Below are 57,671 nucleotides of genomic sequence, written 5' to 3' on the forward strand. Positions count from 1 at the left end.
CGTGATGGCGACGGTGTGCTCCGAGTGCGCGCCGCGCGAGCCGTCCACCGACCGCAGGGTCCAGCCGTCGGGGTCGGTGAAGATCTCGTCGGTCGTCTCGAGGAACCACGGCTCGATCGCGATGACCAGCCCTGGCTTGAGCGGGAAGCCGCGGCCCTTGCGGCCGTCGTTGGGCACGTGCGGGTCGCCGTGCATGGTGCGCCCGACGCCGTGGCCCCCGAAGTCCGTGTTGATCCGGTACCCGGCCTTGTGCCCGACGGCGGCGATCGCCGCAGAGATGTCGCCCACCTTGTTCCCGGGCCGGGCGGCGGCGATACCCGCGGCCAGCGCGATCTCGGACGTCTCGATGAGCTTCGCGTCCGAGGCGCCGCCGGCGCCGGGGCGGGGGTTCCCCACGACGAACGACGTCGCGGAGTCCGAGACCCAGCCGTCGACCGAGGCGGCGAAGTCGATGCTCAGCAGGTCGCCGTCGCGCAGGGCGTAGTCGTGGGGGAGGCCGTGCAGCACGGCGTCGTTCACCGAGGTGCAGATGACCTTGCCGAACGGGCTCGCGCCGAAGGACGGGTGGTAGTCGATGTAGCACGACTCGGCGCCGCGTTCGCGGATCATGCGGTGGGCCACCGCGTCGAGCTCGAGCAGGTTCACGCCGACCGCGGCCGCGTCCTTGACGGCGGTGAGGACGTCGGCGACGAATCGTCCGGCGGGCCGCATCTCCTCGATCTCGCGTGCGGTCCTCAGCTCGATCATCGTGGTCCTCTCGGTGGTCCTGCCCTTCGCGGGCGCGCGGTGCACGCCCGGGCGACCACGATATCCGGGCTCCCGGAGGTCGCGCACCGAGGCTGCGGAGGTGTGGGAGCGCTCCCTGCCGCAAGCGCTTGCATCGATATCGTCTCAATCCGGCCCCGCCCCTCGCACGGTCGTGGAGAACGGGGCAGAATCAGCGTCCGTGGCAGGCATCGACGACGTTGCACAGGCGGCCGGGGTATCGACGGCGACCGTCTCCCGTGCGCTCCGCGGACTGCCGAACGTGTCGGAGGCCACGCGGCTGCGCGTCCTCGCCGAGGCGGCGCGCCTCGGGTACGTGCCCTCGCCGTCGGCGGCGTCGCTCGCCACCGGGCGGACGCGGACCATCGGCCTGCTCACGCCGTGGGTCAACCGGTGGTTCTTCTCGAACGTCATCGAGGGAGCCGAGCGCACGCTGCGGGGGCTGGGCTACGACGTCCTGCTCTACACGTTCGAGGTGAAGCAGTCCGCGACCCGCCGGCGCGTCGACCCGAACGTCCTGCGGCACCGGGTGGACGGCACCCTCGTGGTGGGGCTGCCGCTGGACGACGACGAGGTCCGCTCGCTCGTCGACCTCGGGCGACCGCTCGCGTTCGTCGGGTCCGGGCCCGCGGACCAGGTGACCGCACGGCTCGACGACGTCAGCACCGGTCGTGAGGCGACGCGCCACCTGCTCGACCTGGGCCACCGGTGCGTCGGGCACGTGACCGGTGTGCCGGACCTCGTCTCGTCCTGGTCCCCGCCGGCGGAGCGGTCGCACGGGTACACGCTCGAGCTGGCGGACGCCGGGATCGAGCCCGACCCGGAGCTCGTCGTGAACGGTGACTTCGACGTCCAGGGCGGGCGGGAGTCCACGCTGGGGCTGCTGCGGCGCCGCCCCGACGTGACCGCGGTCTTCGCGGCGTCGGACGAGATGGCGATGGGGGCGATGCTCGCGGCCCGGGACCTGGGCCTCGACGTCCCGGGTGACCTGTCGGTCATCGGGGTGGACGGGCACGACCTCGCCGAGCTCGTCGGGCTGACCACGATGGCGCAGGACGCGTACCAGCAGGGGGCCGACGCGTCGCTGCTGCTCATGGAGATGATCAGCGGCGCTCCGGTGCCGGCCTCCCTGACCTACCCGACCGAGCTGGTGGACCGCGGGTCCACGGCCCCGCCGCGCGCGCCGGAGGCGGCGTAACGGAATCGTTACTGAATATCGCCCTGTTTGCGCTTGCACGCGCGTGATGTAAACGCTTGCATAGCGGTAGGGCGAGCGCACGCCGTGCACTCGCAGCACCGGGCGAGTCCCGTGCGCACCATTGAGGCAGCACCACGACGTTGTGGAGGGATGGTCATGACCAGGACCATGACAGTGACGAAGCGCCGGACATATGCGGCGATCGCCGGAGGGGCGGCCCTCGCCCTGACGCTGGCAGCCTGTGGCGGTGACGACGGCGAAGGCGGCGGGGGCGGCGGCGGAGACGACGAACCGACCGCCTCGTCGATCGACTGCGAGGCGTACGACGAGTTCGGGGACCTCGAGGGCACGACGGTGAACGTCTACACCTCGATCGTCGAACCGGAGCAGCAGACGCAGGAGGACTCCTACGACCCGTTCGAGGAGTGCACCGGCGTCGAGGTGAAGTACGAAGGGTCCCGCGAGTTCGAGGCACAGCTCCTCGTGCGGATCCAGGCCGGCAACGCGCCGGACATCGCCTACCTGCCGCAGCCGGGTCTGCTGCGCACGATCGTCGAGGACTTCGACGCGATCGTCCCGGCCCCGGACGCGACTGCGGCCAACGTGGACGAGTACTTCAGCGAGTCGTGGAAGGACTACGGCACGGTCGACGGCACCTTCTACGCGGCGCCCCTCGGGTCGAACGTCAAGTCCTACGTCTGGTACTCGCCGTCGATGTTCGCCGACGCCGGCTACGAGGTCCCCCAGACCTGGGACGAGATGATCGACCTCTCCGACCAGATCGTCGCCGACGGGCAGATGCCCTGGTGCGCCGGGTTCGGCTCGGGCGACGCGACCGGCTGGCCCGGAACGGACTGGATCGAGGACGTCGTGCTCCGCACGGCCGGGCCTGAGGTCTACGACCAGTGGTACACGCACGAGATCCCGTTCAACGACCCGCAGATCGTCGAGGCATTCGACACCGCGGGCGAGATCCTGAAGAACGACGAGTACGTGAACGCCGGTCTCGGTGGCATCGACTCCATCGCGACGACCGAGTGGACCGCCGGTGGTGTGCCGATCCTCGCCGGCCAGTGCTGGATGCACCGCGCGGCGAACTTCTACCAGACCCAGTGGCCCGAGGGCACGGAGGTCGGCGAGGACGGCGACGTCTTCGCCTTCTACCTGCCGACCAACCAGACCGACGTGCGCCCCGTGCTCGGCGGCGGCGAGTTCGTCGGCGCGTTCAACGACCGGCCCGAGGTCCAGGCCTTCCAGACCTACCTCTCCAGCGCCGACTGGGCGAACGCCAAGGCCCTGACGACGCCCATGGGTGGCTGGGTCAGCGCGAACAACGGGCTCGACCCGGAGAACCTCGCGACCACGTTCGACCAGCTCTCGGCAGAGATCCTCGCGGACCCCGACGCGGTCATCCGCTTCGACGCGTCCGACCTCATGCCGGGTGAGGTCGGTGCCGGGACGTTCTGGACCGGGATGGTGGACTGGGTGACCGGTTCCAGCACGCAGGAGGTCGTCGACCGGATCGAAGCATCCTGGCCGTGATCGTCGCACGAGCATAGAACCGGGGGCCCGCCGATCGGCGGGCCCCCGGCCTTCCCCTCACGTTGAACCGAGTGCCCGTCGTCGTGGACGGGCGGTACGGAGGCTGACCGATGGACTGGTGGAAGTACGCCGACACTCCGCTGGAGAAGTTCGGCCTGATGTTCCTGGCGATCGCGCTCTTCGTGATCGTCATGGGCGTGATCCTCGTGGCGGTCGACCGGCCGAAACGCGTCCCCCGCTGGCTGGTGACCCTCGGGTTCGTGGGACCGGCGCTCCTGTTCATCACGTTCGGTCTGGTCATCCCCGGTGTCAGGACGATCTACCAGTCGTTCTTCGACAACCGCAGCGTCGAGTTCATCGGGTTCGACAACTACGTCCAGGCCTTCACGCAGGACCAGTTCCAGATCGTCCTGCGCAACACCGCGATCTGGGTCATCGTCGTCCCGGTCGCCGCGACGATCATCGGCCTGATCTACGCGGTCCTGGTGGACCGGACGCGCTTCGAGAAGCTCGCCAAGGCACTGATCTTCATCCCGATGGCGATCTCGATGGTCGGTGCGTCGATCATCTGGAAGTTCGTCTACGAGTTCCGCCCGGACCAGGGGAACATCCAGCAGATCGGTCTCCTCAACCAGGTCGTGGTGTGGCTCGGGTTCGAGCCCCAGCAGTTCCTCATCGGCCAGCCTGCCAACACGTTCTTCCTCATCGCCGTGATGATCTGGATCCAGACCGGTTTCGCGATGACGATCCTCTCGGCCGCGATCAAGGCCATCCCTGACGACATCGTCGAGGCGGCACGGCTCGACGGGCTCAAGGGTGTGCAGATGTTCCGCTTCATCACGGTCCCGAGCATCCGACCCGCCTTGATCGTCGTCCTCACCACGATCGCCATGGGGACGCTGAAGGTCTTCGACATCGTGCGCACGATGACCGGTGGTCAGTTCGGGACCTCGGTGGTGGCGAACGAGTTCTACACGCAGAGCTTCCGGATGAACAACATCGGGCTCGGAGCGGCCCTCGCGGTCATCCTCTTCGTCCTCGTCATCCCGCTGGTGATCTACAACGTGCGCCAGCTCCGCATCTCGGAGGAGATCCGATGACCAGCACACCGACCCCCCCGATCGCGAGCGAGGACTCCCTCACCACCCAGGGCGCGTCCGGCGGCCCCCGTCCGGTCAAGAAGCTCAGCCGTCTGGAGAAGCGCGCGATCGCCGCCAAGGGCAAGCTCAGCTCGCCGTGGGCATCCGGTATCGCGATCCTGCTCGCGATCCTCTGGACCGTTCCCACCGTCGGCCTGCTCGTGACGTCGTTCCGTCCCCAGATCGACATCCTCAGCAGCGGATGGTGGACGACGCTGCGCGATCCCGAGTTCACCCTGAGCAACTACGAGCAGGCTCTCTACGGCAGCTCGGCGAACCTGGCGACGTACTTCGTCAACTCGATCGTCATCACGCTCCCCGCGGTCGTCATCCCGATCACGCTCGCGCTGCTCGCCTCCTACGCGTTCGCGTGGATCGACTTCAAGGGCCGCAGCATCCTGTTCGTGGCGGTCTTCGCGCTGCAGATCGTGCCGATCCAGATCACCCTGATCCCGCTGCTGCGGCAGTACGTGCAGTGGGACATCGCCGGCACGTTCTGGACGGTGTGGCTCTCGCACTCGATCTTCGCGTTGCCGCTCGCGATCTTCCTGCTCCACAACTTCATGAAGGACATCCCGCCGTCGCTCGTCGAGGCGGCGCGGGTCGACGGTGCCGGGCACGTGAAGATCTTCTTCCGTGTGCTCCTGCCGCTTCTCGTCCCGGCCATCGCGTCCTTCGCGATCTTCCAGTTCCTCTGGGTGTGGAACGACCTGCTGGTCGGTCTGACGTTCGCGAACCCGGACTCGCGGCCGCTGACGGTGGCCGTGGCGGACCTGGCCGGATCACGCGGTGGTGACTGGCACCTGCTGACGGCCGGAGCGTTCATCTCCATGATCGTGCCGCTGGTCGTCTTCCTGGCGCTGCAGCGGTACTTCGTCCGCGGGCTCCTGGCGGGCTCGGTCAAGGGCTGACCCCGCCGCACTTCCACCCGTCGACCAGGTGGCTGTGGCCCGTCAGGAGCTCCTGACGGGCCACAGCCACATGCTCGGCCGGGCGGGTCGGGTCCGGTCGTCGAGGCAGCGGCTCTAGAGTCGACGGGTGCCGTCGAGACCTGGACAGGTGCTGGACCGTGTCCCGCCGCCTCTGCTGTTCGTCGCCTCCGGACTGACCCAGTACCTCGGTGCCGCGATCGCGGTGGGACTCTTCGCCGTCGTCGGGGCGCCGGAGGTGGGCTGGCTGCGCATCCTCTTCGCGGCGGCCCTGCTCCTCGCGTGGCGGCGGCCCTGGCGTCGTCGGTGGGCGCGGCGCGAGCTGGCGTGGGTGGTCGTGTTCGGGGTGGCGCTGGCCGCGATGAACGTCGCGTTCTACGTCGCGATCGACCACCTGCCCCTCGGCACGGCCGTCGCGATCGAGTTCCTCGGACCGGTCGCGGTCGCCGCGATCACCGGCCGCGGGTGGCGCGAGCGCGGCGGCATCGCCGTGGCGGCGTGCGGCGTCGTGCTGCTGGCGGGTGTCACGCTGACGTCCGACCTGCCGCGCGAGGACGCGGTCGTCGGGCTCGTCGCGATCGGGGTCGCCGCCGCCTGCTGGGCGGCCTACATCCTCCTGGGGCGGCGCGTCGCCCTCGGCGGGTCGGGCGTGACGTCGCTCGCGGTCGCCATGGCCGCGGGTGCGCTCGTGCTCGCGCCGTTCTTCGCGCCGTCGACCGGCGCGGTGTGGGGTGACTGGCGGCTGCTGCTCGCCCTCGTCGCGATCGGCCTGTTCTCCTCGGTGGTCCCGTACGGCATGGAGCAGGTGATCCTCCGGCGGGTGAGTGCCGCGACCTTCTCCGTGCTGCTCGCGCTCCTGCCGGCGACGGCCACGGCCATCGGCGCGGTCGTCCTGCGCGAGATCCCGACCCTGCCGGAGGTCGTGGGCCTGCTGCTCGTCTCCGGCGCGATCGCGATGACGGCACGACGCGCGGACCCGCCACCCGTCTGACCTGCGGGTCGGCCGAGTGCCGGGTGGTGCCGGGCGAAGGTCGGGCGACGGCAGATCAGAGGTACTGGCCGGGCGTCGGGCGCCCGTCCTGGCCGTCCTGGCCCTGTGCGCCGGGTGCACCGTGCCCCGCGGAGGGGTGCGCGTCCGGTGGCAAGGACCCGGCCGGCAGCGCCCGCCGGATCTGCGTGAGCTGGGCCTGCGCCGCCATCTGCTGCGCGACGAGCGCCGTCTGGATGCCGTGGAACAGGCCCTCCAGCCAGCCCACGAGCTGCGCCTGCGCGACCCGCAGCTCGGCGTCGGACGGGACGGTGTCGTCGCCGAACGGCAGCGTGATGCGGTGCAGCTCGGCGACGAGCTCGGGGGAGAGCCCTTCTTCGAGCTCCCGGAGCGAACGCTCGTGGATCTCGGCGAGCCGCTCCCGCGCGGCCTCGTCGAGCGGGGCGTCGCGCACCTCCTCGAGGAGCCGCTTGATCATGCCGCCGATGCGCATGACCTTCGCCGGCTCCTCGATGGCGCTCTCCGGGCCGCGCGACGTCGCCGCGACCTCACCGGCCGTCTCGTCGGTGCGGTCGTCCGTCAGGTCGTCCGTGCTGTCGTTCTCCGCCATGTGCCCAGTCTGTCGTCATCCGCGACCGGGCGCGACGCTGCGGCTCACGGCACGAGCAGCACCTTGCCGAACACCTCGCCCGAGTCGAGCAGCCGGTGGGCCTCGGCCGCCTCGTCGAGCGGGAGCCGCGCGTGCACCACGGGGCGCACGCGGCCGTCCTCCACGAGCGGCCACGCGTGCGCGAGCACGTCGCGCACCAGCCGCGCCTTCCAGGCGGCGGGGCGGGAGCGCAGCGTCGTACCGGTCACGCTCGCGCGCTTGGCGAGCAGGGCGCCCAGGTCGAGCTCGCCCGTCCGCCCCTTCTGCAGGCCGATCACGACGAGCCGGCCGTCCGTGGCCAGGACGCGGACGTTGTCCTGCAGGTAGGCCGCGCCGACGACGTCGAGCACCACGTCCGCACCCTGCCCGCCCGACGCCTCGCGGACGGCGGCGACGAAGTCCTCGTCCCGGTGGTCGACGGCGAGCTCGGCGCCCAGGGCGCGGCACCGTGCGACGCGCTCGGGGCCGCCCGCCGTGACGGCGACGTGCGCTCCCAGGGCGGCGCCGAGCTGCGTGGCGACCGTCCCGACCCCGCCCGAGCCGCCGTGCACGAGGAGCCACTCGCCGGCGGCGAGCCGCCCGACGTCGACCAGGTTGCTCCAGGCCGTGCACACGGCCTCGGGGAGCGCCGCCGCGTCGACGAGGTCGACGCCGTCGGGCGCCGGGAGCACCTGCGTGGCGGCGACGCGGACCTGCTCGGCGTACCCGCCGCCGTCGAGAAGGGCGACCACCCGGTCACCGACGTCCCACCCAGTGAGACCGGTCGCGACCGCCCGGACCGTCCCCGCGACCTCGAGACCGGGCCACTCGGGTGCACCCGGCGGCGGAGGGTAGTGGCCGGCGCGTTGTAGCAGGTCAGCACGGTTCACGCCAGCCGAAACGACGTCGATGACGACCTCGCCGGGCAGGGGGGTCTGGTCATCGAGCGTGGAAACGGCTAGTTTCTCAGGGCCACCTGGGGCGGATATCGTGACGGCTCGCACGTCCACGAGACTACGTCGCCGGGGGTCGCGGGGGGCTGACGAATTAGGTCTGCACGGGAAGTGCACCGATAGTTAGTACGCACACCGGGGGTCGTCGCGGGAGCGAGGTCGCACACGACCGGCTCCCGAGCGGCCTCTGGATCTGATCAGGGTGATGGAGAGAGGTACGTATGCTCCGCAGGTTGAGCGTTCGCGGGAAGATCCTTGCGGCTCTCGCCGTGCCCGTCCTCGTCCTCTTCGTCGCCGCCGCGATCATCTCCGCGCAGGCGATCAACGACGCCCGGGTCGCGAACCAGGTGAGCTCCCTCGTGGAGGCCCTGGCCGTGCAGGACACCGCGGGCAGGGCTCTCGCCGCGGAGCGTGGCGCGTCGATGCTGGCGGCGTCGAACGTCGACGGTGCCGACGACCTGGTCGTCGAGGCGCGTGCCGCCACCGACCAGGCGCTCGCCCAGCGTGACCGGCGCTTCCGGGACCTGGACACGTCCGCGCTCGACGCCCGCGTCGGTGAGGCGCTCGACCGGACGCTCGCGGACGTCGACGAGCTCGACGTGCTGCGCACCCAGATCGACAACCGGTCGAGCCTGGAACTCGCCAGCACGCAGCGGTACTCCGAGTTCATCACGAACGCACTGCGTGTTCAGGAGCTCCTCGCGGAGACGTCCGGCAACCGTGAGGTCGCGCAGTACCTGACGACGTACACCTCCGTGAACCTCATGATGGACCAGCTCGCGCTCGAGCGCCCGTTCTACGGGCTGCTCATGGCCTCGGCGCAGCGCGGCCAGCTCACGCCGACCTCGTCGCTGCGTGGTGCGACGACGGTCGTGCGCGGCTACGAGCTGAACAACGACGCGCGGCTGGCGGTCGAGGCGCTGCGGCTCGAGGACGCACGTCTGCCCCTGCCGCCCGCCAGCTACACGACGGTCCGCACCAACATCGGCAGCCAGGCACCGCAGGCGGTGCCCGCCACCAACCGGGACGCGTGGGACGAGACCGCGACCGAGTACCTCAACGAGGTCACCCCGGTCCGCGACACGATCCGCCAGGCGTCGGTGGAGCGTGTCTCGGAGGTGGCCTCCGCCGAGGTCACCCGGACCGCCCTGACGATCATCTTCACCCTGCTGGCGGTCGTCGCGTCCGTCGTCATCGCGGGTCTGATCTCGCGCGGCATCGTGAACCCGCTGCGTCGTCTGACGAGCGCCGCGGCCGACGTCCGGCAGGAGCTCCCGAAGCTCGTCGAGCAGGTCGCCGTGCCGGGTCAGGGACCGGGCATCAGCCTGGCCCCGATCACCGTCGAGTCCAACGACGAGGTCGGCCAGCTCGCGGCCGCGTTCAACGACGTGAACACCACGACCATCCAGGTCGCCCGCGAGCAGGCCGCTCTGCGTGGCTCGATCGCCGAGATGTTCGTCAACGTCGCCCGCCGCGACCAGGTGCTCCTCAACCGCCAGCTCGCGTTCCTCGACGACCTCGAGCGGTCCGAGGAAGACCCGAACACCCTGTCGAACCTCTTCCGCCTCGACCACCTCGCGACCCGGATGCGACGCAACGCGGAGTCGCTGCTGGTCCTCGCGGGGATCGACTCGGGTCGTCGTGTCCGCCAGCCCATGCCGGCCTCGGACGTCATCCGTACGGCGTCCTCCGAGATCGAGCTGTACGACCGGGTCCGTCTGAACCTGGCCATCGACCCGCTGATGCTCGGGCACAACGCCCTGAACGCCGCGCACCTCATCGCCGAGCTCCTCGAGAACGCGACGATGTTCTCCGAGCCGCACACCCCGGTCGAGGTCTCCACGGCCCGCGACGACCGCTACGTGAAGGTGGTCGTGCGCGACCACGGCCTCGGGATGACCGCCGAGGAGATCGTGGACGCCAACCGGAAGGTCGCGACGCACGCAGCCTCCGAGATCGTCGGTGCGCAGCGCCTCGGGCTCTACGTGGTCGGTCGACTGGCCGAGCGTCTCGGGGCGAACGTGGTCTTCACCGCCGGCTCCGACGGCACCGGAACCGAGGTCACGGTCAACTTCCCCGCCGCGCTGTTCGTCCCCGACTCCAACGTGCCGCTCCCACAGCCGACCGACCCGCTGGAGACCGCGACGCAGTCGGCCGTCCAGCAGCGTGGCGCCGCGCCCGCGCCCGCCCCCGCTCCGGTGGCAGGTCCGCCGACGGCCACGACGCCCGTGGTGGAGCCCGAGGCGCCCGTCGCCGTGCCGGTCGACCTCGACGCGCTCACGGACGGTACGACGCAGACAGGCATGCCGCGCCGTCGCTCGCGCGGTGTGGACCCGGCAGGCTCGGCCCCGAGCGCGTCGTTCGCCCAGGGTCCGCAGACCGGGGCGATCGTCCTCCCGCCTCTCGCGACGCCGTCGCTCCCCGCCGACCTTCCGGTGGCCGACGACGCGTGGACCCCGCCCGAGGACGTCACCCCCGCCGACCCCGCGCTCCCGAACCGCGCGCTCCCGAGCCGTCGACGCCCGGCCGAGGCCGACAGCGCCGCGGCGCCGACTCTGCCGCCGGCCCCGGAGTCGAGCGAGATCCCGGTGCTGGACGTCAGCACGCGCAGCGCCTTGTTCTCGAGCTTCCGGTCGCTCGCCGACCTGGACGCCCCGGCGGCGAACCCGGTCGAGCTTGAGGCGGCACCCGAGGTGGGCGCCTCCGACATCGTCGTCCCGGACTTCGTCCCGGACTCCGACTCGTGGGCGCCGACGTTCTCGATCGGCAGCGGCGGTCCGCTCGGACAGGGCGCCGACCCGGCGACCGCGCACGGCGAGGGTTCGGGTGACGCTTCCGTGGAGCCGGATCAGTACCCCGCCACGCAGCCGCTGGACGATGACACGCGGACCATGGAGCCCGTCGCGCCGTCGCCGGAGGGCTCGCAGCAGGAGTCGTACGAGCCGCAGGCGTACGCGCCCGAGGCGTACGTCCCCACGGAGAACGCTCACGCCGCACCGCAGGCCGAGCAGGCCGGGTGGCAGCCCGCGGAGCAGGTCGGCTGGCAGCCGGAGCAGGCGCCGGGAGGCTACGACGACCTCGTGAGCGGTGTTCCGGACACGGCGGCCTACGATGCCGACGCGTCCCCTCGCGAGCAGGCGGCGCCGACCGCGACGCCGGCACAGGGTGTCCCGCACGCCCAGCAGTCGTCCGTGCCCGAGGTGGCTCACGAGACGGCCGCTCCTCAGGAGCCCGCTCGTGAGGAGATCCCCGAGGAACTGACGTTCGAGGCGCTCCCGAAGTTCGAGGAGCTGATGGCGGACCTGCCGACCCGTAGGTCCCTGCGGGAGAGCGCGACCCGCAAGCGCGGGCTGTTCGGGCGTCGCGCCCGCCCGGTCGCGACCCGGACCGAGCCCGGCGCTCCTCCGGCCACGGTGACTCCTCGCCCGCCGGCCGGGCAGCCCTACGCACCGCAGGCACCCGTGCAGCAGCCATCCGCCCCGCAAGCACCTGCCGCAGCGGCGCCCGCTGCGCAGGCACCCACGGCCGGCCCGGCACGGGCGAGTGCGTTCTCGACCGCGCCGAGGACCTTCGCGCCGCCGACCGAGGCGTACTCGCCGCAGTTCGCGCCGCCGGACACTCCCGCCGACGTGCCTGCCGCGCCCGTCGAGCGCAGTGCACAGACCCCTGCGCCCGCCTCGAACGGGCAGCCGTGGGAGCCGCGACGACCGGGCTCCGTCGGGCAGCAGCAGCCGAACCCTTACGACGCCTTCCTGGGTTCCGGGGGCTCGGGGAACGCAGACGCTGCGACCCGGGCTCCGGCTGCTGCACCTGCCGAGCCAGGCGCCCCGGCTCCGGACCTCGCCGGTGGCTCGGCTCCGCTGGCCCGTCGCCAGCCGCGCGACGGGCTGCAGCCGCTCGACCCTACCTACGTCTCCGACTCGGTCGAGGCGCGCTCGGACTGGATGGCGTCCGCCGTCCTGTACGAGGAGATGTCCACCCTGCTGAGCAGCACCGACGACCTCCAGGACTCGACGTTGGGCGACCAGAACCACTCGTACCGGCCCGAGACGATTGCCACGGCCGGCGGCGGCCTGGCGCGGAGAGCTCGCAGCGGGCCGAGCGACGACTACGTCGACCGCTTCACGGCGCGCATCGATCGCGACCCGGAGCAGCTGCGGGCACGTCTCGCGGCGTACCAGTCCGCGACCGCCCGCGGTCGTGTCGAGGCCGGCGACGAGACGGGCTCGACGTGGGACACCCAGACCGTGGATCATGTCCCTGACTCAGCGCCGCAGTCGCGGTGAACGAACAACTCGCCAACTGCGGCAACTGACTAGGAGGAAGTGTGAACGCGCTCAGCACCGAAGCAACCAATTTCGGGTGGCTGCTCGACAACTTCGTGCGCACGGTGCCGGGAAGTCGACACACCCTGGTGGTGTCGGCGGACGGCCTGCTCATGGCGATGTCCGACCAGCTCGATCGCACGAGCGGTGACCAGCTCGCCGCGATCGTCTCCGGGATGTCGAGCCTCACCCGAGGCGCCGCCCGGCACCTCAACGGCGGGAACGTCCGTCAGTCCATCATCGAGATGGACAACGGCTTCCTGTTCCTCATGAACGTCTCGAACGGGTCGGTGCTGGGCGTGGTCGCCGAGGCGAACTGCGACATCGGCCTGATCGGCTACGAGATGGCTCTGCTCGTCTCCCGGACCGAGGCGACACTGACGCCTCAGTTGATCTCGGAGATGCGCGGTAGCCTGCCTGTTGACGGAGCAACACGAGCCCCGGTGGGATGAGGTCTGATCGATGACGAACGCTCCTTTTGGCAGCCTGGGTGCACACAGCGCTGACTCGTACGAGGCGTCGACGGTGCGCCCCTACGCGGTCACCGGCGGACGTGTGCGCTCGGCGACGTCCGACCTGCCGCTCGAGGCCCTCGTCGAGGTCATGCCGGGTGCCGTGAACAGCTTCGGGCTACCGCCCGAGAAGCGGGCCATCCTCCAGCATGCCGCGCACACGTACGTCTCGATCGCGGAGCTGTCGGCGCTGCTGCGCCTGCCGCTCGGTGTGACGCGGATCCTGGTCGCGGACCTCGCGGACGACAACTACCTGACCGTGCACACCTCGACCCCGCTGAACGTCCACACCGGACATGGCAGCAGCAACTCGGGTCTGTCCCTGAGCGTCTTGGAGAGTGTTCTCAATGGCATTTCCACCCTCTGACGGTGCGACCGGTCAGCCGCGGAACGCTGGCCAGGCGCCCGGGGTGATCCACTCGGTGCCCAACGGCCCTGGTGCGCCGATGGCGCGGCAGAGCAGCGTTCTCGGCGGCGGTGCACAGCAGCCGCCCCAGGCGCAGCAGCAGGCACCCCAGCAAGCCCAGCAGCCGACACCCCAACAGGCGCCGGCACGGCCGCAGCAGTACCCCCAGGGCGTTCCTGCTCAGCAGGCGCAGCAGCCGACGCCGCAGCAGCCGGTGACGGCCGCGCCGGTCGCCGTGCAGCGGCCCGCGTCCGCGCAGCCGGCACCCGGCCAGCCCCGCACGGCGCCGACCGTCGTGAAGATCGTCGTCGCCGGTGGTTTCGCGGTCGGCAAGACGACCTTCATCGGCTCCATCTCGGACATCGAGCCGCTGAACACCGAGGCCGCCATGACGGAGCACTCGGTGGGCGTCGACGACGCCGGCGGAGTGTCCGACCGCAAGACCACCACGACGGTCGCGATGGACTTCGGCCGGATCGAGCTCCCGGGTTCGCTGTGGCTCTACCTGTTCGGCACCCCGGGGCAGGACCGCTTCCTGTTCATGTGGGACGACCTGGTGCGCGGTGCCATCGGTGCCGTCGTGCTCGTGGACACCGATCGCCTCGAGCAGTGCTTCCCGGCCATCGACTACTTCGAGTCGCGCAACATCCCGTTCGTGGTCGGGGTGAACTGCTTCGACGGCGTCGCCAAGCACAAGCTGGACGACGTCCGCGAGGCTTTGCAGATTCCCGCGCACGTGCCCATGCTGTACACGGACGCACGGTCGCGCGCGGCGACGAAGCAGACGCTCATCTCGCTCGTGCAGCTCGCGATGCGTCAGCTGCGCTCCGGCGCCGCCTGAGGTCTCGTCGCACACACCGTCCGCCGCGTGCCAGAATGTGCGACGGAGCCGGCTGCGTCACGTCGCGGTCCGGCCGGGAGGGCTGACAGAGCGGCCTAATGTGACGGTCTTGAAAACCGTTGTGCGGCAACGCACCGGGGGTTCGAATCCCTCGCCCTCCGCCGTGAGATGAGGTCGAGGCATCGCCACGCGATGCCCGGTGTCATCGGTGATACTGACGAGAGCTCGGCCATCGGCCGGGCTCTTGTTCGTGGTGCGGGGCTCGCTCACCGTCGTCGAGGTCCCCGGAGACGGGCCCGCGGGACTGAGCACCTGACGACGTCGGGCCCTCGGTCCGTGGTGGAACGGGCGGGGGACCGGGATCATGGACCCGTGAGCACCCAGGGAAGCGAGAGGGGGCGCGGCCCTGACGAGTCCGCGCTGGAGCCGGTCGAGCTCATCCGACAGTCGGGCACGGTGCTGCGGATCGGGAGGTTGGCGCTCTCGGCGGGTACGGGCTCCTACCGCGTGAAGTCCCACATGGCGCGGACTGGCAGGGCGTTGGGCCTCGATCGGATCGCCGCGCACGTGACCCTCACGGAGATCACCGCGACGTCCTACCGGGGGCCGATCTTCCGTACCGAGGTCGCGGAGGTGCGCAATGTCGGGATCAACGCCGACCGGCTCGCCCGCCTCGAGCTGCTCGCGTCGAGCCTGCCGGCACGCGCGTCCTCTCGGGACGTGGACGCGGCGCTGGACGACATCGCTGCGCGCCCCCCGCTCTACGGGGTCCTGCTGAACGCCTTGTGGGCCGCACTGGCCTGCGCGGCGTTCGCGTTCCTCAACAACGGTGGCGTCGTGGAGTGCGGTGCCGTGCTCGTCGCGGCGGGACTCGGCCAGATGGTGCGCCGGACCATGATGCACCGGGGCATCAACCAGTTCGGGGTGACGATGCTCGCCGCGGCCGTCGCGAGCATCGTGTACCTGCTGGTGGTGCTCGGCCTGGGCGAGCTCGCCGGCGTCGAGGGCGGTCACGAGGCGGGCTACGTCTCCGCGGTCCTGTTCCTCGTCCCGGGCTTCGCCCTGGTGACAGGAGCCCTGGACCTCGCGAAGCTCGACTTCTCGGCGGGCATCGCACGCCTGACCTACGCGCTGATGATCCTCGCGTCGGCGGCGCTGGCGGTGTGGGCGGTCTCCGCGGTCGCGGGGTTGCAACCGGACCCGCCGCCACCGCCCGTCCTCGACGAGACGCTCCTGCTGGCGCTGCGTGCGGTCGCGAGCCTCGTCGGGGTGCTGGGCTTCGCGCTCATGTTCAACAGCCCCTGGCGGATGGCGCTCGGTGCGGCGGGCGTCGGGATGCTGGCGAACGTCGGGCGCCTCGCCCTGCTCGACGTCGGTCTGGTCCCGCAGGCCGCCGCGGCGGCGGCCGCGCTCGCCGTGGGTCTGCTCACCGCGCTGGTCGCGCCCGCGCTGCGGGTGCCTCGTATCACGGTGTCGGTGCCCGCCGTCGTCATCATGGTGCCGGGCGTCACCGCCTACCGGGCGGTGTACGAGTTCAACAGCGGCGAGACGGCACAGGCCCTGGGGTACGCGGTGGACGCCGGCCTGGTCATCGTCGCGCTGTCGATCGGCCTCGCCGTGGCCCGGATGCTCACCGACCGGACATGGACCTTTGAGCGCTGACGTCCGAGCGCTTTTGCTCCGCGCGCCGATGGACGGGTACCCTGTCGAAGCGCCGTAGGTTGGGACTCGTTCGAGCCGCTGCGCGAGGAGACGTCGCATAGTCAGGTCTAGTGCGCCACCCTGCTAAGGTGGTAACGGGGCAACCCGTTCGAGGGTTCAAATCCCTCCGTCTCCGCTCAGGAAGGTCCCGGCCGCGCAGAGCCCGGGGCCTTTTCTGTTGCCCGACAACCTCTCCGTTCAGGCCGGTTGCTCGACCACCGAGCGCACCACGAACCGTGAAGACGCCGCGCCGGCGAGCACCAGGCCCGTCGCGGCGGCGACGCTCAGGAGGAACTGGACGACGACGCCGACGTTCTGGAACGTGCTGAACCCGAGCACCGGGACCATGAACATCAGCACGGCGGCGGTCGAGACCCCGACGCTCGTGGCGAGCGGGATGACGGTCTCGCGCATGCGTGCCGCGTGGAGCGTAGCGGCGTCCGTGCCGGCGAGGACGAGGGTGCGGTACTCGCCCCGCTGGTCGATCACCCGACCGGCCTGCATCACACCCGTCGAGACGGCTGCGAGCACGCCGGCGATCGCGAGCGTGAGGAACCCGCCGGTCTTCACGTCGGTGAGGAGCTCGATCTCGGCGGGGTCGCCGCCCGTTCCCGGGTCGAACAGCGCGAAGATGCTCGTGAGACCGGCGATGAAGGTCGCGAGCGCGACACCGCCGACGGACCGCCACGCGGTCTTGGGGCTGTCGACGATGCGCCGGCCGGCGAGCAGCGTGGGGACGCGACGAGCCCGGCGCGCGGCGATCTTGCCGATCAGCCAGATGACGAACGGTCCGACGACGTTGAGGGTCGCGAACCCGATGACGAGGATCATCACGAGCACGGTGATCGCGACCGCGCTGGAGCCGAACGACACGTTCGTGGCGACGATCATCGCCACGAAGGCGACGCCGATCGTCAGGAGCCTCAGCGCCTTCATCCCCGGGGGTGTGACGCGTGCGGCGACCCCGAGCGGGGTGATGGCCACCCGGCGCAGGGAGGCCATGGCGGAGACCAGCGCGACGAGCACGACACCCAGCGCCGCGAGGAGCAGGGTGGGGACGCCGACCCACAGCTCCCCGAGGTCGAAGGTGCGCCCCTGGAAGCGCAGCCGGGCGACGAGCGGCAGGAGCGCGCCGTACCCCGCGATGCCGGCGAGCGCGCCCGTGAGCGCCTGAGCGCTGGCGTCGAGCACCGTGAGGGTCGCGACCTGGCGGGTCGTGGCGCCGGCCAGGCGCAGGGACGCGAGCCGGGCGTCGCGGCGTGCCACGGCGAGCCGTGCGGCCGCGCCCCCGAGGGTGATGAGCGGGACGAGGAGTAGCAGCGCGGCGATGGCGGCGAACATCGGGTACTGGGTGGCGTTGTCCGTGTAGGTGCCGCTGAGGCCCTCGGTCATCCCGTCGACGCCGCCGGCGCGCGCGAGGAACGCCCCGAAGCCGCCGATCACCACCAGCAGGACGGCGGTGGTGACGGCGAACGCGACGACGGCCAGGACGCTGGTCAGCTTCTGCGGGTCGCGGGCGTCCGCGCTCCGGCGGCGCAGCAGCCACCACAGGTCGAGGGTTCTCATCGGGCGACCTCCCGGTTGCTGGTGCCGGGTGCGTGGTACTCGCCCGCGACGAGGCCGTCGCGCATCGTGACGGTGCGCGAGCAGTGCCGGGCGACGCCGGCGTCGTGCGTGACGATCACGAGCGCGGCACCGGACGACCTCGCCGCGGTGGTGAGCACCGAGAGGACCTCGTTGCCGGTGGCCTGGTCGAGCGCCCCGGTGGGCTCGTCGGCGAACACGACGCCGGGAGAGCCGACCAGCGCCCGCGCGATCGCTACGCGCTGCGCCTGGCCGCCCGAGAGCTCGCCGGGTCGGCGGTCTTCCATCCCCGCGAGGCCGAGGTGCGCGAGCCAGCCGGCGGCGGCCCGGGTCGCCTCCTGGCGGGACGTGCCGCCCAGCATGAGCGGCAGCGCTGCGTTCTCGACGGCCGGCAGCTCGGGCAGGAGCTGGCCCGACTGGAACACGAAGCCGAAGTCCTGGCGGCGCAACGCCGTGCGACGGGTCTCGCCGAGGGTCGTGATGTCGGTACCGCGCCACGCGACCGTGCCGGACGTGGGCGTGACGATGCCGGCGAGGCAGTGCAGGAGCGTCGTCTTGCCGGACCCGGACGGGCCCATGATCGCGACCGACTCGCCGGGCGCCACCGTGAGGCTCACCCCGGCGAGCGCGTGGGTCGCGGTCGGACCCGTGCCGTAGACCTTCGTCAGGCCGGACGCGACGAGCGCGGAGTGCTGCGGGGGTGGGGGAGCGGTGGTGGGCGTCATGTGTCCAGCCTGTCCCGGGAAGGCGGGGTGGCGCGTCGGGCCGTGGTCTGGACCTGCCCGACGTCGGCTCCGCCCCTGGGTGGAGCGCCGTGTGCACCCAGCGGCGTAGGTGGTGGGCGTCACGCCTATCGGTTTGGGTTGGCGGCGCGGACACGGTAGTCTTCTCGACGGCCGGTGAGTGATCGGCGGCCATCGCAGGACCAGCGCCCGTAGCTCAACGGATAGAGCATCTGACTACGGATCAGAAGGTTGGGGGTTCGAATCCCTCCGGGCGCACAGCAGAAGCCCCCGAACCGCAACGGTTCGGGGGCTTCGTCGTTCTCGGCCCGACGGATCCTGCAGCAATCCGTGGAGCAGCTCCCCCGGCCCGGGTCGCCGGGGGCGGCGGTCGGTTCGCAAACGACCACCGGACTCCACGAATGTCATCGCAAGAGAAGCGATCCACGGGTCAGGCGACCGAACGTTCATCGCGACGGAGAAGTTCCACGCGATCACGGCCCCGACGGGGTCGGTGCGACCTGATGCCCAGGTCGACGTGACGTCAGTCGTCGTCCTCCGCCAGTGATCGCAGGAGTGCGGGGAGCGCGATCGCCAGCGCTTCCTGCTCCCGTGCGCTGAGCCTGTCGAGCATTCGGCGGTGTCGGTCGAGCATGGCCTGCTCGACCGTGGCCGCGGCGGCCTGGCCTGCGGCGGTCAGGGCGACGATCTTGATCCGGCGGTTCTCCGGGGCCGGTGACCTGCTGACCCACCCCTTGGTGTGCAGACCGTCGACCAAGCGGCTGATGGTGCTCTTCTCGAGCCCGAGGAGCTGCCCGAGCTCGTGCTGGCTCAGCGGCCGCTCCTGGAGCCGGGTGAGGGCCAGCGCCTCGGACACCGAGGCGTCCACGCCGGCCGAGACCCCCGAGGAGTCGAGCAGCCCGCGGAACTGCACCAGCCGACGCAGTCCCTGGTCGAGCTGGTGCAACATCTCGGTGTGCATACGCCTCCTTCAATAGTTGTTCCATGCAACCATGACGGATACTCTTCGCGGTGACAGTTGCACTGTACAACAATGAGCGGAGACAGATCTCGTGAACTCACCTGCACCTCGATTCTGGTGGCCGACCCTGTGGAGCACCACGGCGACCACCGCACTCGTGACCATCCACCACGTCTTCCGGCTCGGTCCGGAGCTCATCGTCCCCGGCCTGCTGCTCGTCGCGCTCCCGATCCTGCTCCTGCTCTGGATGCGCGCGCGGGGCAGCCTCCTCGCCACCGGACTCCTCGGTGCGCTCGTCGCCCTGATGTTCTTCTGGTTCGGCATCGTCGACGGGGTGATCGACCACGTGTTCAAGGCCGTCGGCCTGGAGCACGTGACGCTGCTTCCCGGTGGGGGCGCCGAGGTCGTCGCGACGTACTACTCGCTCGGCTCGACCTCGGCGAGCGCGGCGTTCTACGAGGGCACCGGCGTCGTCCAGGCCGTCGCCAGCATGGTGATGCTCGGTGTCGCGGCAGCTCTCGTGGCCTCGCAGGTCACGACGCGTCGCCGGGGGTCCGGGCGGGTCGCTGATCCGCGATCGGGCACGTCGCGGGCGAGGACGAAGCGATGGGTCGAGCAGGGCGTCCGTGTGCGGTTCTCACGAGATCCTCACGTCCGGGCAGCCACACGGCTCGGCCTGGCACGTACTCTTGCGGCCATGGTGGTGCAGGGCGTGACCCGATGGGCCTGGAGCGAGTCTCGACGCGTCGGAGCTCCGCCGTCGTCGGTCGCGACGGGCCCGTCGTGGGTGGTGCCCCTGGTGCTGGACGACGCGGGCGGGCACGAGGGCTCGGTCGCCGCGGCCTGCACGGCGGCCGTCCGAGCGGTCCGAGGTCATGGCGCCCATCCCGCGTGGGAGCCGTGGCGCCACCGCCGCGCCGTGTCGGTCCTGCGGGCCGCACCTCGCGCGCTGGACGGCGTCGCCCGCCTCGCGGCGCAGCACGACGCCCCGCGCGGCTACGGCCGCACCCCCTCGGGAAGGGCGCTCGTGCTCGCACCTGCGCGCCCGGAGCTGCTGCCGGAGCCCCTGGTGTCCCTGCCGTCGGGCGAGATCACCCGGCCGCGGCACGGGCTCGTCCCCACGGACCGTGGGCTCGCGCTCGTGGTCAGCACCGAGCTGAGCACGACGGCCGCCGTCCGCGCCGCCGTCCAGGCAGCCTCGGCGTGGGCGAGCGTCGTGCCGTCCGACGAGCTCGATGCCTGGTCGGCGGATGTCGTCGTCGCCGTCCACGTCGTCCCCCCGCGCGACGTCGTGCGCGCGTACCTCGAGCACGTCGAGACCGCCCACCACGCCCCGCCCGTGGTCGGCCCGTCCGGGTCCGGGCCGAGCGTCGTCCTCCTGCCGCCCGCGTCGAGACGTCCTCGCCGGGCCCGCTGAGCGGGTGACTTTTCCGACCTGGACGCCAGTCCGTTTGGGCCGGGCGCTGCCGATGTGTCACCGTGGGGTCCTGACCTGCGCGGACGAGGCAGTCCGCCGTCAGGGGATCGGACCTCCGTGAAGTTGGACGCTCGTCCGAAATGCAGATTTTCTTCTATTGTGTGACCCTTCTCCCATGGTGTGGGTTGTCGTGGGGTGGGCGCTTCTCGTGATCGGTGCCACCGTGGCGATCACGGTGGTCCGGCGCGCACGTCGGCACGGGTCGACCGGGGCCGAGGGTATGGCCATCGGGTGCGGCGGCGGACTGGCGATCTGGGGCGGGATCATCGTCGTCGTCGCGACCGTCCTCAACACCCCGGGCTGAGTGCCCCGCCGCGCGCCGTCGCACTTCCCACCCGTGCGACGGAGGTCGCGAGGAACCCTGGTGGAGAACGTGTGACTCTGGCGCGTGTGCACAGGTCGGGAGCAGGTCCCCGGGTCACGATGGCGGGACGTCGATGGCCGGGCCGGGACGGCGGCCCGTGCGAGACGCGACCCGGGAGGCGACATGACCGACCTGCTCCGCACACGGCGGCAACGGCGTTCGGCGGCCAGATCTGCCACGACACCGACCACCGCATCAGAGCCGACAGGGGAGCGGGTCCCCCGCGCCCAGCCCACGCACCCGTTCCTCCCCGTCGCCCGCGGCAGCTCCTCCTCTACGGACACGTGGGTGCAGGCGCTCGTCGTGGCCGACGACGGTGATCACCTCGCGACCCTGCGCACCGCCGCGACGGCGACCCTCGCACTGCACCTGGCGACGATCACCCACCCCGGCTGGGCGACCGACGCGCTCGACCTGTGGCTGTGCCGGGCAGGGCGAGGCCACCTGGCCGCGCTGGGCGACGTCGCGACCGAGGCCTCCGTGCCGCACCGGGTCGTGACGGCCCGCCGCGCCGCCGTGCTTGCGCTGCCCCCCGCGCCCGCGCAGGGCCTGCCGCCCGACATCGCGCGCCTGCTCGTCCCGGACCTCGACCTGCGGCACGGTCGCGCACTCCCCGACGGGGCGGCCGAGGACGTGCGGGTCCCCGCTGCGGCCGGGGACGTGCTCCTCTGCGTCGCCGAGGACCTCACGACCGGGCGCGCGTGCGCCGCCGGGATCGGCGCGCTGCGCTCGTTGGTGCGCTCGGGCGGGCTGGACGCCCGGCCGGGCACGACCGTCGCCGTCCACCTGGTCCCTCCCGCCGAGCTGCGGACGGCCGCCGGCGAACCGGGGGCGCACGTCGCGGGGACGCCGGGTACGGGCGCGGTCGCGTTCGCACCCCGGCGCGCACGGCACGCGGGCCGCGGCCCCCGGGCCCGCTGACGCGGCGCGGAAGTCTACGTGCTCGGGGCGCGCGCGCCGTCGGGCACGAGGAACGGCTCCAGGAGGCCAGGCGCCGCCGCGACGGCGAAGGCGAGCGCCTCGTCCGCCTCGATGTCGGGCGCCTCGTAGGTGCCCCACCCCGCGGCGGTCATCGCCGAGACGGTCTTCAGCCCGAGCCTGCGCTGCAGGATCGACTGCCGCAGCGCGATCGTGCTCACCGCGTCGCGGCGCAGCGCCGTCGTCGCCCGTGACGTGAGCCCCGACCGCACGACGAGGTGGTCACCGGAGATCGTGTGCCCGAGCGCCCGGTACGCGACCAGCGCGCCGAGCAGGGCGAGCAGCCAGAGTCCGCCGCCCCACCAGGCGGCGGAGTGCGGGGCCACACCGTTCGTCGCGCACCACCACAGCGCGGCGGTCACGGCCGCGCTCGTGGCGGTCGCCCACCAGAGCCGACGGCGGAGCGCCCCCGCCGGGTGCCGGCGCAGCGGCTCGCCGAAGGGGTCCGGGTCGGCGTCGAGCACGGCGGCCGAGACCGGCAGCGCGACGGAGCGCGGCCCCCGCGGAAGGATGGTCGTCGGCTGGGAGGCCGACCACACGGACAGCCCGGTCGTGATGACGTTCGTGTCGGCCATCCGCATCCAGCGCCAGAGCACCGGCTCGGAGACCGTCACACCCCGCAGCCGCCGGTCGTCGCGGTTGACCTCGCGCGTCGTCAGCAGGCCCTGGCGGGTCCGCAGCTGGGTGCTCTTCTCCCCGGGGACGCGGGCGAGGACAAAGCCCCAGTGGGTCGTGAAGAAGTTGACGGCCATCCCGACCGCTCCGAGCGCACCCGTCGCGAGCAGCGCCACGGCGATGGTCCCGGGCCAGCCGAGGGCCTCCCAGTCGAGCAGCCCTTCGATCCAGCCGGCCGGGTCGAGGCCGAACGTCGAGGTCAGCCAGAACGCGCCCCACAGCAGGCCCGCCGCCATGACGTACGCCCAGATGCTGACCATGTTGTAGACCACCCACCAGGGGCGGAACCGGGCGAAGACCTCGCCCTCCTCGTCGTCGACCGAGGCCGTCGAGATCTCGCTCCCAGTGCCAGTGCCAGTGGCGGGCTCGACCTCCTCGCCCGCGGCGACCGCTGCGGGGACCCGGTGCCCGCCGAGCAGCTCGCGCCGCAGGGCCTCGGCGTCGGCGCGGAGCACGGCGTCGAGCTCCAGGGCCGACTCGCCGGCACTGAGCTGCTGGCCCGCACCGACGAGCACGACGCGCAGCCCCGCGACCCGGTGTCGCAGCCGGGCGGTGACGTCGACGCTGCGGATCCGGTCGCGGCGTACCGAGCGGTAGCGCCGCACGAAGATGCCCGTGCGCCGCTCGACGTAGTCCGGCGTGATGCGGTAGCGCGTGAACACCCACCGGGTCGCGTTGCCGACCGCGCCGAGCACACCGAAGCCACCGACGAGCAGCAGCGGCCACAGGGCGCTCCAGCTCGCCTCGGCCCCGAAGACCAGCACCGCGACCACGGAGGGGGCCAGGGACAGGACGGTCTGCGCGACGTCGACCCAGATCATGCGGTGGTGCAGCCGCTCCCACGGGGTGTCGTCGTGCGCCGCGGCCGGCGTCGAGTCGACCTGCACGGTCTCCGGTTCGCTCACGTCGCGTCCCCGGGAATCTTCTCGGTGATCACGGTCAGCCGCTCGGCGACCTCGGCCGCCACCTCCTTGTCGAGGCCGACGATGCTGATCGCCCCGCTCGAGGATGCCGTCGTCACCCGCAGGGTGGACAGACCGAGCAGCTGCTCGAGGGGGCCCCGCACGGCGTCGACGGTCTGCACGCGCGACAGCGGGGCGACCCGCCACTCCTGGACGATCCACCCGGTCAGCCCGTACACCGCCTCGTCGGTCGTCTCCCACCGGTGCACCGCGAGGCGCACCCGGGGCTCGACGACCACCTTCACCACGGTCCACAGCACCGCGAGGACCAGCGGGACGACCAGCCACGGGCGCGCCGGCACCCACAGCCAGTACCCGACGCCGAGCACGACGGCGACCAGGCCCGTCGTGCACAGCGCCCGCAGCACCCACCAGCGCACGGCGCGCGGGTCGACGGGGTGCTCGGGTGCGCGCAGGCGCCGGGGGGTGTCGGTTCCGGTCGTCGGGCTCGTCTCCATGCCCCTACGCTCGCACGGAAGACCGCCCCCGGGAGGTGCCGTCCGTCATGTTCGCGTCGCCCGCGACGCCACCCACCACCCGGCGCTCGACGCCCGGCAGGTCGTCGGGCTCGAGCACGTCGGCGAGCCGCCGCCCGGCGAGCGACCGCGCCCAGGCCGGGTCCGCGCCGTCGGGCCGCGCCTCCTGCAGGACCCACCGGGTGACGCCGAGCGCCGCGAGCCGTGCGCCGAGCGCGAGGATCTCCGCCCGGGTGTGGACGGTCGGGTCCACCGTCGTGCGCACCTCGTGGTCCGTCCCCGAGCGCACGAGCACCGCGAGCGACTCGTACGCCGCCCGGCCCGACGGGCCGGCGCCCGTGACCGCCGGGTAGCGGGTCGCGAGGTGCTTGACGTCGAGACCCACCCAGTCGACGAACGGCAGCAGGCGTGCCAGGCGGGTCGGCCAGGCCCCGCCCGTGTGCAGCCCGACGCCCAGGCCCAGCGCACGCACGTCGTCCACCGCGTCCAGCAGCCCGCGGTGCAGCGTGGGCTCGCCCCCGGAGAACACCACCCCGTCGAGGAGGTGGCGCCTGCGCTCGAGGAAGGACACGACGTCGGGCCAGCGCATGCCACCCGTCGTGCCCGGCGCCGCGACGGGGACCAGGCCCGGGTTGTGGCAGTACGTGCAGTGCCACGGGCACCCCTGCGTGAAGACGGTCGCGGCCAGCCGGCCGGGCCAGTCCACGGTCGACAACGGGGTGAGGCCGGCGACGACGAGGCTGTCAGGCACGGACGAGCTCCTCGGCGAACGGGACACGCTCGGCGTGCTCGCCCCGCTTGCCGACGTTGAACGACGACACGGGCCGGAAGTACCCCATCACGCGCGTCCACACCTCGGAGTCCGCCCCGCACACCGGGCACGTCCAGTGCTCGCCCGACACGTAGCCGTGCGTGGGGCAGACCGAGAACGTCGGCGTGACCGTCAGGTACGGCAGCCGGAACGTCTCGAGCGAGCGCCGCACGATCGCCTTGCACGCCCGGGCGTCCGACACCGCCTCGCCCATGTACAGGTGCAGGACCGTCCCGCCGGTGTACCGGCGCTGCAGCTCATCCTGGCGCTCGAGCGCCTCGAACGGGTCGTCGGTGAAGCCCACCGGCAGCTGGGAGGAGTTCGTGTAGTACGGGTTGGTGTCCGTCCCGGCCTGCAGGATCGCGGGGAAGCGGGCGCGGTCCTCCTTGGCGAAGCGGTAGGTCGTGCCCTCGGCGGGCGTCGCCTCGAGGTTGTACAGGTTCCCCGTGGCCTCCTGGGCGGCCACGAGGCGCTCGCGGGCGTGGTCGAGGAGCGCGACGGCGAGCTCGTGGCCGTAGGGGGTCGTGATGTCGTCGGTGTCGTCGGTGAAGTTGCGGACCATCTCGTTGACCCCGTTGACGCCGATCGTGGAGAAGTGCGCGTCGAGGCTGCCGAGGTAGCGCTTCGTGTAGGGAAACAGGCCGTCGTCCATGAGGCGGCCCACGAACGCGCGCTTGGTCTCCAACGACTCCACGGCGAGGTCGACGAGGGCGTCGAACGCGGCCAGCAGCGCCTCCCAGTCGAAGCTCACGTACCCGAGCCGCGCCGTGTTGATGGTCACCACCCCGATCGAGCCGGTCTGCTCGCCCGAGCCGAACAGCCCGTTGCCGCGCTTGAGCAGCTCGCGCAGGTCGAGCTGCAGCCTGCAGCACATGGACCGGACGTCGCCGGGGCTCATGTCGGAGCTGACGAAGTTCTGGAAGTACGGGGTGCCGTACTTCGCGGTCATGGCGAACAGGGCGTCGGCGAGCGGGGAGTCCCAGTCGAAGTCGGGCGTGATGTTGTAGGTCGGGATCGGGAACGTGAAGACCCGGCCGGACGCGTCGCCCGCCGTCATGACGTCGATGTACGCGCGGTTCACGAGGTCCATCTCGGCGGCGAGGTCGCCGTAGGTGAAGTCCACGACGGCGTCGCCGACGACGGGCCGGGTGGCCGCCAGGTCGTCAGGGCACACGAGGTCGAACGTGAGGTTCGTGAACGGCGTCTGGGTGCCCCAGCGGGACGGCACGTTGAGGTTGTGCACCATCTCCTGGATGCCCTGGCGGACCTCGTCGTAGCCGAGCCCGTCGACGCGCACGTACGGGGCGAGGAGCGTGTCGAACGAGCTGAACGCCTGCGCGCCCGCCCACTCGTTCTGCAGGGTGCCGAGGAAGTTGACGACCTGCCCGAGCGCCGAGGAGAAGTGCCGCGGCGGGGCGGAGGCGACCGTGCCCGGCACGCCGCCGAAGCCCTCGGACAGCACGGCGCGCAGGGACCAGCCGGCGCAGTAGCCGCCGAGCACGTCCAGGTCGTGGAGGTGCAGCGCGCCGTCGCGGTGCGCGGCGCCGACCGCGGGGGAGTACACCTCGTCCAACCAGTAGTTGGCGATGACCTTGCCGGTGACGTTGAGGATGAGCCCGCCGAGCGAGTACCCCTGGTTGGCGTTGGCGTTCACCCGCCAGTCGGACCGGTCGAGGTACTCGTCCACGGTGCGTGCGACGTCGATGCTGCGGCTCATGGCGGGGCCCTTCTCGTGCGGCTACGGACGCTCCCACCATATTGTGAAAACCTTCACAAGCCGCTGTGACATCCGCCGCGCGGTCTTGTCAGAAACCCTCCGGTGCCGAACAGGCGGTTTCTCGGCATGATCGCGCCACCCTGCCGACGAACCGCCTGTTCGGCGACGGGGGGTCAGGGGGTTGTCGGTTCCGGGGTGGGGGGCGGGGCGGCCAGGATCTCCACCAGGGTGAGGAGGAGGCCTGCGACGATCGCCGTGCCGACGACCAGGCCGGCCGTCGGTGTCGCCGCGAAGAGGAGCACGAGCGCCGCTCCCGCGACGACCACGACCCGCACGAACCCGCGGTGCCGGCCGAGCCACTCGCCCACGGGCCCGGCGCTCACCCCGCGGCCGGCCGCGGCCTCCCGCAGCGACCCGGCGCCCCGGGAGATGCTCGCCCGCAGGCTGCGCGCGGACGCGCTGCCCCCACCCAGGTAGGCGGCGAGGGCGACGACGAGACCGAGCACGCCGACCGTGCGCAGCGAGAGCCGCAGGAACCCGACGAGCTGGTCGAACACGACCTCCGCCGCGTCCAGCCGGAGCACCTGGGCGCTGAGCGCGTCCAGGTAGAGCCCTCGTGCGACGAAGAGCGCGACACCGAGGAGGACCATCGAGCCGGCCAGGGCCAGACCCGCGGCGACGAGCGCCCGCGGCCGGCGCACCGCGACGAGCACACCGGCGGCGAGCAGGCCCAGCGCGACCCACGGCAGCCACGTGCCGACGGTGTCGAGCAGCCCGTAGGCGTTCTGGACCTGGACGAGCTGGCTCGTCTGGACGATCGTGAACGTCGCGTCGATCTCCGGGATCCGCGCGGCCACGCCCAGACCGCGCTCCACGAGCCGTTCCTTGAGCAGATCGATCATCCCGGAGAGCTGGATCGTCAGCTGGCCCTGGTCCCCGATCTGGAGCATCGTGCCGTCCGACCCCTCCATCACCGCGACCATCTGCTGGTGCGCGACACGGTTGGCCTGGACCCACGTCGTCTCGAACCCGTCGCTGCGCACGAGCCCGTCCGCCGCGCGCTGGACGAACGATCGCACCCCGTCCGTCAGCGGTCCCTCCAGAGCGGTGAGAGCCACGGCTGCCCGGGGCGCGACGTCCTGCTCCGTGAGTGCGTCGCTCGCCTCCGCCAGGAGGGCCGGCACGTCGATCTGCTCCATCACGACCGACGTCAGCCGCCCCGCGAGCGCCGACTGCAGGACGGGGTCGCTCCCGAGCGGGCCGACGGTCTCGACGTACCGGTCGGTGTCGGTGATCGTGCGCTGCGCCCACGCCGCGACCGCGCCCGCGGGGGCGAGGAGCGCGCCGAGGGTGATGAGCAGGACCGCCATCGCGGTCCGCGCCCGGTGGCGGGGGGTGGCCGGGCCCGACGTCGGGCGGTCGCCTCCCGGGGGTCCGTCACCGGAGGCGTCGGCCCGGGCGAGGCGCGCACGGAGCTCGGCGTTCTCCCGCTCGAGCGCCGCGAGCCGGGCGGCGGTGTCGTCGGCTGGGGTGGGTGCGGTGGTGTCCACGATCGTCTCCGTCGCCCGCGGGAGCCTGCTGCCGGGCTCCATGCCCGCACCCTACCCGCGCGGGCCGCCGAGCGCCGGTCGTACGTGGCGTCAGGGGATCCGGGCGTCAGGCCGGTGCGCGCTCCAGCAGGTAGCTGTGCACCGCGTCGAGCATCCCGCGCAGCCGGGCCTGGTCGGCGCGGTAGTGCACCCGCCGCCCGACGCGCGTCGCGGGCGGGTGGTCGGCCGTGACGAGGCCCAGCCGCTCCAGCCGGCGCAGCGTGTAGAGGACGGCGTGCTGGTGCGCCCCGCACGCCTCGGCGAGCTCCCCGCTCATGAGCGGCGCGCCGGTCGCGAGCTCGCGCAGCACCGCCCGGGGCAGGGGGCGTGACATCTCGTCGAGCGTCGCCTGCAGCGCGGCGTTCTCGGGGTCGGGGTCGTACGCGTACTGGTTCATCGGTCCTCCGGTCACGGGCGGGGCGGGTGCACCCTGCATCGTCGTACGCGGCCCCGATGGCCGGGGCACGACGGTCGTGCGGCCGCCGGACGACGGCCGCACGACCTCGCGGTGAACTCTGCGGGCTCGCAGAGCTGCTGACGGCTCAGCCGGTGCGGGTCAGCAGGTGGGCGCCGGGTAGGCGACGTCCGCCGTGGTGATCCGCTCGTCGTCCTCGTCGGACGGCGTGGCCACCACGACCGCGGCACCCGCCGGGGCGTCCGTGGCCCGCACCCGGAACGACTGGTAGGCCGACGCGCCGGGCTGGACCTCCGTGACCGTGCGCGTGCCGAACGGGGTGGTGATCTCGACGTCGAGGGCGACGTCGTCGTCGTTCACGACCCGGACCGCGACGTACGGCGCTCCGCCGACGCACCGCGCCTCGGCGGTCGGGGTCACCGCGACCTCGGCCGGCTCGGTGAGGGGCGCCGTCGTGCCGATCGCGAACAGGTGCATCACGCCCCGGTCCGTGCCCTGCGGTAGGACGACCGACTCGATCGTCCGGGTCGCGTCGACCTCGACGGGCACCGTGCCGAACACCTTCGCCTGCGTGGTGTCCTGCGTGCCGTTGGCCCGGTTGCGGCCGGTCGTGGTGACGACCGGGACGTTCCCGAACTGGTAGTTCGTGCCAGGAGTCCAGTCGGTGAGGTCGACCGGGACGTCCTGCGTCGTGCCGTCGGTGTAGACGACGGTGGCCGTGCCCCTCGCCGGGCCGTTGGTGGCGAGGCCCAGGAAGGAGATCGCCTCGACCCGGGCGTCCACCGCGACGACCTGCCCGTGCGGCACCCAGTTGTCGGGGGACCCCGGCGCGACGTCAGGCCACGTGTAGGTCACGCCCGTGCCGCCGAGCGTGAGCTCGGCTCCCGGGGCGGCGCCCGCCGCGGCGAGGCGCTCGCGCGACAGCGAGTTGTCCGACGCGTCGATCGAGCCGGTGCTCCCCTGCCCGTCGAGCGTCGTCCCGATGTTGTTGTAGACGTCCGTGCCGTCCGTGAACGACGGCGGGACGTCGCCCGCCCCCGTGCCCCAGGTGCCGGGCTCGGTCGTCAGGGCGAGGTCGAGCGACCCGCCCTGCTGCGCGAAGGACTCGGGGAGCCACGACGCCGTGGAGGGGGCGTCGTCGACCAGGAGGGTGTCGATGTAACGGGAGCCCGTCGTGGCGCCCGGTGCGTCGATCGTGATGACCCGGCCCGCGCCGTCGGACACCTCGCTCGTGATCGTCACGGCCTCGAACGCCGGGGTCGACACGAGGAGCTCGGCCCGGCCGAAGATGCCCGGGAACAGGCCGATGTTCGACCACACGTACCAGGACGAGATGCTGCCCAGGTCGTCGTTGCCCGGCAGGCCGTCCGGTGCGGTCGTGAAGAGCTCCGAGCGCGCCCGGTCGAGGACGTCGGTGGTCTTCGCGGGCTGCTGCAGCCACGCGTAGGCCCACGGCGTGCTCGTTGACGGCTGGTTGCTCATGTACGCGTACGGGGTGTTGTAGACGCCCGCGTCGAGCTGCGTGAGGTGGTGATCGAGGTCGGCCGCGACCTTCTCGACGCCGCCCCGCTTGGTGATGAGCGTGCTCATGTTGTGGGGGACCGCGTAGCCGTACTGGTACCCCGTGGCCTGGTCGAACTGGTTGCCGCGCTCACCGAGGTTGAACGACCGGTCGAAGCCGTTGCGGCCGCGCGGGCGGATCCGCTCGGTCTGAGGATCGACGAGGTTCTGCCAGTTCTGTGCCCGCTGCATGAACGTGGCGTACGCGGCCTCGTCGCCGAGCGCGTCGGCGAGCTGGGCGACCGAGAAGTCGTTCACGGCGTACTCCAGCGCGGTCGAGGTCGCGACCGACCCCTTGGCGTTCTCGATGAAGCCGAGCGCGGCCCACTGGTAGCCGTTGACGCGCTTGGTCAGCGCCGGGTCGACCGGCAGGGCGAGCGACGCCTTCATCGCTTCGAGCGCGGCCGCGCGGTCGTAGTCCGTGGCGCCGAAGCTGTCGATCGACGCGAGCACGGTCAGCAGCGCGTCGCCGCTCATCTTCTGCTGCGGGACGCCGTTGTGCGGCCAGTTCGGCCAGTGGCCGGTCTGCGTGGCGAGGTCTGTGAGCGACTGGTTGATGTCGGACGCGACCTCGGGGAAGAGCAGCGCGACGAGCTGTGCCTGCCCGCGGTACATGTCCCAGCCGGAGTACGTGGCGTAGTGGTGCCGCCCGGGCTCGACCTCGTGGACCTCGCCGTCGTAGCCGCGGTACTCGCCGTTGACGTCGTCGTAGACGTTCGGGTGCAGCAGGGAGTGGTAGAGCGCGGTGTACAGCTTCGTGCGCTCCGCGTCGGTGCCGCCCGTGACGTCCAGGGTGCCGAGGGCCTCGCGCCACCGGTCGGCCGCCGCCTCGCGCGCCTCGTCGAACGTGACGGGTGCGGCCTCGGTCGCCGCGTTCTCGGCGGCGTTCTCGATGCTGACGTAGGACAACCCGGCCCTGACCGTGACGTCCGCGCCGTCGGGGAAGGTCACGTAGGCACCCGCGCCGTTGCGGGTGTTCGTCTCCGCCGTGGTGCCGCCCGGCGTGACGGTGCCCCCGCTCCACGTCCCCGAGGCGACGATCGGCTGGTCGAACGTCGCCGAGTAGTAGGCCTTGTAGCGCCCGCCCTCGTCGCAGACGGCGGCCGTCTCGATCCAGCCCGTGACGGTGCTGGTCTCCTCGTCGATCCAGACGTCGGCGTCGAAGACCCGGTTGTTCGAGCCGGTCGTGTTGAAGAGCAGCGTCGACGACGCGCCCTCCACGGGGAAGTCGAACGTGCTGATCGCGGTGCGGGTCGTGGCCGTGAGCTCGGCGCGCACGCCGTCCTTGAGGTGCACGGCGTAGTAGCCGGGCTCGGCGGTCTCGTCCTGGTGGTCGAACGGCAGGTAGTACTCGCGGACGTCGGACCCGGGGGAGGTCGGGAGCGCGCCGTCGCCGGTCAGCGGGCCGGAGTAGGGCAGCACCGGGAAGTCGAACGCGCCGTTGCGGTTGACGCAGCCCGTGCCCGACAGCCGGTTCATGCCGAAGCCGCGCAGCTCGTCGGCGGAGTACTCGTACCCGCCCCGCGCGTCGCCGTCCGAGGTGCGGTACGTCGTCGGGCTGGACTGGACCATGCCGAACGGCAGGGCCGCACCCGGCCAGGTGTTGCCGTACGCCGCGTTGCCCTTGTTCTGCGAGAAGTCCTCGGCGGTGCCGATCCAGGGGTCGACGGCGTCGAAGGGGTCGAGGTCGGAGCCGGTGGCGCTCGCCGCGCTCGTCGGTGCGACGAGGGCGAGGCCGGCGACGAGCGCCGCGGTGGCGGCCCGTGCGGCCGCGCGGGCCGCCGGCCGGGCGCGTGCCGCCCGGGTGGGCCGGGTCGTGCCGGGTGTGGCGGGCGGAGGTGCTGCGTGAGATCTCACGTGGTCGTTCCTCTCGGGTTCCCGTGCGTCGGTGCACGGCGTTCGGCATCGGATTCGGTGTCGAACGAATGACAGCGCTGTCGAGTGAAGCCTCCGTCTCGCCGCGATGACGGCGAGACGGCAGTCCGATGAACGTCGAGGGAGAACCCCTGTGCGCGAGGTAGAACGCCCGTCACGGACGGGCGTTCTACCTCGGCTACTGGGGTTCTATCTCGGCACGAGCGGGTGGGTCAGCCCTTGACCGAGCCGGACATCAGTCCGCCGATGAAGTACTTGCCGAGGATGATGTAGACCAGCAGGGTCGGCAGCGAGGCGAAGAGCGCCCCGGCCATCGAGACCCCGTAGTTCTGCAGCAGGGCGCCGTTGGCGAGGTTGTTCAGCGCGAGCGTGACCGGCCCGTTCTGGCTGGAGGAGAAGAACACCGCGAAGAGGAAGTCGTTCCACGCCGAGGTGAACTGCCAGATGAGCACGACCACGAAGCTCGGGACCGAGATCGGCAGGATCACCGACCAGTAGGTCCGCAGCAGGCCCGCGCCGTCGACGCGTGCGGCCTCGACGAGCTCGTGCGGGATGGTCTGGTAGTAGTTGCGGAAGATCAGCGTCGTGATCGGGATGCCGTAGACCACGTGCAGCAGGATCAGCGTCGGGATGCCGCTGGGGATGCCGGCGTCCAGCACGAGCTGGTTCAGCGGGATGATCACGGCCTGGTAGGGGATGAACATCCCGAACAGGATGAGCGTGAACACGACGTTGGCGCCGCGGAACGACCAGCGGGAGAGCACGAACCCGTTGAGCGAGCCGAGGAACGCCGCGATGATCGCGGACGGCACGACCATCTGCAGGGTGCGCCAGATCGCGGGGGCGAGCGCGTCCCACGCGGCCCGCCAGTTGTCGAGCGTCCAGGTCGTGGGGAGGTTCCAGGCGCGGGCCGGCGAGGCGTCGCCCGTGCCCTTGAAGCTCGTGACGAACAGGACGTAGACCGGGACGAGGACGACGAGCAGGAAGAACAGGAGTGCGGCGTAGCGCAGGGTGCGGGCGAGGGTGAAGCCGCCCTTGGGCTTGTCGCGGAGCGTCTGGACGGGGGTTCCCGTGACGTCGGCCGGTGGCACCGCCTGGGTGCTGAGCGTGGTCATCAGTGCTCCTTGCGGTTCGTGCGGATCAGGTACGGCACGATGACGAGTGCGACGATGACCAGCAGGATCGAGCCCACGGCGGCCGCGTTCGCGTACTCGAAGCTCGACTTGAACACGTACATGTCCACGGCCGGGACCTTCGTCTGGTAGTTCGCGGGCTTCGAGATCGACATGATGAGGTCGAACGCCTTGAGCGACATGTGGCCGATGATGATGAGCGCGGACAGCGCGATCGGCGAGAGCTGCGGGAACAGCACGTAGCGGTACAGCTTCCACTCGGTGGCACCGTCCATGCGAGCGGCCTCGCGCAGCTCGTCGGGTATCCCGCGGAAGCCCGCGAGGAACAGGGCCATGACGTACCCGGAGAGCTGCCAGATCGCGGGGACGGCGATGGCGACGATGCCGACGCTGACGTTGTTCCACCAGTTGTTCTGGAGGAAGTCGAGCCCCATCATCTGGAACAGCCGGTTGAGGCCGCTCGCGCTCTCGCCCTGGTTCGAGTTGAGGAGCCAGCGCCACACGACACCCGAGGCGACGAACGACACGGCCATGGGGAACAGGTACACGGAGCGGAAGATGCCCTCGCCCCTGATGGGCTTGTCGAGCATCCAGGCCCACAGGAAGCCCATGATCATGGTGCCCGCGAGGAAGACCGCGGTGTAGAGGAAGAGGTTCTTCAGCGAGTGCTGGAACGCCTCGCTGCCGAGCAGGGTGAAGTAGTTCTCGAACCAGACGGTGGCCGAGGGCTGCTGACCGGTGGCCTGCGCCGCGGTGTTGCCGTCGGTCAGTGACGTCCGGAAGTTGGCGCCGATCAGGCCGTAGACGAACACGCCGATCAGCAGGATCGACGGCGCGAGCAGCAGCAGGGGTGGTCCGGCCCGCTTGATGGTCTTGTTCATGGAGGTCTCCTGGGTGCGAGCTGTCCGCGACGGCGCAGGTGCCCGACGGCGTGTGGCCGCCCGGGCGGGACCCGGTCCCGGTGGCGGGGGCCACCGGGACCGGGTCACCTGCGGTGAGCGGGTGTCAGCCGGCGTTCGCCGCGGCGAGCTCGGACTGGAACGTCGCCACGTCGGACGCGCCGGTCGTGAACTTGCTGGTCGCGTCGGAGACCGCGTTGAGGGTCGCGACCGGGGTCGCGGCGCCGTGGGCCAGGGACGAGACGATGGTGTCCTGGCCGAACGACTCGATGGCGGTCTGCTGGTACTCGGAGAAGTCCGCCGGGTTGGCGTCGGTGCGGGCCGGGATGGAGCCCTTCGCCTGGTTGAACGCCGTCTGGCCCTCGAGGGAGCCGACCGTCTGGAGCCAGGCCTTGGCGCCGTCGGGGTGCGGTGCGCCCACGGGGAGGGTGAAGGAGTCGGCGAGGAAGTCGAAGACGCCGTCGGTGCCGGGCACCGGGAACGCCACGAAGTCGGTGCCGAGGACCTTGTCCTGCTCCTCGAACGCCGCCACGGCCCAGTCGCCCATGACGTTGTAGCCGGCCTGCCCGTCGATGACGAGCTGGGTGGCCTCGGGCCAGTCGAGCCCGTCGCGGTCGGTGTTGGTGTAGCTCATGAGCTGCTCGAAGTCCTCGAGCGCTGCGGTGACCTCGGCGCCCTCCCAGTCGGTGGACCCGTCCCAGAGGCCGTTGTAGGCGTCCGCGCCGAGCGAGGCGAGGAGCGTCGTCTCGAGGAGGTGGACCTGGGTCCAGGTGGTGGCGACGGAGAGCGGCGTCACACCGGCGTCCTGCAGCGTGTCGAGGTCGGTGAACCACTCGTCGAGGGAGGTGTACTCCTTCGCCGGGTCGATGCCGTTGTCCTCGAGCACCGTGGGGTTGGCCCACACGACGTTGGCGCGGTGGATGTTGGACGGGATCGAGTAGATCGCGCCGTCCTGCGTGATGCGGTCGATGAGGTCGGCCGGGAACGCCTCGCGCAGGTCGAACTCGTCGTAGAGGTCGCTGACGTCCTCGATCTGCGCGGCGTTGATGTAGTCCTGCAGCTCGAGGCCGGCGTGCGCCTGGAAGGTGTCCGGCGGGTCGTTGGCCTGCAGCCGGGACTGGAGGAGGTCCTTCGCGGCGGAGCCGGCGCCACCGGCGACGGCGCCGTTGATGAACTCGATGTCGGGGTGCTGGGCGTTGAACTCGCCGACCAGGGCGTCGAGCCCGGCCTTCTCGGAGCCCGCTGCCCACCAGGTGAAGACCTCGACCTCGGAGGCCGAGTCGCCGCCGGCCTCGGGGCTGTCGCCGCCCTCGTTGCCGGAGTCGCCGCACGCGGCGAGCGTGAGTCCGAGGATGGCGACGCCTGCCACCATCGCGCTGGTTCTGCGGTTGACACGCATGTCTGTTCCCTACGCCTTCGTTGCCGTCGTGGGTGATCGGGGCGCTGGGGGAGGTGCGCTGCCGACCGGGCGCCTCTGTGCGCCCCGTTGTCCCGATGCCTATCCAACGACCCGGCGATCTTGATGTCAAGAAGTGAACGCAAGAGTGGTCGAATCGTGACCTTCACGTCGAGACCTGTACGCAAACGGGCCCTGACGGGGCATTCGGGAGGGTTGCGCCGCGCGCGAACCCGGTCCTGAGAGCGTTCTGGGCGGTATCCTGACCGCTGTGCGCGCTGACCGGGTAACCCCGGGATCTCAGACTTCACTCCGTGAGGCCAACAGAGCCCGGATCGTGAGCGCCGTCCAGCAGCGTGGCTCCCTCACGCAGATCGAGCTGGCCGGCGTCACAGGGCTGTCCCCGGCCACCGTCTCCAACATCGTCAAGGAGCTGACGAGCGCGGGCGTGCTGCACACCTCGCCGTCCACGCGCAGCGGACGTCGCGCCCTGCAGGTCACGCTCGCGCGCAACCTCGGCCTCGTCGCCGGGGTGCACTTCGGCACCCGGTCGCTGCGGGTCGCGCTCGCCGACGCCTCCATGCAGGTCCTGGCGGACCAGCGCATGCCCCTGGCGCCGGACCACCGCGCCGACACCGGGCTGCGCCGGGCCGCGCTGCTCGTCGCGGAGATGGTCGAGTCCCTCGACGCGCGACCCGAAGAGCTGCTCGCGGTCGGCGTCGGGGTACCAGCCCCGGTGGACGTGCGGTCGGGGCGCATCGCGACGGTCGGAATGCTCCGCGGCTGGGACGGCGTCGCAGTGACCGACGTCCTCGCCGAGGAGCTCGGGACGCCCGTGACCGTCGACAACGACGCCAACCTCGGTGCGCTGGCCGAGACCCGCTTCGGTGCCGCCGCGGGGCACGACGCCGTGGCGTACCTGCGCGTCTCCCACGGCGTGGGTGGTGGCCTGGTCCTCGGCGGCAGGCTCGTCCACGGGCGCGCGGGCGTGGCCGGCGAGATCGGCCACGTGACGATCGACGAGAACGGCCCCATCTGCCGCTGCGGCAACCGGGGCTGCCTCGAGACGTTCGTCGGGGCGCCCGTCCTGCTCGGCATGCTCGCCTCGAGCCACGGTCACCTGACGCTGCGAGACGTGATCGCCCGCGCGCAGGAGGGGGACGCGGGGTGCCGCCGTGTCCTGTTCGACGCCGGTCAGCACCTGGGCGTCGCGGCCGCCAACCTGTGCAACCTCGTCGACCCGGAGATCGTCGTCGTCGGCGGTCAGCTCGCCGAGGCCGGCGAGATCCTGCTGGGACCGATGCGCACCGTCGTCGAGCAGCGCACCGTCCCGAGCACGGCGGGGCCGGTCGAGGTCGTGGCCTCCCGGCTCGGGGCCGCCGCGGAGGTGCGTGGTGCGCTCGCCGTGGCGCTCGACACGGCGGGCGTGAGCGGTTCCCTGGGGGTGACGGTATGAGGCGGCGCCGGTTCCTGCGCGGGCTGACGGCGGTGGGCGTGGCGGTGTGCGCCGTCGTGGCCACGGCCTGCGCCCCGGCCGCGACCACGGGTGCCGGTGACTCCGAGGGGACCGTCGCCCTGCTGCTGCCCGAGGTGAAGACGGCGCGCTACGAGACCACCGACCGGCCGGCGTTCGTCGGGGTCGTCGAGCGGCGTTGCCCGACGTGCGAGATCCTCTACGCGAACGCCGACCAGGACGCCGCGACCCAGCAGGAGCAGGCCGAGTCGATGCTCGCACGCGGGGCCGACGTGCTCGTCATCGACGCGGTCGACGCGGTCGCGGCGATCAGCATCGTCCAGGAGGCGAACCGCTACGGTGTGCCCGTCATCGCGTACGACCGCTTCATCGCCGACGCCGACGTCGACTACTACGTCTCGTTCGACAGCGAGCTCATCGGCTACCTGCAGGGCCGGGCGCTCGTGGACGCGCTCGCCGCGGAACCCCTGCCGGACGGGCGCCGGCCCGGCATCCTGCTCGTGCACGGGTCCCCGACCGACCCGAACTCCGCGGAGCTCGCCGCCGGGGTCTACCGTGCGCTCGACGGAGAGGACATCGAGGTGCTCGCCGAGTACGACACCCCCGACTGGAGCCCCGACAAGGCGACCGACTGGGTCGAGGGACAGCTCACGCAGTTCGCCGGCCGCGTCGACGGGGTCTACGCCGCGAACGACGGGATCGCCGGGGGAGCGATCGCGGCCATGAAGGCCGCCGGGTTCGACCCCGTGCCGCCCGTCACCGGCCAGGACGGGGAGCTCGCCGCCGTCCAGCGCATCGTCGCGGGGGACCAGTACATGACCGTCTACAAGGCGACCACGGAGCAGGCCCGCACCGCGGCGGAGCTGGCCGTGCGCCTCCTGCGGGGCGAGGACCCGCGCACGACCGCCGTCATCGACGGTGTGCCGAGCCTCCTGCTCGCCCCCCGCGCCGTCGGCATCGACGACGTCGAGCGCGTCCTCGTCGCCGGCGGGGTGCATTCCGTGGACGAGATCTGCACCCGCTACTACGTGCGGGCCTGCGGCGACGCAGGCCTCGTCGAGGAGGCACCGTGACCGGCGCACCACCCGAGGACCCGCCCGGCCCCGTGCCGGCCGCGGCCGTGCACGCCCTGCGGGGCGTCTCCAAGAACTTCGGGGGAGTGCGGGCGCTCGTGGACGTCGACCTCGACGTCCACGACCACGAGGTGCTCGCCGTCGTGGGCGACAACGGCGCGGGGAAGTCGACCCTCGCCGGGGTGATCGCCGGTGCGTACCGGCCCGACGCCGGCCGGCTCCTCCTCGACGGGGCGCCGGTCGTCCTCGGGTCACCCGGGGAGGCCCGTACCCGCGGGATCGCGGCGGTCTTCCAGGACCTCGCCCTGTGCGACAACCTCGACGTCGTCGAGAACCTCTTCCTCGGCCACGAGTCCACCCGGGGCGCGCTGCTCGACGAGGTCACCATGGAGCGGCAGGCGTGGGAGCTCCTGGGCCAGCTCGGCGCGACCGTCCCGTCGGTCCGCCAGCCCGTGCGCACCCTGTCCGGCGGGCAGCGCCAGGTCGTCGCCGTCGCCCGCGCGCTCCTCGGCTCGCCGCGCGTCGTCGTCTTCGACGAGCCGACGGCGTCCCTCGGGATCCGCCAGACCGCGGAGGTCCTCAACCTCGTCGAACGGCTCCGCGAGCGCGGGCACGCGGTCGTCCTCATCAGTCACCAGGCCACCGACCTGCAGGCGGTCGCCGACAGGTTCGTCGTCCTGCGCCTCGGCCGGGTGGGTGGGGAGTTCGACGCCCGCGCCGTCGGCTACGAGGACCTGCTCGCCGCGATGACCGGGGCAGCGCTGCCCACCGACAGGAAGAGCTCCCGATGACCTCGCCGACCGCACCCGCACCCCTGCGCGCCCACCTCGCCGCGCTCGAGAGCGAGTCGCCGTGGGAGCGGCTCGTGCGCCGGCTGCGCGACGGCGAGCTCGGCATGCTGCCCATCGTCGCCGCGCTCGTCCTCATCTGGGTCGTCCTCGGGGTGATCAACCCGGCGTTCCTCTCGGCCGAGAACCTCGTCAACCTCACCCTGCAGAGCGCCCCCACCGGGGTGATCGCCCTCGGCGTCGTGCTCGTGCTGCTCGTCGGGCAGATCGACCTGTCGGTCGGCTCCGTCAGCGGGCTGGCCGCGGCCGTCGTCGCGGTCACGACGGTCCTGCTCGACTGGCCCGTCGCCGTCGGGATCCTCGCGGCGCTCGCGGTGGGCGTCGTCGTCGGCCTCGGGTACGGCGTGCTCGCCACCCGGCTCGGCCTGCCGAGCTTTGTGCTCACGCTCGCCGGCCTCCTCGTGCTGGCCGGCGTCCAGCTCCGGGTGCTCGGCCCGCGCGGCTCCATCAACCTGCCCTTCGAGTCGTGGTTCGTGCAGGTCGTGCAGCAGGGCTTCCTCTCGCAGACCCTCGCCTGGGTGGTCGTCGTGGGCGTGGTCGTCGTCGTCACGGTGCTCCAGCTCGTCGAGCGCGGGCGCCGCGTCCGGGCCGACCTGCCACGGGTGAGCGTCACCCGCCTCGTCCTGCGCACGACGGCGCTCGCGGCCGTGCTCTCCGTGACCGTCGCCTACCTCGGCACGGCCCGGGGCGTCGGGTACACCGTGGTCCTCTTCGTCGCCCTGGTGGTCGTGGTCGACGTGCTGCTGCGCCGGACCCGGTGGGGGCGGTCGGTCCGGGCGGTCGGCGGGGACCGGCGCTCGGCGCTGCTCGCGGGCGTCGCGGTCCGGCGCACGATGGTCTCGTGCTTCGTGGCCTGCTCGACGTTCGCGGCGCTCGGCGGGGTGCTCGCTGCGGGCCGGCTCGCGGCCGCGAACCAGGGCACCGGGGGCGCCGAGACCTACCTGACCGCGATCGCCGCGGCGGTGATCGGCGGGACCAGCCTCTTCGGTGGGCGGGGCAGCGCGTGGTCGGCGCTCGTCGGTGTGCTCGTCATCACGTCGATCGCCAACGGGCTGACGCTCCTCAACCTCGACACGGCCGTGCGATACGTCGTCACGGGCGTCGTGCTCGCCCTGGCCATCACGGTCGACACGCTCGTGCGGGGGCGCCGGGAGATCTGAACCGGCCCGCCGTCGCCTCCCGGTCCGCGGTGGAACCGGGAGGCGACGGCGGCTGTGGGGCTCAGCCGCAGGTCGGCGTCGCGTACGGCACCGTCGCGACGGTCTCACGCCCGTCGGCAGGGTCGCTCGGCCGTGCCGTCACCGTGGCGCCCCCGGCGGGGGCGTCGGCCGTGCGGACCACGAACGACTGGTACGCCGACCGTCCCGGCGCGACGGCGGCGAACGCCCTCGTCCCGAACGGCGTGACGACCTCGAGGTCGAGGGTGACCTCGTCGTCGTTCACGACGCGCACCGCGACCTGGGGCCTGCCCGCGAGGCAGCGCACCTCGGCGGTGGCCGTCACCGCGACGTCGGCCGGGGCGTCGGGGTCGGTCGCGCCCGGAGCGAGCGCGCGCAGCGTCACCAGGCCGGGGTCGCCGGCCGTCCACGCCGTGCTGAGCGCGACGTACCGGGCCGTGCGGGCGACGTCGAGCTCGCCGCGCACCGCGCCGCCTTCGATCGTCCCGACGTCGGTGAACGTCAGGCCGTCGTCGCTCACCGAGACCACGGCCTCGGGTGCGGCGTCGCCGTCCCACACCGTGACCACGGACCCGACCTCGCGGGCGGTGCCGAGGTCCGTGACCATGCGCCCACCCTCCCCGGGCACCCACGCCGTGGTCGGGTCGCCGTCCACGGCCAGCGCCGGCGACGTCATCCCCGCGGGCAGGACGGACGCCGGGAACGTGAGCGTGCTCAGCGCGTGGTCGGCGACCGGGAACGGCGTCGCGCCGTCGAAGCGCACCGTCGTGCCCGACCCGTCGCCCGACGCCGTGACCTGCGCCGTGCGGGACTTGCCCGTCTCGGCGTTGCGCACCTCGAGCGACGCGGAGCCCTCGTCGACGGCGAGGCGCACCGTCCGTGCGTCGGGCACGGCCGCGGTCACGCCGGTGTGCGTGCCCTCCTGCGCCCGGAGCGTGGCCCGGGGCGCCAGCACGACGGCCGAGCCCGCCGGGGCGGTGAGCGTCAGTGCCGAGGACTCGGCGCCGACGACCTGCGTCCCGGCGTAGAGGGGCACCTCGTCGCCCCTGTGCGGTACCGAGACGGTCGTCGTCACGTCGTCGCCCGTGAGGTTGAAGGCCGTGAGGTAGCCGTCGAGCGTGCTCACGAGCACGCCGTCCGCATCGGCGCTGGCCTGCGGGCCTGCCGCCACCGCGGCCGTCGCCCCGGCGTCGCCGGGCAGCATCTCGACGAGACGAGCACCCGTCGCGCCGTCCGCGAGGCGGACGACGTGCCGTGCCTCGCTCGCCCGGGAGACGGTGATCGGCGCGTCGGACTCCCGCACGACGAAGCCCGCCGTGCCCTCGACGTTCAACCACGACCCGGCGCTCTCGAGCACCTGGTCGCCGGTGTACCGGAAGCTCGCGGCGTCGTGCCACGTGGTGCCGTCCAGCGACGTCTGCACCCGGTACTCCTGGCCGGCCGCGGACTCCCACCCCAGCTGGACCTGGGCTACGTCGACGGGTTCGCCGAGGTCGACCTGGACCCACGAGTCGGGACGTGTGCGGTCGCCGCGCGACACGGCCCACCGGGTCGTCGCGCTGCCGTCGGTGACGGCGCTCGCGCCCATGCTGCCGTCGGCGCTCGACGCGCTCGCGGGCCGGCCCGCCGCGACGTCGGTGCCGGCGGGCGAGAACGCGCGCAGGTGGTAGAGCGAGTAGCCGTACTCGGGGTTGCCCCGCACACCCTGCATCCGCACGTAGCGCGCGGTGACCGGCGCCGGCTCCGTCGCGCCCTGCGGTACGAGGTCGACCGTGTCGAGCCGCGCGACGTTCACGTCGGCGGGGGCCTTGCCGTACGCCGTCGCGGTCGTCCACGTCTCGCCGTCCGTCGACGTCTGGACGAGGTAGCGGGCGCCCGCGCTCGCCTCCCACGCGAGGCGCACGGCGCCCACCGTGGTCTCCTCGCCGAGGTCGACCTGGATCCACGAGTCCGTTCGGCTGCGCTCCGCGACCGCGACGGCCCACCGGGTGGCCGGGTTGCCGTCGGTCACCCGAGCCGCGGTGCGGCCGTTCGCGGTGTCCTGGCTGGAGGCGGTCGCCGGTCGTCCGGCGGCGAGGTCCACCGGGGAGGTGTCGTCGGCGCCGTAGGCGTGGAACGCATGCATCGAGTAGCCGTACTGCGGGTGCCCCTGCTGCCCGAGCATCCGCACGTACCGTGCGGTGACCGGGGAGAACGCGAGGTCGTCGACGCGCGCCGCGTTCGCGTCCGCCGGGTCGGCGGGGCGGGTCACGGGCAACGACGCGGTGGTCGAGCCCTCCGCGGTCGTGTAGGTGCGCGAGCCGTCGAGGCCCGAGTACCCGTTCATGTCGAGGTTGCGCACCGACAGGCTCGCGTCCTCGGACCCCGCCCCGGTCGAGGCGTACACCGCCGATCCGGTCGGGAGGGTGACCTGGCCGGTGTAGCCGTCGCCGATGCGGAACACCGACGACGTGCCCTCGAAGCCGTCGCGCGGCTCGGTGTAGGTCGTGACCGTGCGGTCGTCGACCGTCGCACCCGGGGTCGGGTAGAGGAACGGGGTCGAGCCGGACACGTGGAAGAGCCACGAGTCGTGCCCCGGCACCCACGGGAACTTGACGAAGCCCCTGCGGCTCCCGGCCGCGGCCCACGCGGCGCTTGTCTGCTGGACCGTGAGACCCGGACCCGCGCCGAAGTCGCGGACGCCCGCGAGACGGTCGAAGAGCTCGTCGGCCGGGGTGGGGACCACCGGGCCGTCCTCGTGCTCCGCGGCCTCGACGTGCAGGAGGTAGGAGATCGCGATCTCGGCACGTGCCTCGGGCTCGTACTTGGGCTCGCCGGAGAACTTCGTCAGGCGGTACTCAGGTGCGTAGCCCTGGTAGTCCTCGAGCGCCGCGGCGAGACCTGCCTCCGCGGCTGCGGCGTCGGGGTCGCGCAGGACCTGGCCGAGGAACGCCATGGGCAGCACGTCGCGTCCGTAGAGGAACTCGCGGTCGTTGACCATCGGCATGAACGGTTCGCCCTGCTCCGACATGACGAGCTTGATCGACTCCCAGAGCTCGGCCGAGTTCGGCTGGCGCGTGAGGATCTCGGGCAGCGGCTCGTCGTGCAGGAGGAAGTGGATCGCGTTGCGGGCGCCCGACCGCCAGATGTCCGACTGGTAGTGCGGCCCGAACGAGCCGTGGTTCTCGACGAGGTACGTGTCGTAGATCGTCTGCATCGTGTTGGTCGAGACCTGCTTGCCGGCCACGACCGCCGGGTTGTTGCGGTCCGCCGTCGGCTGGCCGGCCGCGTTGCGCCCCCAGTCGCCGAGCTGGTCGGCCCAGCGGTCCGCGTCGGGGTCGTCGGGAGCCCACGCCAGGCCGGGGGCGAGCGCCTGCGTGTACACACCGACCTCCTCCTGCGCGGTGTCGCCGACGTGCTTGCCGGTCGGCCAGTCCGCGGTCCAGCCCCCGGAGAGCGGGTCGCGCCCGAAGTCGAGGTCCGCCGTGTAGCGGGACTGCTCGACCGCGATGGTCGTGAGGTTGTCCCGGGTCGCGGCGTCGAGCTCGTCCCACATCAGCCGGCCGGCGTCGAGGAAGTACGACTGGAACGTGGAGTCCCAGAACAGCCGCTTGCCCCACGTCCCGGCGGGGTCGACGAAGCGGTTCGTCGCGGCGTAGTGCTCGATCGTCGCGAGCGTCTGCGCACGCAGCTCCTCCTCGGAGATCCCCGCGATCTCCTCGTCGTACTCCCCGTGCGTGAGGAGCACGGCGTTCCCGAGGACGACCGCGAAGTTCATGTCCCTCGACTGGTAGACCCCCGCGCTGTCGTCCCACACGGTCTCCACCCACCGGGTGTGCCGCAGCAGCGCCTCGTAGTAGTCGGCGGCGATCGCGTCCGGTGCGCCGTGCTCGACCTGGGGGGCGTCGGGCGGGTCGGCGTGGGCGATGGTCGCGGGGGTCAGCAGGGTTCCTGCCAGGACGGTCGCGAGCAGCGCGCCCGTCCGTCGTGCGCGGCGTGCGCGCCTGGTCGGTGTCGTCATCGACATCTCTCCTCGTAGCCGTCGTCGTCGACGGAGGTGGTGCTCGCGGAGGGCCAACTCGTCTCGGCGGCGTCCTCGAGCAGGAATGACAGCGCTATCAACGTACAGGAGCCTCCGGGGACGCGGAAGTCCCGGCGGGCGTCGTGCGCGTCGTGGGCCGCCGGTGTCGATACGCTCGGGCGTGGGCGTCGGGAGGTCTGCACCGGCCCCGGACCAGGGGAGGACCGGGTGAACAGCACGATCGAGGACGGGTCGGTGACCGCAGGGACGGCCGGCGGACCGGCGCGCCGCGGCCGCCGGCCCACGCTGGCCGCCGTAGCCGAGCGCGCGGGGGTCAGCCTCAAGACGGCGTCGCGGGTGCTCAACGACGAGCCCAACGTCGCGCCGCAGACCCGTGACAAGGTGCAGGCCGCCGCCGACGCGCTGGGCTTCCGCCGCAACGCGGTGGCGGCCGACCTCGCCCGCGGCGGGGTGTCTCGGCTCGTCGGCTTCGTCACCGGTGATCTCGCGAACCCGTTCTACTCGGCACTGGCGAGCGGGATCGAGCGCGTCCTGCGCTCGCGTGGCCTGCAGCTCATCACGACGAGCTCGGACGAGGACCCCGAGCAGGAGCGTTCCCTGACGTCCGCGCTGCTCGAGCGGAGGGTCGGCTCGCTCATCGTCACGCCGACCGCGACCGACCACGCGGACCTCGCGGCCGAGATCGCCGACGGGCTGCCGATCGTCTTCATCGATCGTCCGGCGGAGGGCGTCGACGCGGACACGGTCGTCATCGACAACCGCGGAGGTGTCCGGCAGGCGGTGCAGCACCTGCTCGCCCAGGGGCACCGGCGCATCGGCCTCGTCGGTGACGTGTCGCGCCTGTGGACGTTCCGGGAGCGGCGGGACGAGTTCCTCGCCACGATGCGCGGGGCAGGGGTGGCGAGTGCCGAGCGCTACGTGCGCGACGGCGCCCACGACGCCGCGTCCGCGCAGGTGCTCGTCACCGAGCTGCTCGCGCTGCCCGAGCCGCCGACGGCGCTGCTCGCGGCGAACAACAAGATCACGGTCGGCGCGCTGCACGTGCTGCGGGGGACGCCCGGCCGTGGGGTCGCGCCGGGCGCGCCGCAGGTCGCCCTCGTCGGGTTCGACGACTTCGAGCTGGCGGACCTGCTGGGCGTCACCGTGGTGGGCTACGACGTCGTCGAGATGGGTCGGCAGGCGGCGCTCCTCGCGGTCTCGCGCGCCGCGGAGCCGGATCTCGCGCCCAGGCTCGTGGTGGTCCCGACGCGCCTCGTCGCCCGCGGCTCGGGCGAGCTGCCCCCGTCCTGACGGTCGGGCGAGCGCCGGGCCGCCGGTCACGTTGACACGTGCGCGCGGGTGGCATACGTTCGACGGGACCCTGACAGCGCTGTCAAAGGAGAAGTCCTCGCCATGAGCCCGGAACGCTTCCCCCGCGGGCCCGCCCGCACCCGCTCGCACCCTCGACGTCTGACCAGAACTCCGCTGGCCCTCGCTCTCGCCACCGCCCTCGTCACCCCGCTCGCCCTCACCGCGACCGCAGGGCCGGCGTCCGCGGCACCCGGGGACCTCGCGACCGGTTTCGAGCAGGGTGACCTCGCCCCGCTCGGGTCGACCGTCGCCGAGCGGCCCGCCGGCACACCGTGGCAGGAGAACGTCACCGGTGACGCGAGCCTGCTGCCCGGCAGCGTACTCGGGAGCCTCGAGGCCGTCACGGCCTCCGCGCAGAACCTGCCGAACGAGGGCGCCGCCAACCTCGCCGACGGCAACCCGGGCACGAAGTGGCTCGCGTTCGCCGCCACCGGCTGGGTCGCCTACGAGTTCAGCGAGCCGGTCACGGTCTCGGCGTACTCGCTGTCGTCCGCGAACGACGCCGCCCCGCGCGACCCCGCAGCCTGGCAGCTCCAGGGTTCCGTGGACGGATCCACGTGGACCACGGTCGACGAGCGCTCGGGCGAGGCCTTCGAGGGCCGCCTGCAGACCCGCGTCTTCGAGCTCGACGAGCCCGTCGAGACCGCCTACACGCACTACCGCCTCACCATCACCGCGAACGTCTCCGGCTCGATCCTCCAGCTCGGCGACTGGGACCTGTCGGCAGACCTCGACGCCGAGCCGGTCGCCTCGCCGATGGTCACGACCGTCGGCTCCGGGCCGGCGAGCGTGAGCTGGACCAACAAGACGAACGTCGGGCTGACCGGCGTCCGCTCGCTGCGCTACGCCGGGTCGCACCTCGACGACGGCGCGGCGCACGCGACGAACGTGCTCCTGGACGACGTCGAGGTCCAGGTGGGTCCCGAGACGCGCCTGTCCTACGGGATCTTCCCCGAGTTCCTCGACGACCTGCAGTACCCCTCGACGCACACCGCGGTGGACCTGCGTTTCACCGACGGCACGTACCTGTCCGACCTCGGCGCCCGTGACGTCTACGGCACCGACGCGTCGCCGCGCGGCCAGGGTGAGGGCAAGATCCTCTACGCCGACCAGTGGAACTCGGTCCGGGTCGACGTGGGGGCGGTGGCCGAGGGGAAGACCGTCGACCAGGTCCTGCTCGGGTACGACAACCCGGGTGGCGACGCGAGCACCCGGTTCGCCGGCTGGCTCGACGACGTCGCGCTGACCGCCGAGCCGGAGACGATCGACGACTCCAGCCGCACCCACTTCGTCGACACCCGCCGGGGGACGTTCTCCTCGGGCAGCTTCTCGCGCGGCAACAACATCCCCGCGACCGCGGTGCCGAACGGGTTCAACTTCTGGGTGCCGATGACCAACGCGTCGTCGCAGAGCTGGCTGTACGAGTACCAGAAGGGCAACGACGCCCAGAACCGGCCCGTCCTGCAGGGGCTCGGGATCTCGCACGAGCCGAGCCCGTGGATGGGCGACCGCAACCAGCTGGCGTTCCTGCCGGCGGACGGCGCGTCGGCCACGCCGAGCGCGACGCTGTCCGCGCGTGGGCTGTCGTTCGACCACGCCGACGAGACCGCTCAGCCGGACTACTACGGCGTGACGTTCACGAACGGCATCGAGCTCGAGGTGGCACCCTCGGACCACGGTGCGGTGCTGCGCTTCACGTACGAGACCGACGCCGGGCAGGTGCTCGTCGACCGGGTCGCCGGTGACGCGAACGTCACCCTCGACCCCGAGACCGGGGAGCTGACCGGCTGGGTCGACAACGGCAGCGGGCTCTCCGCGGGCCGCAGCCGCATGTTCGTCGCGGGCACGTTCGACCGGAGCCCGACGGCGACCGGGGACGCGGCCGGCAACCGGACCGGGGCGCGGTACGCCACCTTCGACACGAGCAGCGAGCGCTCCGTGGAGCTGCGGGTCGCGACGTCGTTCATCAGCCTGGAGCAGGCGCGGGCGAACCGTGACCTCGAGGTCACCGGTCGGAGCTTCGACGACGTCCGCGCCGACGCGCAGGCGGCATGGAACGACCGTCTCGCCGTCATCGACGTCGAGGGCGCGAGCGAGGACCAGCTCGTCACCCTCTACTCCAACCTCTACCGGCTGAACCTGTACCCGAACTCGCAGTTCGAGAACGTCGGCACGGCCGATGCCCCCGAGTACGCCTACGCGAGCCCTGTCGCCCCGAGGTCGGGCTCCGCGACCGCCACCGAGACGAACGCCGAGATCGTCGAGGGCAAGATCTACGTCAACAACGGGTTCTGGGACACCTACCGGACCGCGTGGCCCGCTTACTCCCTGCTCTACCCCGAGCTCGCGAGCGAGCTCGTCGACGGGTTCGTGCAGCACTACCGCGACGGCGGCTGGATCGCCCGATGGTCGTCGCCCGGCTACGCGGACCTCATGACGGGCACCAGCTCGGACGTGTCGTTCGCCGACGCCTACGTCAAGGGTTCCCTGCCGACGGACGTCGCGCTCGAGGCCTACGATGCCGCGCTGAAGAACGCCACGGTCCTGCCGCCCAACAACGCGGTGGGGCGCAAGGGGCTCGACCGGTCGATCTTCCTCGGCTTCACGGAGTCCGGCACCCACGAGTCCCCGTCGTGGGGCCTCGAGGGCTTCATCAACGACTTCGGGATCGGCAACATGGCTGCGGCGCTCGCCGAGGATCCCGAGACGCCGGCGGACCGCCGTGCGCAGCTCGCCGAGGAGGCGCAGTACTTCCTCGAGCGGGCGACGCACTTCACCGAGCTCTTCGACCCGGAGGTGGACTTCTTCCAGCAGCGCCGGGCGGACGGCTCCTTCGTCCTCTCGCCGGAGCAGTACGACCCCGAGGACTGGGGCAACGGGTACACCGAGACGAACGGTTGGAACTTCGCGTTCCACGCCCCGCAGGACGGTCAGGGCCTCGCCAACCTCTACGGTGGCAAGGCGGGCCTGGAGGAGAAGCTCGACGAGTTCTTCTCGACGCCGGAGCAGGGTGCTGGCAGCGGCGGCATCCACGAGCAGCGAGAGGCTCGTGACGTGCGCATGGGTCAGTGGGGCATGAGCAACCAGGTGTCCCACCACATCCCGTTCCTGTACGCGGCCGCGGGTGCGCCCGCCAAGATGCAGGAGAAGACCCGCGAGGTCCAGCGCCGCCTGTTCACGGGCAACGACCTCGGCCAGGGGTACCCGGGCGACGAGGACAACGGGGAGATGTCGGCGTGGTGGCTGTTCACCTCGCTCGGCCTCTACCCGGCGCAGGTCGGCTCCGACCAGTACGTCCTCACGTCGCCGCTGTTCGACAAGGCGACCGTCAAGCTCCCGGACGGCGACCTGGTCGTCAACGCGGCGGGCAACTCCCAGGAGAACGTCTACGTGCAGTCGCTCGAGGTGGACGGTGTGCCGCACACCTCGACGTCGATCAGCCAGGAGGCGCTCACGGGCGGGACGACGCTCGACTTCGTCATGGGCGCCGAGCCGTCCGCGTGGGGCACCGGCGAGGGTGACGCGCCGCCGTCCCTCACGGAGGGCGACGAGCCGCCGCACCCGGTGAGCGACGTCACGACGCCGGGACTCGGGACCCTGGCGAGCTCGGACGGCGCGGACGTCCGCGCGCTCGTGGACAACACGTCCCGCAGCGAGGCGGAGCTGGCCTCCGACGCGGTCCTCACCTGGACCGCCGCCGGCCTGCGACCCACCGTCACGAGCTACACGCTGACGTCGGGAGCGGACGGCGCGACGCCGTCGGCGTGGACCCTCGAGGGGTCGGTCGACGGTGAGTCCTGGACGACGCTCGACGAGAGGTCCGACGAGGAGTTCCGCTGGGGCACGCAGACCCGGCCGTTCCTCCTCGCGGACCCGGGCGCCTACACCCGGTACCGCCTCGCGGTGACCGAGACGGCGGGCGAGGGCGCGCTGACGCTCGCCGAGGTCGAGCTGCTCGCCGACCCGACGGCGTCCGGCGCCACCGAGCTCACGCTCACCGCGGCGTCGGACCTCACGGCACGGACGGGAGCCGAGGTCGACGCGCGGTTCGCGACCCTGTCGGGGTCGGACGGCGACGTGGCCGACCTGGACGTGCAGGTCACGTTCGGTGACGGCAGCGACGCGGTCGCGGGCGAGCTCACCCCCGTACAGTTCGGCGGGTACGCGATCTCGGCACCGCACACGTGGACCGCACCCGGGGTCTACCCGGTGACGGTCACCGTCACGGAGCCCGGTGACGACGGCGGCTCGGTCTCGGCCACGCTGCTCGTCGACGTCGAGCTCCTGCGCGCCGGCTCCCTCGAGGCGGCGTTCGACAGCCGGTGCATCGGCGAGGTCGGTGCCGGTGCGAGCTGCGACGGTGCGGGCGTGGCCTTCGACCGGGAACAGCTCGCGGAGGCCGGGTTCGTGCAGGGTGAGCGTGGCACGGTGCCGGGCACCGAGCTGCAGTTCGACGTGCCGGCCGTCGCGCCCGGTCAGCCGGACAACGCGCTCGGCGAGGGGCAGACCATCGACCTCGACGTGCCCGACGACGCCACGCAGCTGTCGGTGATCGGTACCGGCACGGAGAAGAACCAGGTCGCCGAGGGCCTGCTCACGTTCGACGACGGCTCGACCGCGCCGATCGATCTGAGCTTCGGCGACTGGACGGGCGCGGCGAACGCCCCGCAGTTCGGGAACGTCCGGGTCGCGCTGACGGCCAACCGTCTCGCGGGCGGCAACCCGACGAGCCTGCCGGCCGCGATCTTCGCGACCGCACCGCTCGAGCTGCCCGAGGGCAAGCAGTTGGTCAGCCTGACCCTGCCCGAGCAGCCCGGGACGCTGGCCCAGGACGGTCGCATCCACGTGTTCGCGATCGCGCACGACGGCGCGCACACCGATCACGAGGCCCTCGCCGTCGAGGCGGCCGAGGCGCTCGAGGTCGAGGTCGGCGCGAGGATGGACGACGTGCTCGCGACCGTCACCGGTGGTCGCGCCGACGGGTACCGGGCCGCGATCACCTGGGGCGACGGGTCAGACGTCGTGCCCGGGACGGTGGGGGCCGCGGACGGCGAGGGCGCCGGGCAGGTGACCGGGGACCACGTCTACGACGCCCCTGGCGCCTACACGGTGCACGTCGTCGTGGACGACGGGTGGACGAGCAGCGCGGTCTCGCTCCCGGTCACGGTGACCGAGGCGGAGCCGGCGCTCGCCGTCGAGGTCACGGCGCGCGCCCAGTGCCTGGGGTCGAAGGTCCACCTCGGGGTCCGGGCGCAGAACCTGGACGACGTGCCGCTGCGGATCGAGATCGTGACACCGTACGGTCAGAAGATCTATGCGGACGTCGCTCCGGGCAAGAACGGGTACCAGGCCTTCAACACCCGGGCGGCGTCGATCGAGGCCGGGACGGCGACGGTCGTCGCGACGGCGACGGTCGACGGGGAAGAGATCACCCGGGAGATCGAGGTCGCCTACGAGGCCGTGAGCTGCGGGTAGCAGGATCCCGCCCCCGGGGGCCGTACGGCCCCCGGGGGCGCACCCCGGCAGGATGACGAACAGCACGATCAGCAGGAACATGGAGAGCACGAGTGAAGGACGAGGCACGATGACGGTCAGCGACGCACGCTCCCCCCTGGCGCGGTGGCGCCGGGAACAGCTCCGGTCCCTCCTCGAGTTCGGGGCCGCGTCGCTCCGGCCCGACGGCGCCGCGCAGTGGCTCGACGACGACGGCGCCCCGGACACCACCCGGCCCGTGTCCACCTGGATCACCGCGCGCATGGCGCACATGTACGCCGTCGGCGACCTGCTCGGCGTCCCCGGCGCGGGGGCGCGTGCCGACCTTGCGCTGCGCGGGCTGCGTGTGGCGCTGGCCGACCACGACGCGGGGGGCTGGCTCTCCGCGGTGGGACCGGGCGAGGACGTCGACGGGACCAAGAGCGCCTACGCGCACGCGTTCGTGGTGCTCGCCGCGGCGTCGGGCACGATCGCCGGCCGGCCGGGTGCGGTCGAGCTGCTCGACGAGGCGCTGCGGACGCTCGACGAGCGCTTCTGGGAGGCCGGGCCGCGGCTGCACGCCGACGAGTGGGACCGGGCGTGGACCCATCTCGACGACTACCGCGGGGTGAACGCCAACATGCACTCGGTCGAGGCGCTGCTCGCGGCGCACGACGCGACCGGGTCGACGGTGTGGCTCGAGCGTGCCGCGTCCGTCAGCGACCGGGTGATCGCCTGGGCCGAGAGCAACGACTGGCGGATCCCGGAGCACTTCGACGCCGACTGGCAGCCCTTGCCCGAGTTCAACGCCGACCGGCCCCGCGACCAGTTCAAGCCGTACGGCTCGACCCCCGGGCACGGTCTGGAGTGGGCTCGCCTGATCCTCCAGGTGGACGTCGCGGGCGGGACGCCCGGTCTCCGGACCGCCGCGGCGGTCGCGCTCTTCGACCGCGCGGTCGCGGACGGCTGGGACACCGACGGCGGTGGGTTCGTCTACACGGTCGACTGGTCGGGCACGCCGGTGGAGCCGCGCAGGTTCCACTGGGTCGCGGCCGAGGCCGTGGCGACGGCGGACGTGCTCGGTCGTGTCACGGGGGACGCCCGGTACGCCGAGCTCGCGGACGGCTGGTGGACCTGGATCCGGGAGAACCTCGACGACCCCGAGCGGGGTTCGTGGCACCACGAGCTGGACGTCGACAACCAGCCGTCCGGACTGACGTGGGTGGGCAAGCCGGACATCTACCATGCGGCCCAGGCCGTCCTCCTGCCGGACCTCCCGCTCGCCGGGTCGTTCGCGGGCGCGGCCCGCACGGTCGGCCCGCTCTTCGCCTGACCCGCTCGAGGTAGAACCCCAGCCCGCGAGATAGAACCACCGTCCGCGAGGTAGAACGCCAGTGCCGTGCGAAGGATCCTTCGCACGGCACTGGCGTTCTACCTCGCGTGCAGGCGCACCTCGGCGGCCTTGACGACGAACCACGTGCGCTCGCCCGGCACGAGCCGGAGCTCGGCGGCGGCGCGCGGGGTGAGGTCGGCGGCGAGGTGCGGGGAGCGCTCGCCCGCACCCTCGACCCTGCCCCACACGCGCAGCAGCGGTCCGTGCGGCTCGATGCTCGTCACGACGACGGGGTAGGCGTTGCGCGGGCTGCCCTCCGGCGTCGCGCGGTGCACTCCGACCGCCCGCGGCTCGAACACGGCCACGGCCCGGGTGCCCGGGTGCACCTGCTCGTCCGTGGTGCCCACGACCCCGATGCCCGTCCCGTCGACCGTGAGCGACACCTCGTGCCCGACGGCGCCCCCGTCAGCAGGTCCGTCAGACCCGGCCGGGCCAACCGGCGCCGTCACCCGCTCCACAGCCCCGGCCAGCAGGTTCACCCCGGCGAGGCGCGCCGCGAACCGAGACCGCGGGCGCGTCACGACCTCGGTGGCGGGGCCGTCCTCGACGACCTTCCCGTGCTCCAGCACGACGGCGCGGTCCGCCAGGACGAGCACGTCCAGGAGGTCGTGGGTCACGAGCAGCGTCGTGCGTGGTCGTGCGCGCTGCGCGTCGTGCAGGACGGCGCGCACGTGCTGGGCGACGCCGACGTCGAGCGAGGCGAGGGGTTCGTCGAGCAGGAGGACGCGCGGGTCGGTCGCGAGGGCGCGGGCGATCGACACACGTTGTGCCTGCCCGCCGGACAGCGCCCGCACCGAGCGGTCGGCCAGGGCGCTCGCCCCGACCCGGGCGAGAGACGCGAGGGCGGTGACCTGCGCCTCGCCGCGTGTCCCTCCGTGCGCCCGTGGCCCGAAGCCGACGTTGGCGGCGACCGACAGATGCTCGAACAGCAGCGGTCGCTGGCTGAGCCAGGCCGTCCGGCGGCGGCGCGGCGGCTCGTGCGTGAGATCGCCACCGTCCACGGTGACGTGCACGTCCCGGCTGCTGCCCGGCGTGACGAGACCGGCGACGACCTCGAGCAGGGTCGACTTGCCGGCGCCGTTCTCCCCGAGGATCGCGACGACCTCTCCCGGCGCGAACGTGACGTCGACGTCGAGCCCGCGCTCCGGGACGGACGCCCGCACCCGGAGGGCGGCCGGCGGGACCGGCACCGACGCGGGGCCGCCGGTTGGGGACGGGGCGTCGTGAGGTGCGCCGGGCGGCGAGGCGCCGTCGTCGAGCCCGAGGTCCGGAGTCCCTGGGCGCTGCGAGGCCGGGCCTCTCGGTGCCGTCGGGCTCCCGTGGACGCGCGGCCCGTGCACGGCCGCGGTGATGACGACGGCCACGACCACCAGCACGAACGACAGCGCGACGGCGGCGTCGGGGTCGGCGCTGCGCTGGAGGTAGATCTCGAGCGGCAGGGTCTGCGTCACGCCCTGCAGGGCGCCGGCGAAGGTGATCGTCGCGCCGAACTCGCCGAGCGCGCGGGCGAACGCGAGGACCGCGCCGGCCAGCAGCGCGGGGAGCACCCGGGGGAGCGTGACGCGACGCAGCACGGTCGTCGGGCTCGCCCCGAGCGTGGCGGCGACGTCCTCGAACCGGGTGTCCTGCGTGCGCAGCGCGCCCTCGACGCTCAGCACGAGGAACGGCAGCGCGACGAAGGTCTGGGCCATGACGACGGCGGTCGTGGTGAACGCGATCTCGATCCCGAGGACCTCGAGGTGCTGGCCGATGAGCCCGCGGCGTCCGAACGTGTAGAGCAGCGCGATGCCGCCGACCACGGGCGGCAGCACCAGCGGCAGCAGCACGAGGGCGCGCGCGACCCGCTGCCCGGGGAAGGTGGTGCGCGCGAGGACGAGCGCCATGGGGGTGCCGAGGAGCACGCAGCACACGGTGGCGGCGAGGGACGTCCGCAGGGACAGCCCGAGGGCGTCGACGGCGGTCGGCGAGGTGACGAGGGCCCAGAGCCCGCCCTGGCCGTCCGGTCCCGGCGTGAGCTCGGTGCGGGCGACCATCGCGACGAGCGGGACGACGACGAACAGCGCCCCCATCACTGCCGGGACGAGGAGCCAGCGGGGGAGCGAGCGCATCAGGGCGCCCCTCCGCGCGACGGCGTCACGGGACACCGAACCCGGCATCGGTCAGCGCCGCACGGCCCGCTGCGCCGGTCACGTGGTCGATCCACGCCTCGGCGAGGGCGGACTGCTCCGGCCCCGCCGTCGTCGCCGACGCGACGACGGCGATCGGGTAGGTGTTGACCGTCGCGCCGGTCTCGGGTAGGTCGACGACCTGGACGTCGTCCCCGGCGAGCGCCGCGTCCGTGACGTAGACGAGCCCGGCGTCGGCCTCGCCCAGCGTGACCTTCCCGAGCACGTCGGTGACGCTCGCTTCCTCGCTCACCCGGTGGATCGTCACCCCGGCGGCGTCGGCGACCTGGTCGGCCGCCGCTCCGCACGGGACCACGGGGGCGCAGACGACGACCTGCACGTCGGGGCGTGCGAGGTCCGCGAAGGTCTCGACACCGGCGGGGTTGCCGGGCGGCGTGACGATCGTCAGCGTGTTCGTCGCGAAGGCGACCGGGTCGCTCGCGTCGCCGGCCTCGACGACGCGCTCCATGGTCCGCTCGTCGGCGGACGCGAAGACGTCCGCGGGCGCGCCGGCGAGGATCTGGTCGCCGAGGTCGGCCGAGCCGGCGAACGACAGCGCCACGGCGGCGTCGGGGTGGTCGGCCTCGAAGCTCTCCGCGAGGTCGGTGAACACCGTTCGCAGCGACGCGGCGGCGAGCACGGTGAGGGTGCGCTCGGCGGCAGGTGGTGGGTCCTCGACCCGGGTGCTCGACGACGTCCCGCACGCGGCGAGCGCTGCACCGAGGGCGACGGCGAGGGCCGCCCGACCGGCGGTGGTGGCGCGCGGGGGCGTCGCGCGGCAGGTCATGCGGCGCCGCCAGGGGTCTCGACGATGACCGTCGTGGACTTCACGACGGCGACGGCCAGGCTGCCGGGTTCGAGCCGCAGCTCGTGCACGGCCTCGGTGCTCATGAGGGACACGACCCGCTGGCCGCCGCACAGCATCTCGACCTGCGACATCACCTGGTCGCTCACGACGTGGGTGACGATCCCGACGAACCGGTTGCGGGCCGACCGCGCGACGTCCGACGGGTCGGGTACCGGGTTCGCCTGCGCGACGGCGAACGCGGCGAGCCGGGCGCCGTCGACGACCTGACGTCCGGCGTCGTCCTTCTCGGCGTCGAGCTCACCGGCGTCGACCCAGCGGCGGACGGTGTCGTCGCTCACGCCGAGCAGCGAAGCGGCGTCGCGGATCCGATAGTGCGGCATGATCGGAACGCTAGACCCGCAGATGCGGAGCAGCAAGGCGGGAGAGGGCAAATCTGCGGAGCGCCGAGATGGCTCCGGCGGACGGGTGGTGGGGTCGCGGCGCGCGCCGCCCGTGGCTCAGGCCAGCTGCGGCAGGAGGTGCGCGAGGAGCTGGGCGGGGGCGTCGAGCGGGCTGAGGTGCCCGGCGTCCTCGAGCCACGTGAGCGTGGCATGCGGGATGCGCGACTGCAGGAGCTCGGCCAGGTGCGGCGGCAGCCAGGTGTCCTCGCGGCCCCACAGGATCGTCACGGGCACGGTGAGGTCGGCCAGGAGGTCCTGGATCTCGTCGGTCGAGGACTGGAGCGCCTGGGCGTACTGCCGGTAGTAGGCCGCCTGGCCCTGCGGTCCGCGCCAGGGTGCGAGCAGCGCGTCGAGCGTGGCCTCGCTGAGCCCGCGGTGGCTCGCGCTGCGGGTGTGGCTGGCGACGAGCGCCTCGTGCGCCGAGGCGGGCAGACGGCCGAACGTCTCGGGTGCGTCGCGCAGGACGGTGAAGAAGCCGGTACCCCAGTCGCCGACGCTCACCGCGTCGACGAGGGCCAGGTGCCGGTACGTCGCGCCGTGCAGGAGCGTGGCCCGGAGCGCGACGGTCCCGCCGACGTCGTGCGCGACGACGTCGGGCGCCGCCAGCCCCCAGTGCTCCAGCAGACCCGCGAAGATGCCGGCCTGCGTGGCGAGGCTGACGTCCTGGCCCGCGCGCTGCTCGGAGCGCCCGAACCCGGGCATGTCCCACACGTAGACCCGGTGCGTGCGCGCGAGGGCACGGCCGACGTCGGACCAGATGAGGGACGAGAACGGGGTGCCGTGCAGGAGGACGACGGGCGGACCGTCGCCGAACGCCGCCCACCGGACGTCGCCCTGCGGCGTGCGGTGGGTGTGGGGGAGGTCCCAGGTAGGGGTCATGGTGCTCGTCATGGTGCTCGGCTCTCGTCGTGGTGCCGCGTGAACGCGGTTACCGGCTTACGGCTCATGTCGGTAACGACGGTAGCATGGGGTCATGGCACGACCTCCTGCTCCCGACGGGCTCGCCCGCGTCGAGGCGTTCTGCAACACCGCCGTGCTGCTGCACGCCACGGACGAGCTCGCGACCGTCGCCGGCGCGCGCGCCTGGGCGAGCAGGGACGCGGGGCGCGGTGCGGCGCCCCGGCTCGACGAGCCGGTCCGCGCGGCGCTTGTCGAGGTCCGCGAGGCCGTCCGGGGCTTCCTCGCCGACCGCACGGACCCCGCGGTCCGCGCGGCGCTCAACGGGCACGTGGCCGCGCTGCTCGGTCCGCCGCAGGTCGGAGGCGACGGTCGGCTCGCTCTCGCACCACCGGGATCGCTCCGGGGCACGACGGCGGACGTGGTGGCCGCGCTCGTCGGACCGGCGCTCGCCGAGCTGCTGCGCGACGGGCTGGACGGTCGCGGCGCGCGGCTCAAGGTCTGCGCGAACCCGGGGTGCCGGTGGGTCTTCTACGACCGGGCGCCGGCCGCGAACGGCGTCTGGTGCGACATGAACGTCTGCGGCGCCCGGCACAAGATGCGGACCTATCGCAGCGCGGCCGCGGCGGGCGTGGCCTCGTGACCGCCCCCGGGTCCGGTGCCTCCGCAGCCGACGCGGCCGTGGGCCGGGCCGAGATGCACGTGGCCGTCGTCACCGTCTCGGACCGCTGCTCGCGCGGCGAGTCCGTCGACCGGTCCGGTCCGCTCCTCGTCGGGCTCCTCACCGCCGCGGGGTACGCGCACGTCACGACGCGGATCGTGCCCGACGGCGTGGAGTCGGTCCGCGACGTCCTCACCGCGGTCCTCGCGGACGGGGCGAGGCTCGTGCTCACGACGGGAGGGACCGGTGTCGGGCCGCGTGACCTCACGCCCGAGGGGACGGCCACCGTCGTCGAGCAGGAGGTCCCGGGCATCCCGGAGGCGATCCGCCGCTACGGGGCGTCGTCGGT

Annotated in this window: 43 protein-coding genes and 3 tRNA genes (2 of these 46 cut by a window edge); 25 read left to right on the top strand and 21 right to left on the bottom strand. The window is 72.5% G+C overall.

Annotated elements, in window-relative coordinates; translation table 11 throughout:
- Positions 1–747, bottom strand: the 5' portion of a protein-coding gene (gene map / locus OHL10_RS07960) for a type I methionyl aminopeptidase (RefSeq protein ID WP_265521663.1). The gene continues 33 nt to the left of window position 1, outside the view; 747 of the gene's 780 nt are visible here — the first part of the coding sequence; its start codon is at positions 745–747; the stop codon falls past the left edge of the window.
- 199 nt (positions 748–946) lie between these two features.
- On the opposite strand from map, the gene OHL10_RS07965 reads away from it, so the two are divergent.
- The 5 genes from OHL10_RS07965 (at position 947) to OHL10_RS07985 (ending at position 6,564) form a co-directional block, all read left to right on the top strand.
- The gene (locus OHL10_RS07965; protein WP_265521664.1) at positions 947–1,963 is read left to right on the top strand and encodes a LacI family DNA-binding transcriptional regulator; all 1,017 of its coding nucleotides are present in this window, start codon (positions 947–949) and stop codon (positions 1,961–1,963) included.
- A 156-nt stretch (positions 1,964–2,119) separates the two neighbouring features.
- Complete coding sequence (locus OHL10_RS07970; protein ID WP_265521665.1) at positions 2,120–3,505, top strand: ABC transporter substrate-binding protein; 1,386 nt, start codon at positions 2,120–2,122, stop codon at positions 3,503–3,505.
- A 110-nt stretch (positions 3,506–3,615) separates the two neighbouring features.
- On the top strand, positions 3,616–4,605 hold the full coding sequence (locus OHL10_RS07975; RefSeq protein WP_265521666.1) for a carbohydrate ABC transporter permease: 990 nt from the start codon (positions 3,616–3,618) through the stop codon (positions 4,603–4,605).
- Positions 4,602–5,555, top strand: coding sequence for a carbohydrate ABC transporter permease (locus tag OHL10_RS07980; RefSeq protein WP_265521667.1), 954 nt, complete (start codon positions 4,602–4,604; stop codon positions 5,553–5,555). The genes OHL10_RS07975 and OHL10_RS07980 overlap by 4 nt, the downstream gene beginning before the upstream one ends.
- A gap of 127 nt (positions 5,556–5,682) precedes the next feature.
- Positions 5,683–6,564, top strand: a complete 882-nt coding sequence (locus tag OHL10_RS07985; protein ID WP_265521668.1) for an EamA family transporter — start codon at positions 5,683–5,685, stop codon at positions 6,562–6,564.
- 55 nt (positions 6,565–6,619) lie between these two features.
- On the opposite strand, the gene OHL10_RS07990 is transcribed toward OHL10_RS07985, so the two are convergent.
- Both OHL10_RS07990 and OHL10_RS07995 read right to left on the bottom strand, forming a co-directional pair.
- Positions 6,620–7,171, bottom strand: a complete 552-nt coding sequence (locus tag OHL10_RS07990; protein ID WP_265521669.1) for a bacterial proteasome activator family protein — start codon at positions 7,169–7,171, stop codon at positions 6,620–6,622.
- A 44-nt stretch (positions 7,172–7,215) separates the two neighbouring features.
- Positions 7,216–8,193 carry an NAD(P)H-quinone oxidoreductase gene (locus OHL10_RS07995; protein ID WP_265521670.1) on the bottom strand — a complete coding sequence of 326 codons (978 nt, stop codon included), beginning with the start codon at positions 8,191–8,193 and terminating at the stop codon, positions 7,216–7,218.
- A gap of 182 nt (positions 8,194–8,375) precedes the next feature.
- On the opposite strand from OHL10_RS07995, the gene OHL10_RS08000 reads away from it, so the two are divergent.
- From OHL10_RS08000 to OHL10_RS08030, 7 genes are all read left to right on the top strand, one after another.
- Entirely contained in the window at positions 8,376–12,428 is a 4,053-nt protein-coding gene (locus OHL10_RS08000; RefSeq protein WP_265521671.1) for a sensor histidine kinase, read from the top strand.
- A 41-nt stretch (positions 12,429–12,469) separates the two neighbouring features.
- Positions 12,470–12,919: a roadblock/LC7 domain-containing protein gene (locus OHL10_RS08005; RefSeq protein WP_265521672.1), complete on the top strand. Its 450-nt coding sequence runs from the start codon at positions 12,470–12,472 to the stop codon at positions 12,917–12,919.
- 10 nt (positions 12,920–12,929) lie between these two features.
- On the top strand, positions 12,930–13,346 hold the full coding sequence (locus tag OHL10_RS08010) for a DUF742 domain-containing protein (RefSeq protein WP_265521673.1): 417 nt from the start codon (positions 12,930–12,932) through the stop codon (positions 13,344–13,346).
- 274 nt (positions 13,347–13,620) lie between these two features.
- Positions 13,621–14,226 carry a GTP-binding protein gene (locus OHL10_RS08015; protein ID WP_265521760.1) on the top strand — a complete coding sequence of 202 codons (606 nt, stop codon included), beginning with the start codon at positions 13,621–13,623 and terminating at the stop codon, positions 14,224–14,226.
- 76 nt (positions 14,227–14,302) lie between these two features.
- Positions 14,303–14,387 (top strand) — tRNA-Ser (locus tag OHL10_RS08020).
- 211 nt (positions 14,388–14,598) lie between these two features.
- Entirely contained in the window at positions 14,599–15,888 is a 1,290-nt protein-coding gene (locus OHL10_RS08025) for a threonine/serine exporter family protein (protein ID WP_265521674.1), read from the top strand.
- A gap of 86 nt (positions 15,889–15,974) precedes the next feature.
- Positions 15,975–16,063: transfer RNA gene (locus OHL10_RS08030), tRNA-Ser, on the top strand.
- 62 nt (positions 16,064–16,125) lie between these two features.
- On the opposite strand, the gene OHL10_RS08035 is transcribed toward OHL10_RS08030, so the two are convergent.
- Together OHL10_RS08035 and OHL10_RS08040 are read right to left on the bottom strand one after the other, a co-directional pair.
- Positions 16,126–17,493 (bottom strand): FtsX-like permease family protein, encoded by a 1,368-nt coding sequence (locus OHL10_RS08035; RefSeq protein WP_265521675.1) that lies wholly within the window; start codon positions 17,491–17,493, stop codon positions 16,126–16,128.
- Positions 17,490–18,236, bottom strand: coding sequence for an ABC transporter ATP-binding protein (locus tag OHL10_RS08040; protein WP_265521676.1), 747 nt, complete (start codon positions 18,234–18,236; stop codon positions 17,490–17,492). Before OHL10_RS08040 ends, OHL10_RS08035 begins: the two co-directional genes overlap by 4 nt.
- Positions 18,237–18,439: 203 nt before the next feature.
- On the opposite strand from OHL10_RS08040, the gene OHL10_RS08045 reads away from it, so the two are divergent.
- A tRNA-Arg gene (locus OHL10_RS08045) sits at positions 18,440–18,512 on the top strand.
- Between the two features lie 265 nt (positions 18,513–18,777).
- On the opposite strand, the gene OHL10_RS08050 is transcribed toward OHL10_RS08045, so the two are convergent.
- Complete coding sequence (locus OHL10_RS08050; RefSeq protein ID WP_265521677.1) at positions 18,778–19,215, bottom strand: MarR family transcriptional regulator; 438 nt, start codon at positions 19,213–19,215, stop codon at positions 18,778–18,780.
- A 91-nt stretch (positions 19,216–19,306) separates the two neighbouring features.
- Here OHL10_RS08050 and OHL10_RS08055 point away from each other — a divergent pair, with 91 nt between their 5' ends.
- The 3 genes from OHL10_RS08055 (at position 19,307) to OHL10_RS08065 (ending at position 21,977) form a co-directional block, all read left to right on the top strand.
- Complete coding sequence (locus tag OHL10_RS08055) at positions 19,307–20,632, top strand: hypothetical protein (protein WP_265521678.1); 1,326 nt, start codon at positions 19,307–19,309, stop codon at positions 20,630–20,632.
- Positions 20,633–20,807: 175 nt separating this feature from the next.
- Positions 20,808–20,996 carry a hypothetical protein gene (locus OHL10_RS08060; protein WP_265521679.1) on the top strand — a complete coding sequence of 63 codons (189 nt, stop codon included), beginning with the start codon at positions 20,808–20,810 and terminating at the stop codon, positions 20,994–20,996.
- Between the two features lie 348 nt (positions 20,997–21,344).
- Entirely contained in the window at positions 21,345–21,977 is a 633-nt protein-coding gene (locus tag OHL10_RS08065) for a hypothetical protein (protein WP_265521680.1), read from the top strand.
- 14 nt (positions 21,978–21,991) lie between these two features.
- On the opposite strand, the gene OHL10_RS08070 is transcribed toward OHL10_RS08065, so the two are convergent.
- From OHL10_RS08070 to OHL10_RS08115, 10 genes are all read right to left on the bottom strand, one after another.
- On the bottom strand, positions 21,992–23,614 hold the full coding sequence (locus OHL10_RS08070) for a PH domain-containing protein (RefSeq protein ID WP_265521681.1): 1,623 nt from the start codon (positions 23,612–23,614) through the stop codon (positions 21,992–21,994).
- Positions 23,611–24,129, bottom strand: a complete 519-nt coding sequence (locus OHL10_RS08075) for a PH domain-containing protein (protein ID WP_265521682.1) — start codon at positions 24,127–24,129, stop codon at positions 23,611–23,613. Before OHL10_RS08075 ends, OHL10_RS08070 begins: the two co-directional genes overlap by 4 nt.
- Positions 24,130–24,133: 4 nt before the next feature.
- Positions 24,134–24,898: an anaerobic ribonucleoside-triphosphate reductase activating protein gene (locus tag OHL10_RS08080; protein WP_265521683.1), complete on the bottom strand. Its 765-nt coding sequence runs from the start codon at positions 24,896–24,898 to the stop codon at positions 24,134–24,136.
- Positions 24,891–26,675: a ribonucleoside triphosphate reductase gene (locus OHL10_RS08085; RefSeq protein WP_265521684.1), complete on the bottom strand. Its 1,785-nt coding sequence runs from the start codon at positions 26,673–26,675 to the stop codon at positions 24,891–24,893. Before OHL10_RS08085 ends, OHL10_RS08080 begins: the two co-directional genes overlap by 8 nt.
- A 173-nt stretch (positions 26,676–26,848) precedes the next feature.
- Positions 26,849–28,267, bottom strand: a complete 1,419-nt coding sequence (locus OHL10_RS08090) for a hypothetical protein (protein ID WP_265521685.1) — start codon at positions 28,265–28,267, stop codon at positions 26,849–26,851.
- A 64-nt stretch (positions 28,268–28,331) separates the two neighbouring features.
- Positions 28,332–28,661 carry an ArsR/SmtB family transcription factor gene (locus OHL10_RS08095; RefSeq protein ID WP_265521686.1) on the bottom strand — a complete coding sequence of 110 codons (330 nt, stop codon included), beginning with the start codon at positions 28,659–28,661 and terminating at the stop codon, positions 28,332–28,334.
- Between the two features lie 159 nt (positions 28,662–28,820).
- Complete coding sequence (locus OHL10_RS08100) at positions 28,821–32,096, bottom strand: GH92 family glycosyl hydrolase (protein ID WP_265521687.1); 3,276 nt, start codon at positions 32,094–32,096, stop codon at positions 28,821–28,823.
- Positions 32,097–32,326: 230 nt separating this feature from the next.
- Positions 32,327–33,229, bottom strand: a complete 903-nt coding sequence (locus tag OHL10_RS08105) for a carbohydrate ABC transporter permease (protein ID WP_265521688.1) — start codon at positions 33,227–33,229, stop codon at positions 32,327–32,329.
- Positions 33,229–34,128: a carbohydrate ABC transporter permease gene (locus OHL10_RS08110; protein WP_265521689.1), complete on the bottom strand. Its 900-nt coding sequence runs from the start codon at positions 34,126–34,128 to the stop codon at positions 33,229–33,231. Before OHL10_RS08110 ends, OHL10_RS08105 begins: the two co-directional genes overlap by 1 nt.
- 124 nt (positions 34,129–34,252) lie before the next feature.
- Positions 34,253–35,545: an ABC transporter substrate-binding protein gene (locus tag OHL10_RS08115; RefSeq protein ID WP_265521690.1), complete on the bottom strand. Its 1,293-nt coding sequence runs from the start codon at positions 35,543–35,545 to the stop codon at positions 34,253–34,255.
- Between the two features lie 334 nt (positions 35,546–35,879).
- Between OHL10_RS08115 and OHL10_RS08120 the strand changes: the two genes are divergently transcribed.
- The 4 genes from OHL10_RS08120 to OHL10_RS08135 are packed head-to-tail and all read left to right on the top strand — an operon-like array spanning position 35,880 to position 40,097.
- A complete protein-coding gene (locus OHL10_RS08120) occupies positions 35,880–36,998 on the top strand; it encodes an ROK family transcriptional regulator (protein ID WP_265521691.1) in 1,119 nt (372 codons plus the stop codon).
- Positions 36,995–38,089 carry an ABC transporter substrate-binding protein gene (locus OHL10_RS08125; RefSeq protein WP_265521692.1) on the top strand — a complete coding sequence of 365 codons (1,095 nt, stop codon included), beginning with the start codon at positions 36,995–36,997 and terminating at the stop codon, positions 38,087–38,089. The genes OHL10_RS08120 and OHL10_RS08125 overlap by 4 nt, the downstream gene beginning before the upstream one ends.
- On the top strand, positions 38,086–38,880 hold the full coding sequence (locus OHL10_RS08130) for an ATP-binding cassette domain-containing protein (protein ID WP_265521693.1): 795 nt from the start codon (positions 38,086–38,088) through the stop codon (positions 38,878–38,880). The genes OHL10_RS08125 and OHL10_RS08130 overlap by 4 nt, the downstream gene beginning before the upstream one ends.
- Positions 38,877–40,097, top strand: coding sequence for a sugar ABC transporter permease (locus OHL10_RS08135; RefSeq protein ID WP_265521694.1), 1,221 nt, complete (start codon positions 38,877–38,879; stop codon positions 40,095–40,097). The genes OHL10_RS08130 and OHL10_RS08135 overlap by 4 nt, the downstream gene beginning before the upstream one ends.
- Positions 40,098–40,158: 61 nt before the next feature.
- Here OHL10_RS08135 and OHL10_RS08140 read toward each other — a convergent pair whose 3' ends face one another.
- Positions 40,159–44,115, bottom strand: coding sequence for a discoidin domain-containing protein (locus tag OHL10_RS08140; protein WP_265521695.1), 3,957 nt, complete (start codon positions 44,113–44,115; stop codon positions 40,159–40,161).
- A 228-nt stretch (positions 44,116–44,343) separates the two neighbouring features.
- Between OHL10_RS08140 and OHL10_RS08145 the strand changes: the two genes are divergently transcribed.
- The 3 genes from OHL10_RS08145 (at position 44,344) to OHL10_RS08155 (ending at position 52,291) form a co-directional block, all read left to right on the top strand.
- On the top strand, positions 44,344–45,426 hold the full coding sequence (locus tag OHL10_RS08145) for a LacI family DNA-binding transcriptional regulator (protein ID WP_265521696.1): 1,083 nt from the start codon (positions 44,344–44,346) through the stop codon (positions 45,424–45,426).
- A 102-nt stretch (positions 45,427–45,528) separates the two neighbouring features.
- A complete protein-coding gene (locus OHL10_RS08150) occupies positions 45,529–50,961 on the top strand; it encodes a GH92 family glycosyl hydrolase (RefSeq protein WP_265521697.1) in 5,433 nt (1,810 codons plus the stop codon).
- Between the two features lie 109 nt (positions 50,962–51,070).
- Positions 51,071–52,291, top strand: coding sequence for an AGE family epimerase/isomerase (locus OHL10_RS08155; protein WP_265521698.1), 1,221 nt, complete (start codon positions 51,071–51,073; stop codon positions 52,289–52,291).
- A gap of 98 nt (positions 52,292–52,389) precedes the next feature.
- Here OHL10_RS08155 and OHL10_RS18725 read toward each other — a convergent pair whose 3' ends face one another.
- The 4 genes from OHL10_RS18725 to OHL10_RS08180 form a co-directional block, all read right to left on the bottom strand.
- A complete protein-coding gene (locus OHL10_RS18725; RefSeq protein ID WP_425498978.1) occupies positions 52,390–54,459 on the bottom strand; it encodes an ABC transporter permease in 2,070 nt (689 codons plus the stop codon).
- Between the two features lie 25 nt (positions 54,460–54,484).
- Positions 54,485–55,303 carry a molybdate ABC transporter substrate-binding protein gene (modA, locus tag OHL10_RS08170; RefSeq protein WP_265521699.1) on the bottom strand — a complete coding sequence of 273 codons (819 nt, stop codon included), beginning with the start codon at positions 55,301–55,303 and terminating at the stop codon, positions 54,485–54,487.
- On the bottom strand, positions 55,300–55,704 hold the full coding sequence (locus tag OHL10_RS08175; protein ID WP_265521700.1) for a TOBE domain-containing protein: 405 nt from the start codon (positions 55,702–55,704) through the stop codon (positions 55,300–55,302). The genes modA and OHL10_RS08175 overlap by 4 nt, the downstream gene beginning before the upstream one ends.
- A gap of 117 nt (positions 55,705–55,821) precedes the next feature.
- On the bottom strand, positions 55,822–56,655 hold the full coding sequence (locus OHL10_RS08180; protein ID WP_265521701.1) for an alpha/beta fold hydrolase: 834 nt from the start codon (positions 56,653–56,655) through the stop codon (positions 55,822–55,824).
- An 82-nt stretch (positions 56,656–56,737) separates the two neighbouring features.
- Between OHL10_RS08180 and OHL10_RS08185 the strand changes: the two genes are divergently transcribed.
- Together OHL10_RS08185 and OHL10_RS08190 are read left to right on the top strand one after the other, a co-directional pair.
- Positions 56,738–57,304: a CGNR zinc finger domain-containing protein gene (locus OHL10_RS08185; RefSeq protein WP_265521702.1), complete on the top strand. Its 567-nt coding sequence runs from the start codon at positions 56,738–56,740 to the stop codon at positions 57,302–57,304.
- Positions 57,301–57,671: the 5' portion of a MogA/MoaB family molybdenum cofactor biosynthesis protein gene (locus tag OHL10_RS08190; protein WP_322645531.1), read on the top strand. The gene runs 181 nt beyond the window's last position; only the first 371 of its 552 coding nucleotides appear in the window; the start codon lies at positions 57,301–57,303; its stop codon lies beyond the right edge, outside the window. The genes OHL10_RS08185 and OHL10_RS08190 overlap by 4 nt, the downstream gene beginning before the upstream one ends.

Source organism: Oerskovia flava, from assembly GCF_026163685.1.
GTDB classification, from domain to species: domain Bacteria; phylum Actinomycetota; class Actinomycetes; order Actinomycetales; family Cellulomonadaceae; genus Oerskovia_A; species Oerskovia_A flava.

What these genes read in the sequence shown, in the direction of transcription:
- OHL10_RS07980 (WP_265521667.1), top strand. Translation starts at nt 4,602, where the DNA reads ATGACCAGCACACCGACCCCCCCGATCGCGAGCGAGGACTCCCTCACC.
- OHL10_RS08140 (WP_265521695.1), bottom strand. Translation starts at nt 44,115, where the DNA reads ATGACGACACCGACCAGGCGCGCACGCCGCGCACGACGGACGGGCGCG.
- OHL10_RS08050 (WP_265521677.1), bottom strand. Translation starts at nt 19,215, where the DNA reads ATGCACACCGAGATGTTGCACCAGCTCGACCAGGGACTGCGTCGGCTG.
- OHL10_RS08075 (WP_265521682.1), bottom strand. Translation starts at nt 24,129, where the DNA reads ATGGAGACGAGCCCGACGACCGGAACCGACACCCCCCGGCGCCTGCGC.
- OHL10_RS08125 (WP_265521692.1), top strand. Translation starts at nt 36,995, where the DNA reads ATGAGGCGGCGCCGGTTCCTGCGCGGGCTGACGGCGGTGGGCGTGGCG.
- OHL10_RS08035 (WP_265521675.1), bottom strand. Translation starts at nt 17,493, where the DNA reads ATGAGAACCCTCGACCTGTGGTGGCTGCTGCGCCGCCGGAGCGCGGAC.
- OHL10_RS08115 (WP_265521690.1), bottom strand. Translation starts at nt 35,545, where the DNA reads ATGCGTGTCAACCGCAGAACCAGCGCGATGGTGGCAGGCGTCGCCATC.
- OHL10_RS08150 (WP_265521697.1), top strand. Translation starts at nt 45,529, where the DNA reads ATGAGCCCGGAACGCTTCCCCCGCGGGCCCGCCCGCACCCGCTCGCAC.
- OHL10_RS08185 (WP_265521702.1), top strand. Translation starts at nt 56,738, where the DNA reads ATGGCACGACCTCCTGCTCCCGACGGGCTCGCCCGCGTCGAGGCGTTC.
- OHL10_RS08095 (WP_265521686.1), bottom strand. Translation starts at nt 28,661, where the DNA reads ATGAACCAGTACGCGTACGACCCCGACCCCGAGAACGCCGCGCTGCAG.
- OHL10_RS07990 (WP_265521669.1), bottom strand. Translation starts at nt 7,171, where the DNA reads ATGGCGGAGAACGACAGCACGGACGACCTGACGGACGACCGCACCGAC.
- OHL10_RS08175 (WP_265521700.1), bottom strand. Translation starts at nt 55,704, where the DNA reads ATGCCGCACTATCGGATCCGCGACGCCGCTTCGCTGCTCGGCGTGAGC.
- OHL10_RS08010 (WP_265521673.1), top strand. Translation starts at nt 12,930, where the DNA reads ATGACGAACGCTCCTTTTGGCAGCCTGGGTGCACACAGCGCTGACTCG.
- OHL10_RS08040 (WP_265521676.1), bottom strand. Translation starts at nt 18,236, where the DNA reads ATGACGCCCACCACCGCTCCCCCACCCCCGCAGCACTCCGCGCTCGTC.
- OHL10_RS18725 (WP_425498978.1), bottom strand. Translation starts at nt 54,459, where the DNA reads ATGCGCTCGCTCCCCCGCTGGCTCCTCGTCCCGGCAGTGATGGGGGCG.
- OHL10_RS07970 (WP_265521665.1), top strand. Translation starts at nt 2,120, where the DNA reads ATGACCAGGACCATGACAGTGACGAAGCGCCGGACATATGCGGCGATC.
- OHL10_RS07975 (WP_265521666.1), top strand. Translation starts at nt 3,616, where the DNA reads ATGGACTGGTGGAAGTACGCCGACACTCCGCTGGAGAAGTTCGGCCTG.
- OHL10_RS08085 (WP_265521684.1), bottom strand. Translation starts at nt 26,675, where the DNA reads ATGAGCCGCAGCATCGACGTCGCACGCACCGTGGACGAGTACCTCGAC.
- OHL10_RS08180 (WP_265521701.1), bottom strand. Translation starts at nt 56,655, where the DNA reads ATGACGAGCACCATGACCCCTACCTGGGACCTCCCCCACACCCACCGC.
- OHL10_RS08110 (WP_265521689.1), bottom strand. Translation starts at nt 34,128, where the DNA reads ATGAACAAGACCATCAAGCGGGCCGGACCACCCCTGCTGCTGCTCGCG.
- OHL10_RS08155 (WP_265521698.1), top strand. Translation starts at nt 51,071, where the DNA reads ATGACGGTCAGCGACGCACGCTCCCCCCTGGCGCGGTGGCGCCGGGAA.
- OHL10_RS08135 (WP_265521694.1), top strand. Translation starts at nt 38,877, where the DNA reads ATGACCTCGCCGACCGCACCCGCACCCCTGCGCGCCCACCTCGCCGCG.
- OHL10_RS08105 (WP_265521688.1), bottom strand. Translation starts at nt 33,229, where the DNA reads ATGACCACGCTCAGCACCCAGGCGGTGCCACCGGCCGACGTCACGGGA.
- OHL10_RS08090 (WP_265521685.1), bottom strand. Translation starts at nt 28,267, where the DNA reads ATGGAGCCCGGCAGCAGGCTCCCGCGGGCGACGGAGACGATCGTGGAC.
- modA (WP_265521699.1), bottom strand. Translation starts at nt 55,303, where the DNA reads ATGACCTGCCGCGCGACGCCCCCGCGCGCCACCACCGCCGGTCGGGCG.
- OHL10_RS08060 (WP_265521679.1), top strand. Translation starts at nt 20,808, where the DNA reads ATGGTGTGGGTTGTCGTGGGGTGGGCGCTTCTCGTGATCGGTGCCACC.